Origin of the sequence: uncultured Luteimonas sp. (assembly GCF_947492465.1) — a bacterium.
In the GTDB taxonomy this organism is placed as follows: Bacteria; Pseudomonadota; Gammaproteobacteria; order Xanthomonadales; family Xanthomonadaceae; genus Luteimonas.
The window spans coordinates 112,885-167,855 of the sequence record NZ_CANLNF010000006.1 but is presented as its reverse complement, the minus strand read 5'-3'; the positions used below and the strand labels follow the sequence as shown (position 1 = coordinate 167,855).

Here is a 54,971-nt window from a genome sequence, read left to right as displayed (position 1 = left end):
AGCAGGTGGCGGAAGGCGGCGCGGGCGTCTCGCGCTGGCTGTTCATCGGCCAGAGCCTGGCGTCGGTCGGTTTCATCGCCTACAGCGTGATGCTGGGCAACTGGGTGTTCATCGTGACCAACACCTGCATCCTGATCACCGCGATCGCCGGGCAATGCCTGCGCCCGAAACAGGCCTGACCCCTTGGCGGGCGCCGGTGGGGCGCGGGCGGCGCGCGCAGGTGGCCGCGGCGCCGCCGGATGGATACGCTGCCGGCAGGCCAGGGACGGTTTCCGGCGATCCGGCTGACTCACGTTTTCCCGCGTGCGGCCGATGACACCTTCTGAGGCGGCCCGGATGCCCCGGCCCCGACACGCGACCTGAACACACCATGCAACCCGTACCGCCCCTGCCCACCGACGACCCCGCGCCCCCGCTGCCGCGCAGGCGGCCCTGGCGCAGCCCCGCGCGGATGCGATCCGGCTTGGGCTTCACCCTGATCGAACTGGTGATCACGGTCGCCGTGCTGGCGATCCTGGCCGCCATCGCACAGGGCCAGTACGCCCGCTTCGTGGAGCGGGCCCGCATCGCCACGGCGGCCTCGGACATCGCCACCATGGAGCTGGAGATCGTGCGCTTCCAGCAGTTGCCCAACGGGCCGCTGCCGGCCATCCTCGCCGATATCGGCCGGGCCAACTTCCTCGATCCCTGGGGGCGCCCCTACCACTACACCAACCTGCGGACCACCAACAAGGGCGCCGCGCGCAAGGATCGCAGGCTCAACCCGCTCAACTCCGACTACGACCTGTTCAGCGCCGGCAAGAACGGCGTGTTCAAGAAGCAGGTCAGCCAGAAGGACAGCCTGGACGACGTGATCCGGGCGCGCGACGGCGGCTACATCGGCCTGGCCGAGGACTTCTGACGGTGGCCGATGGTTGACGGTTTCCGCCTGTCCACGGCGCTGCTCGGCAGCCGGTTCGGCCGCCGGCTGTTCATCATGTTCGGGCTTGCGGCGCTGCTGCCCACGGCGGTGGTGTTCTGGATGACCTACCGCACCGCGACCGATGACGCGGAGCAGGCGCGGCATGCGTTCCTGCGCGAGGGTGGCAAGAACTATGCGCTGGGCGTCTACGAACGCCTGCAGCTGGCCGACCGCGCGCTGGCGCTGGCCGATCCGGACGCCTTGGCTGCCGGCAGCGAGGCCCACCTGGCCGTGTTCTTCCGCAACGTGTCGGTGGCCGCGTGGCCGCCGTCGCCGGACGACCGCGGCCCGGCCGCCGCGCAGTTCGCCGCCGCCGCGGACACCCTGGACCGGCTCCACGTCGCGCCGGGCGCCGGGGCGATGCCGACGCTCCTGCGCGTGACGGGCGACCGGGTGCTGGCCGGCACGCTCGATCCGGCCTTCCTCTGGGGCGATCCCAGCGAGATGAGCCACGCCATGCGCATCTGCATGTATGCCGGCCGCACCCGGCTGTTCTGCGGCGGGCATCCGGGCACCGAGGCCGGAGAGCGGCTGGTGGTGGCCGGATGGGACCTGTTCCTCAGGCCGGCGTTCGGCGCGGACGACTGGACTGCGTTCGCCGTGTCCGGGCCCGGGCACAGCCTTGCCCACTATCGCGGCGTGCTGGTGCCGGCCGCGATCGCGGTGCTGCTGCTGGTGGTGCTGCTGAGTTCGGTGCAGATCCGCCGCGTGCTGGTCCCGCTGTCGGACCTGCTGCGCAGGATCCAGCGCTTCGAGGGTGGGAAGACACGGCTCGACCGCCAGGCCGGCGAGGACGAGTTCGGCCTGCTTGCGCGCAGCTTCGGACGGATGCAGCAGCGCATCGGCCGGCAGATGGATACGCTGCGGATGCTGTCGGACGTCGACCGCCTGATCGTGCAGGGTGCGTCGCTGCAGGCGCTGATGGACCAGGTGGCAGGCGGCATGCGGGCCCTGTCCGGATGCCGCACCGTCTGCGTGGCCGTCGCCGGCGGGAGCGAGGCCGCCCTGTTCGTGCTGACGCACGACGCGGACGCGACGCAGCCGATGGCGTGCATCGATGGCCGCGTCGGCGTGCCTGCTTCGGCGGAAGGCCGCTGGCATCCCGTCGCCGGGTTGGCGCCCGGCTGCGTCCGCGACGCCTGCCAGCGCGACGGGGTGGGGGTGGTGTTCGTGCTGGAGACCGCCGCCCATCCCGGACGCGTGCAGGTCGTGCTTGGCTTCGATCGGAGGCCCGAGGAGATCGACGGCCCGCTCTTGAAGGCCACCAAGCTGGCCGAAGCCATCCCGGTGGCGCTGGCCGTGGACGAAGGCCGGCGCCAGCTCGTGTTCCAGGCGCGGCACGATCCGCTGACGCTGCTGCCCAACCGGCTGGCGACGTTCGAGGCAGTGGACGCGGCAATCGAAAAGGCCCGGCGCGACGGCACGGGGTTCGCCGTCGCCTTCCTCGACCTGGACCGGTTCAAGTCGATCAACGACGGACTCGGCCACGCGTCCGGCGACGCGCTGCTCGTCGCCGTCGGCGAGCGGATCCGCGACAGCCTCTTGCCGGGCGACCTGGTCGGGCGCTTCGGTGGGGACGAGTTCTGCGTCCTGCTGGCCGGCGCCGACACGCCGGAGGCGGCCGAGCGCGCCATGCAGCGCATCGTCGACGGCCTGTCGCTGCCGGTCCGGGCGGCGGGACGCGAGTTCGTGCAGCGCTTCAGTGCCGGCATCGCCTTCTATCCGGGCCACGGCGCCGACGCCAGCACCCTGATCCGCAACGCCGACGTGGCGATGTACCACGGCAAGCGCGCCGGGGGGCTGGCGCTGCGGGTGTTCGCCCCGGAAATGAACGATGCCGCGCAGTCCAGGCTGCAGCTCGAGCAGGACCTGCGCCAGGCCATCGCCGAGGGCGCGATCGACGTCCACTACCAGCCGCGCGTGGACAGCCGCGACGGACGCATCGTCGGCGCCGAGGCGCTGGCTCGCTGGATGCATCCGCGCAGCGGCCCGGTCTCGCCGGGAGTGTTCATCGCCCTGGCCGAGGAGACCGGGCTGATCGACGACCTGGGCGAACTGGTCCTGCGCAAGGCCACCGGCCAGCTGGCGCAATGGACGGCGGCCGGACTGGGGCTGCCCGTGGTCGCGGTCAACGTCTCCAGCCACCAGCTGCGTTCGCGCCGCCTGGCCGATACCCTGCGCGCGGCGCTGGACGCAGCGGGCATCGCCCCTTCGCAGCTGGAGATCGAGATCACCGAGAGCATGCTGGTGCGCGACCGCGAGGCCGGCGAGCACCAGTTGCAGCGCATTCGCGACCTGGGCGTGGGCATCGCCATCGACGACTTCGGCACCGGCTATTCCTCGCTGTCCTACCTGGTCAGCCTGCCGTTCGACACCTTGAAGATTGATCGCTCCTTCGTGCTGGACCTGGGCGACGGCACCACGCCCGCGGCGGCGATCGTGCGCGCGGTGGTCGGACTGACCCGGGAACTGGGCAAGGACGTGATCGCCGAAGGCGTCGAAGCCATGGCCGAGGTGGACCTGCTGGCCGGCATGGGCTGCCACACGATCCAGGGCTACGTGTACCACCGGCCGATGCCGGCCGACGAGCTCACCGCGCTGCTGCGCGCGCGCGCGCAGGGCTGACGCGTTCCGCAGGCGCGCCGGCCGCGGGGCCGCGGCTGCGTCCTCGACCTTCCCGCGTGGGCAGCGGACAATGGCCGGCCAGCTTCGCGCACCGCATGCCATGACTTCCGCCGTCCCGTTGCCCGGTGCCACGCCCCACGCCGATGCCATCCGCCTCTCCGTCGCCCCGATGATGGACTGGACGGATATTGCAGAGAATCTCTTCTTTATCAATAAGTTAGATCCTTTGTTGAGGGTTGCGTTGCACCTGCGCTGCCCTGAGGTGACCTATGGTCTCTCGTAACTTGGCCCTGGCCCACTCGAAGAAGTGCCAAGTCGCGGCCTGCGCGAGGCAGTGCCGCTGCCGCGTTTAGCTCCCACCATTGATTTGCGGTCGAGGATCGACGCTGACCGTCGCGCTTCGATGGCCTTCCTGCATCCGCCGACTGCAGACACCACAACAAACCCCACTCTGCCATGCTGCACGCTCTCCCTCCGGCGTCCCCTGACATGCCTGACGTGAACGAATTCGGCCCCCAACACTACCCAAGCCGCAGGCAGCCTTCGACCTTGCCGTTTTTTGCGTGCGCAATCCCGCTGATCCTGTTTGCCATGCTGGCCGCTACCTCATGCGCCCGCATTTCAGACCGAGAGGGAGAGCGGTGGCCTGTCCGGCCCACGATCGAGGCCTCTGGCTTCGCCACCGTTCTGAAGGCGCCGCCAGTGCCGTATGCGGATGCGCCGCCGCCATCGGACCGGGAGCGAATGAACACCGCCACGGCAATGGCAATGGAACTGCACGCCAATCCTCCCGAGGACGCACGCCAGGCCGCCATGGCGCTGGCGCGAGAACTGCAGGCACAGGAAGGGCGGAACTACATCGGGGTTCGCGTCATCCGCGATCCGGCGCCGCGCTTCGCGTTCCAGTTCCAGACCGATGCGGTCGCCACGCTGGCCCGTTACACGGACGATCCGCGCTTCGCCGCGATCGACGGCGGTCACCCCGCCGCGGAGCTGCAGCCGTTGGCCGATGAATGGAACGCACGCTTTGCTCCGCACCGGCTGGGCGTCGGGAACGTGTACGAGTTCGACGGCGTGGTGCGGTTCGACCTGCAGGTCGACGAGGCGGCATTCCGGTCGATCGCCCGTGCCGAGGGCTGGCGGTTGCCTGCGCAGGTCGAGCTGGTCTTCACTCCGCCGCCGAACGCGGATGCGCTCGATCCCGCGCTTGCAGCGCTGGTGCACCTCGTGCCCAGGCACGACCGGGTGCCTGCGGTGACCACGCTTGCGCTGCACTCCGGACGTGTCATTTTGCGCGACGGCTGCTTTCGCCTCGCCGCGCAGGAGGGGGGCGGGGAGGAAGCGCTGGTGATCTTCGACCGCGACATCGCGCTGGTGCGCGACGACGCGGGCTACCTGGCCCTGCAGGCGCCGGACACCGACCAGCCGCTTCCGCGTATCGGGGAACGTATGACCTGGGCTGGGCCGCGCGGCGTCGATGAGCGAGACGCCGGGGTGCAGGCGCTTCGCTCCGCATGCGGCGAAGGGACGATCGTGAGCGTCGGGACGCCATCGAGCGCGCATCATTCCCGCGTGCGGCCCTGGGTGATCGACAACCTCGCGCACGATCGCGGAATGACGCGGAAGCAGGCCTGGGATGCGCTCAAACGGTGCTGGGCGCTTATTGATGATGCCGGCTCGGACGCGCGCTTCTCCCGGTCAGAGAGCGAACACTGCGGCGTCCCGCCAGACTATCTGTGAGATCGGGGCACCGTCCGGGGACAGGAGGCAACCCGGCTCATCTTCCCCTGGAAAACAGCTAGCCAAGGACTCTTCTTGGCCGGTGAAGATCATCGTCGCTGGCGGAGGGCCTTGCATCATTCTCCTGTTAGCAGGCTCCTGACTTCCTCATAGCGTGCATCGATCAATCTGTGTTTGTCGTTGTGATAAAGCGCGCCTTGGCTAATGAGGTAGTAACCGCGGTTGAGGCTGAGATAGCCCTCTTGTGGAGTTCCTTGCCTCGCTGCCACCTGATGCAAATACGGTGCGCGCGTCAAGGTGACCAAGAAGATTTCACCCCGGTAGCTCTCCAGCGACTTGCGCTTCAGACATCCGTTTCGCAAATCGCAGAACTCTCCGCTCGTGGAGAACGGACCGCTAAAACGGGTCTTCAGCTGCTCTCCCGCAACACAAGTCCCCGCATGGCAACGTGTGACTCTCCACACCATGGTCCCATCCATCGTGTCTGGATAATTCTCGTAACGAACGTCTTCCAGAATCGCGTTTGCGACAATGTCCGCGGTTTGGGCGCTGGACGCCACTTCCTCTGCGGAAATGCCGGTATCGGTAAGACGATCCGACCGCGCGCTACAAGCCGCGCTTCCCAGCGCTACAAGTACGAGAAAAACTTGACTGCAAATGCGGCGTGCCGGCGTGTGCGATTTCATCCTGCATCCTCCGTTGGCTTCCGGGCAAAGAGCTATGCCGCTTCCAGTTCCACATGGACCCGCTGGCCCAGGATTGCCGCGATGCTCGCCAGTGTGTCGAGCGAGAAGCGGCCAATGCGCCCCCGCAACAGGTCATTGAGGCGCGGCTGACTGATGCCGCACTGTTCGGCAGCCACTGCCTGCGTCCAGCTCTTGTCATGGATGAGCGCGGCGATTTTCCGCATGAGGTCGGCGCGCATCTTCAGATTGGCCGCGTCCTCAGTGGAGTCTGCAAGCGCATCCCAGGCGCTGTCGAATCGGTCGGTCCTGGCCGTGGTCTTGCTCATGGTCACCTTGCTCGAGGGTAAAGCACTGCTTTTTCCGACTTGATGTCCCGTTTTCAACGTGGCCTGTACCTTCTTCTGGAGCGCGTGGAGAACATGGACCGCATCGGCCAATCGGGGCATGTAGACGAGGCGGTAGGCGTCGCTGTCGTCCCTTTGCCGAGCGGTGGTCCGCACGCATGCTGCTGGTCGGAGTCTGCTTCCCGGCGACGCATCCATTCGGTTGTCAACTGCTGCGGTCGAACGTCGCTGATTCGGAGTGCATCCACCTGCTTTACCGGTGGATGCGGATTTGGGCCGTGTAACCTAACGATCCATCTTCGCGGCGCGCACTGACGATGCTTCCGTGCGGGCCGACGCTACATGGCCGTTTTCTCAGCATCCGGCCTAGCAACGACAACCCGAAAACTGCCGAAATCGACCGATCATGAGCGCTACTGAGGAACGCGAAATCGCTGGCAAGTCATTGGATTTGCGCGAGAAGTCGCGGTATGACGCATCCGTGCGTCTTTCGGTTGCGCCGATGATGGACTGGACCGACTCGCACTGCCGGGTCTTCCATCGGCTGCTGGCGCCGTCGGCGCGGCTGTACAGCGAGATGGTGCATGCCAACGCGGTGATCCATGGCGATCGCACCAAGCTGCTGGCGATGGATCCGGTCGAGCATCCGGTGGCGCTGCAGCTCGGCGGCAGCGAGCCGGCGCTGCTCGCGCAGGCGGCGCGGATCGGCGCGGAACACGGCTTCGACGAGATCAACCTCAACTGCGGCTGCCCCTCCGACCGGGTGCAGGCCGGCCGCTTCGGTGCCTGTCTGATGCGCGAGCCGGCGCTGGTGGCAGACAGCGTGGCGGCCATGATCCAGGCGGTCGCGCCGGCAGGCCGGCCGGTACCGGTGACGGTGAAGTGCCGGCTGGGCGTGGACGACGACCACGATTTCGACCGCTTCATCGCCTTCATCGACACCGTCGCCGCGGCCGGCTGCGGCCTGTTCGTGGTGCACGCGCGCAACGCCTGGCTCAAGGGGCTCAGCCCGAAGGAGAACCGCGAGGTGCCGCCGCTGCGCTACGACTGGGCCTACCGGCTCAAGCGCGAGCGCCCGGCGCTGCAGGTCGTGGTCAACGGCGGCATCGCCACGACGCAGGAAGCGCTGGCGCACCTGGCGCATGTCGACGGCGCCATGCTCGGCCGCGCCGCCTACCACGATCCCTACACCCTGCACGGGGTCGACGCGGCCCTGCGCGGCAGCGCGCTGCAGCCGCGCGACCAGCTGTTGCGCTCGCTGCAGCCCTATGCCGAGGCGCAACTCGCCGACGGCGTGCCGATGCGCCACATCACCCGTCACATCCTCGGCCTGTATCACGGCCAGCCCGGCGGCCGCGCATATCGCCAGGTGCTCAGCGAAGGCGCGCATCTCCCCGGCGCCGGCTGGGACCTAATCGAGCGGGCGATCGAAGTGACCGCGCGCCGGCCGCGGCCGCCTGAGCGCCCACGGGCCGCCGCAGTGCGATGACCCTGCGCGTGGCGTCTCGTCGCGGCGACTTCAGCGCGCTGAACCGCGTGCGCTGGTGAAAGAAAAGTTAAGGGGGGATTCACCGCGGTCTTTCAAGAATGCCGATCCATTCCGGAAGTCCGGCCGCCACGGCCAACGCCAATGTCTCCCGTGCAGTCCCGCCTGAAGATCGTCCTGCTGTGCGCCCTCGCGGCGGCCGGCAGCGTGTCCGCAGTCTGGGCGCAGGAACCGCCGCGCGAGCGGCGCGGTCCCGAGCGCAGCGACAGCGGACGCGGCCACGAGCAGCGACCGCGCAACCGCGATGCGCTGTCCGATTCGGTGCGCCGCTTCGAGCGGTCCAATCGCGGCAGCCGCGTGCTCAGCGCCGAACGCATCCAGTCAGACGGTCGCGACGTGAACCGGATCAAGGCGATGGACGATCGCGGCCGCGTGCGCGTCTATGTCGATGATCCGCAGCGCCGCCAGCCTCCGCAGCCGCGGCGCCAGCCTACACGCGACGACCACGACTGACCCGGCATTCTGTTCAGGAAAGTCCGGCCACACTGGCCGCCTCACATTTCTGAACGGAGCTTTCTCCATGCGCATCCTGCTCGTCGAAGACGAAGCCCCCCTGCGTGAAACGCTGGCTGCGCGCCTCAAGCGCGAGGGCTTTGCCGTGGACGCGGCCCAGGACGGCGAAGAAGGCCTGTACATGGGCCGCGAGGTGCCGTTCGATGTCGGCATCATCGACCTGGGCCTGCCCAAGATGTCCGGCATGGAGCTGATCAAGGCGCTGCGCGACGAGGGCAAGCAGTTCCCGGTGCTGATCCTGACCGCGCGCTCGAGCTGGCAGGACAAGGTCGACGGCCTCAAGCAGGGCGCCGACGACTACCTGGTCAAGCCCTTCCACGTCGAGGAACTGCTGGCGCGCATCAACGCGCTGGTGCGTCGCGCGGCCGGCTGGAGCAAGCCCACGCTCGAATGTGGCGCGGTGGTGCTCGACCTCGCGGCGCAGACGGTCACCGTGCACGGCCAGAACGTCGACCTGACCAGCTACGAATACAAGGTGCTCGAGTACCTGATGATGCATGCCGGCGAGCTGGTCTCGAAGGCCGACCTGACCGAGCACATCTACCAGCAGGACTTCGACCGCGACTCGAACGTGCTGGAAGTCTTCATCGGCCGGCTGCGCAAGAAGCTCGACCCGGAAGGCACGCTCAAGCCGATCGAGACCGTTCGCGGCCGCGGCTACCGCTTCGCCATTCCGCGCAACGGCGAGGGCTGATCGCCCGCCCCGCGCGGGCGTCGTCGTGACGGCACCGGTATCGGCTATCGTGAGCGCCCGCCCGCGTCGCGCGGGCCGCGACGCATGATCCGTTCCTGACCCGATGAGCACCGGCAAGCCCGCCCGCGTCCTGCCCTGGCGTCCGCGCTCCCTGCAGGCGCGGCAGCTGATGGCCGCCAGCCTCGCGCTGGTCGCGTTCCTGGCGCTGGCCGGTTACGCGCTCGACCGCGCCTTCCTCGACGTGGCCGGCGAAGGCCAGCACGATCGTCTGCGCAACTACGTGTTCGCCTATGCCGGTGACATCGAGTTCCTGCGCAGCGGCGACATCTACGTGCCCGACAACGGCCCGGACGACCGCTTCGACCGTCCCGGCAGCGGCCTGTATGCCGAGGTCGTGCTGCCCAACGCCAGCTGGACCTCGCGCTCGGCCTCCGGCCCGCAGCTGCCCGAGGCGCTGCCCCTGGCCGGCGGCGAGGAGAAGTTCGAAGGTCCGCTGCCGATGGTCCGCAGCGACGGCACGCCCGGCCATGTCTACCGCTATGGCCTGGGGATGGTCTGGGCGCCGCAGGAAGGCGCGCCCGAAGCGGAGTTTCCCTACACGATCTACGTGATGGAGGACGCGGGCACCGTGCCGCGCCAGGTGCGCGTGTTCCGCGCCGCGCTGTGGGGGTATCTGGGCATCGCCGGCCTGATCCTGCTGCTGCTGCAGACCCTCGTGCTGCGCTGGAGCCTGTGGCCGCTGCGCAAGGTGGTCGAGGAACTCACGCGCGTGCAGCGCGGCCAGGCCCACCGCATGGGCGAGCGCCATCCGCGCGAACTCGAGCCGCTGACCGACAGCATCAACGCGCTGATCGAGAGCGAACGCGAGAACCTCGAGCAGCAGCGCAACACGATGTCCGACCTGGCCCACAGCCTGAAGACGCCGCTGGCGGTGCTGCGCGCGCGGCTGGATTCGAACGCGGACGAACGCGAGCTGCGCGAGGACGTCGCCACCCAGCTGCAGCGGATGACCGACCTGGTCAACTACCAGCTGGGCCGCGCCGCCTCGACCGGGCACAAGCTGTTCGCCGCGCCGGTGGAGATCGAGGCCCACGCCGAGGCGCTGGTGCAGAGCCTGGAGAAGATCTACGCGGACAAGGGCGTGATCTGCGAATTCGAGATCGATCCGGCCGCGCGCTTCCACGGCGAACCCGGCGACCTGCAGGAACTGCTGGGCAACCTGATCGAGAACGCCTTCAAGTGGGCCGGCGCGCGCGTGCTGCTGACGGTCAAGACCGGCCAGACCGCGCCCAACCGGCGCCCCGGCCTGCTCATCGCGGTCGACGACGACGGTCCGGGAATCCCCGAAGAGCGCATCCCGCTGGTGCTGCAGCGGGGCGTGCGCGGCGACGAACGCGTGCACGGCCACGGGATCGGCCTGTCAATCGTGCAGGACATCGTCCGCAGCTATCGCGGCGAGCTGCGCGTGGGCCGCTCCACCGAACTCGGCGGCGCCAGGTTCGAGGTGCAGCTGCCGCCGGGGCTTTGAGCCACGCCTGCGAGGCGCCGCCGGGCCAGCTCCCCCGATGCGGGCCAGGCGATCCGTCCGGTCGTTGCTTCGAATGCCGGGGGATGCGTTGCGCCGTGGAAAGCGCGACGGTCAGGCCGAAGGCGATGGTCCGTAGAACCGCTCGAAATGCGCCGCCACCTGCGGAAACGCCGCGCGCAGCAGCGCCGGATCGCTGAAGTGGTATTCGCTGCACACCGCGAAGAATTCTTCCGGCGCCTCGGCCGCGTAGGGATCGATCGCCACGTCGCGGCCGCCATCGACGTCCGCCACCAGCGCGTCGTAGGCCTGCTGGAAATCGCGTGCCCAGGCCCGCTGCCAGTCGCGTGGCAGCGGTGGCGTGCCGTCGAGCACGCCGTCGAGGGCGTCGAGCTTGTGCGCCATCTCGTGCACCACCACGCAGAAGCCGGCATGCGGATCGTCGAGGTCTGCTTCGACGTCGGCCCAGGACAGGATCAGCGGGCCGCCGTCCCAGGCCTCGCCGATCAGTTCGTCGTCCCATTCATGCAGCACGCCGGCGGCATCGACGTGGCTGCGGTTCACCCGGAACGCATCCGGATACACGATCAGCTGCGACCAGCCGTGCAGGCCTTCCTCGCCGAACTCCAGCAGCGGCAGGCAGCACAGCGCGGCCAGCAGGCAGCGCTGCGGGGCATCGAGCTGCAGCGGTTCGATCGGGGTGATGGCCTTGCGCTGCAGGAAGCGCGAGGCGAGGGCGCGCAGGCGCTGTTCGCGGTCGGCGTCGAGGCTGGCGATCCAGCGCACGCGGGCGCGGATGTGCTTCCAGTCCGTGTCGGTGATCGGTTCGGGCGTGCGGCCGAGCAGCCGCCGGATCAGGCGTCCGGGCAATCCGGATCCCTCAGCGGATCATGCCCGGCAGGAAGCTGTGCCAGCGCGGCGGACGTGCGGTCGATTCGGACTCGCCGCGACGTGGCGTGGTCGCGCGGCTGCGGCTGGGCAGCACGGCGCGCTTGTCGCCCGGGCGCTGGATTTCGCCCCCGGCTTCGCCTTCCGCGGTGGCATCGCAGCCGGCGCTGCCGCCATTGGCGTCCATCATGGCAGGCTGGCGCGCCGCGACCGGGAGGGCGGCGCAGGCCAGCAGCAGGCAGAGCAGGAATCGGGGAGCCATGGCAACCATCCTTTGGCCAGAGTCGTTGCGGCGGCAACGGTGCACTATAACCCGGATGCGGACAGGGCGCCGATGGTTGCAGGGCGGCCCGGCGCGCGGTCCGTGCAAGGGGCCGAGTCCCCGCCGGACCTGGCCACGATCCCGGATAATCGGCGCCATGCAGCCCCTGGATCCGCCGTGACCGCCGACGCCGACCGCGCCCTGCTCGACCGCCTGGCCGCAGGCCCGGTGTCGGGCGACGCGCTGGCGCGCGAGGCCGGGCTCACCCGCGCCGCGGTCTGGAAGCGGATCGAGGCCCTGCGCGCCGCCGGGGTCCGGATCGACGCCCGCGCCGGCCGCGGCTACGCGCTCGCCGCCCCGGTGGACCTGCTCGACGCCGGGCGCATCGCCGCGGCCCTGCCGGCCCCCGTCCGCGAGGGGCTTGCCGCGCTCGAGGTCGCCTGGTCGCTGGATTCGACGAACTCCCGACTGCTGCGCCTCGGCGATCCGGGTCCCGGCACCCGGGTACTGCTGGCCGAACGCCAGACCGGCGGCCGCGGCCGCCGCGGCCGGCCCTGGGCGTCGCCGCTGGCGGCCAACCTGTACCTGTCGGTGGCGCGCCGCTTCGACGCCGGCCTGGCGCGGCTCGGCGGCCTGAGCCTGGTCGCGGGCATCGCGGTGGTCGATGCGCTGCATGCGCTGGGCGTGGAGCGCGCGCGTTTGAAGTGGCCCAACGACCTGGTCGTGGTCGCGGAAGGCCGGCTGCGCAAGCTGGGCGGCATCCTCGTCGAGGGCGGCGGCGAATACGCCGGGCCGGCGCACGCGGTGATCGGCATCGGGCTCAACGTGCGGATGCCGCCCGAGGCGGGCGAAGCGATCGACCAGCCGTGGATCGACCTGCTGGCGCTCGGTGCGTTTCCGCCGCGCGACCACGTCGCCGCGGCCGTGCTTGCGCACCTGCTGCCGGCGCTGGACCGCTTCGATGCGGAGGGCCTGGCGCCATTCCTGCGCGCCTATGCGGCCCAGGACGCGCTGGCGGGGCAACCGGTCCGCATCCTGGCGGGCGAGGGCGAGCACCATGGCACCGCGCTCGGGGTGGCGGCCGACGGCGCGCTGCGCGTGCGCACGGCCGGCGGCGAGCGCCTCTTCCATGCCGGCGAGGTCAGCCTCCGCGCGGAGGCGGACGCATGAGCGCGTGGCTGTTCGACCTCGGCAATTCGCGGCTCAAGGTTGCGCCGCTGGGCGGTGATGGCCAGCCCGGCGAGGTGCTCGCCTTCGCCCACGGCGACGCGGACCTCGCGCCGGACTGGGCCGCCGCGCTGCCGCCGCGGATCGAAGCTGCCTACCTGGCCAGCGTCGCCTCGCCGGCGCGACGGGTGGCGCTGCTCGACGCCCTGGCCACGCGCGCCGGCCGCATCAGCGTGGCCACCACGCAACGCACCTGGCAGGGGCTGCGCATCGCCTACGAGGATCCGTCCAGGCTGGGCGTGGACCGTTTCCTGGCGCTGGTCGCGGCGCGCCGCCGCGGCGGCGCCTGGCTGCTGGTGGGCGTGGGCACGGCCCTGACCATCGATCTGGTCGACGCCGACGGGCGCCACCACGGCGGGCGCATCGCGCCCTCGCCGACGCTGATGCGGCAGGCCCTGCAGGCGCGCGCCGCGCAGCTCCCCGACAGCGGAGGCACCTATCGCGCGTTCGCCGCGGACACGCGCGACGCGCTGGCGTCCGGATGCCTCGGTGCGGCGCTGGCCCTGGTGGCGCAGAGCCGCGAGGCGGCGGCGCGGGCCGGCGCGGGCGCGGTGTCGCTGCTGCTGCACGGCGGCGGCGCGCCGGAACTGTTGCCGCACCTGCCCGATGCCTGCCACGCGCCGGCGCTGGTGCTGGAGGGTCTGGCGGCCTGGGCCCGGCCCGGCGCCGGCCGCCGCTAGAATCGCGCGATGCCTGTCCGTGCCCTGATCGTCCTGTTGCTGATCCTCAACCTCGGCGTGGCGCTGTGGTGGAGTACCCGTCCGCCGGCGCCGACGGCGCCGGCCGTGACCTTGCCCGCGGGAGCCGAACCGCTGCGGCTGCTCGACGAACCGGCTGCGGCTCCGGCGCGTGCGCCCGCGCCCCAGGTCGCGCCTTCCCCAGTGCCGGCCATCGCACCGCCGCCCGCACCGGCTCCGACTTCGGCCCCGGCTCCGGCTCCGACGGACCAGACGACCGCCGCGGCTCCGGTCGACGCCGCGCCGGCCACCTGCCGCAGCTTCGGGCCGTTCCAGGATGCCGCCGGCGCCGCGCAGGCGCAGGCGCGCCTGGCGCCGCTGGTGCAGGCGCTCGCGACCCGCACGGTGCAGCCCGACGCGCGCGGCTGGCAGGTCCTGCTGCGGGCGATGCCGGACCGCGACGCCGCCGCGGCGACGGTGGAGCGGCTGATCGCCGCGGGCTTTCGCGACCATTACCTGATGCCGACCGCCGCCGACGGCACGGTCGATATCGCGCTGGGCCGCTTCGGCAGCGAGCCTGCGGCGCGTCGCCACCAGCAGGCGCTGGCCGCAGCCGGATTCGGGGCGGTGGCCGAGCCGCTTGGAGGCCCGGGCGCCGCGCGCTACTGGATCGACGTCGCGCCGGGCGCGCAGGCCGAGCTCGCCGACCTGCAGCGCGCCAGTGGCGCCACGCGCAGCGAACCGGTCGACTGCGCGGCGCTGGCCGCACGCTAGAATGCCGCCCACGGCCCCGCGGGCCCGCCGACGCACTGTGCCGCTTTAGCTCAGTTGGTAGAGCAACGGTCTTGTAAACCGTAGGTCGTCCGTTCGATTCGGACAAGCGGCACCAATCCAGTGGCCAGCCGGCCCTGCGCCCCGAGGCCCGGCGATCGCGCCGGCGGACCATCCGGCCCCGTCCGGCGGCATCGGTGCCCGGTAGCCTAGACTTCCTGCCCGACCCTTGCAGGAGCAACCATCCGCCATGGCCCGACGCTATCCCCCCGTTTCGATCTTCGGCGTGCCCACCGACGTGGGCGCGGGTGCGCGCGGTGCCTCCATGGGGCCCGAGGCCCTGCGCGTGGCGGGCCTGGGCGAGGCGCTGGCCGCGCGCGGCGTGGACGTGCTGGATACCGGCGACGTCGCCGGGCCGCGGAATCCCTGGCAGCCGCCGTTCGAGGGTTACCGCCATCTCGGCGAGGTCGTCGCCTGGACCCAGGCGGTGTTCGACGCGTCCGCCGCGATCCTCGCCGCCGGCCGGCTGCCGCTGATGCTGGGGGGCGACCACTCGCTCGCGGTGGGTTCGATCGCCGCGGTTGCCGACCACTGCCGCCGCAGCGGCAAGACCCTGCGCGTGCTGTGGCTCGACGCGCATACCGACTTCAACACCAGCGCGATCACGCCCTCGGGCAACATCCACGGCATGCCCGTCGCCTGCCTGTGCGGGATCGGACCCGACCCCTTGGTGCGCATGGGCGGCCACGTGCCGGCGCTGGTGCCGGCGCAGGTCCGCCAGATCGGGATCCGTTCGGTCGACCAGGACGAGAAGCGCCTGGTCAAGGAGCACGGGCTGGACATCTACGACATGCGCTACATCGACGAAGTCGGCATGCGCCAGACCATGCAGCAGGTGCTGATGGGGCTGGACGAGAGCACCCACCTGCACGTGAGTTTCGACGTGGACATCCTCGATCCGACGATCGCGCCGGGCACCGGCACGCCGATCCCAGGCGGGGTCAACTATCGCGAGGCGCAGCTGATTATGGAGATGATCGCCGACACCGGCTTCCTCGGATCGCTGGACGTGGTGGAAGTGAATCCCGCCTTGGACAGCCGCAACAGCACCGCCGAACTGGCCGTCGACCTGATCGAGAGCCTGTTCGGCAAATCGACCCTCATGCGCGACTGAGTGGCGCCTGCGTTTGACGCCATCTGCACAAGGGTGAACGCGGCGGCCGGATCCGTCTGCCGTATCGGCGCATTCAACGCGTCGTTCACGCGTTCAGCGGTGTGATGTCCGGGACGAGCGCGGAAGTCCGCGCACGCACCACTCCAGGAGAATGCAGATGAAGCGTTTCATGGCCCTGATGCTGATTGCCATGTTCTCGGTCGGCACGCTGTCGGCGTGCAACACCACCAAGGGCTTCGGCCAGGATGTCGAGAAGGTCGGCGACAAGATCGAGGACGCGGCCGAGGACACCGGCGGCACCGATCCGCGCTGATTCCTTGCGTGGATGGAATGAGGGCCGGCGGAAACGCCGGCCCTTTCTTTTGCGCGGTTTGCGCGATGCGCCTTCCGCGACTGAACACACCCGCGTTGCGTGCTCATCGATGTGAGGAGCGCTTTACGCATCCTTGATCGGGCCATGATGCGGGCGCGTGCATGCTGGATCCATCGACGCAGCACCCGCGTCGATCCCTCCCGCAACACAAAGGATCGAGCGATGAACAAAGACATCATTTCCGGCAAGTGGACCCAGCTCAAGGGCCAGGCCCAGGCCAAGTGGGGCGACCTGACCGACGACGTGTTCGACGTCGCGCAGGGCGACAGCAAGTACCTGGCAGGCAAGCTGCAGGAACGCTATGGCTGGGAGCGCGAACGCGCCGAGCAGGAAGTGCGCGACTTCGAGCGCACGCTCAGCTGATTCGATTCCGACGCACCTGCGGCACGGTGACCGCCGTGTCCCAGATGCAGGGAAGGGCCGGCGGATGCCGGCCCTTTCTCGTTGTGGCGTACGAACTGCGGCCTGTGCTGTGCAAGCGATCGTATTGGCGCGTCACGCGTCGCGCGGGCGCCTCCAGCAGTACAGCGCCTGGCCCCGCTACTGCGTCTCATCTCCATCCACGCGGCGGATCCGGGACGAATCCACCGGGAAACGCCTGCGGGCGGGTGTGCCGGCTCCACGGCCGCTCACGCGGCAGGATGCCGCGCGCTGACAATGCGGTCGGCGCGTCGTAGCGCAATTGGGTGATCTGCGCAGGACGGCCGGCGCGCTCGAACCGGGTCTGGCCGGCCGGCGACCATTCGCGTTCGCCATGGCCGGTGCCGATGCGCTGCGGCGTCGCGGCCTGCGAGTCCATGGATTCCGCCGCCGGCGCGCCGCTGCCCGACTTCGCCGGCGCCGCCTCGCGTGCGATCGGCGGCGCGGGCAACGTCCTGGCGATGCGTTCGCGGAACGCCGCGATTCCAATCGTGCCGACATGGTCGGGGCGGCCGGTGCGCGCGGCATAGCTGTCGGGCAGGGCAGTGAACACGAACTGCGCCACCTCGTGGTGCGACTTGCGCCAGCCCGTGATCTCGGTGCTCTGCCAGGGCGCAAGCACGTAGCCGGCCTGGGCCGGATCGGCGGTCTGCCCGGTGACCGCGTTGACGCCGTCGACCGACAGCACCACCAGCACGCGTTCGCCGCTGGTGTTGGTCAGGCGCACCGCGTAGCGATGGCCCGGGTGTCCGGCGATCCAGGTCTCCGACCGCCACGGGTGCTGCTCCAGCCAGCGACCGCTGTCGCGGTCGACGATCTCCATGCGGACCAGGGGTTGGGCCGCGGCGGGCGCGGTGGAGCACAGGGCGGCCAGGGCGGCCAGCGACAGGGCGAGGGTGCGGGTCATGGCGTGTCTCCGTGGGTGCCGGTGAGTCAACGCATGCGGGGCAGCCCCGGGGTTGCCTGGCGCAGGGTCGGGCGGGCAACGGTTAAACTTGCGTTCCGCTTTCCGCCGTGACTCCGCAATGTCGCCAGCCCCCGTCCGCGTCCTGACCGGCATCACCACCTCCGGGACGCCGCACCTCGGCAACTATGTCGGCGCGATCCGCCCGGCCGTCGCCGCCAGCCGCGCCGCGGACGTGGAGAGCTTCTACTTCCTGGCCGACCTGCACAGCCTGATCAAGGCCCAGGATCCGGCGCGCACCCAGCGCTCGACCCTGGAAATCGCGGCGGCGTGGCTGGCCTGCGGCCTGGATCCGTCGCAGGTCTGGTTCTACCGCCAGAGCGACGTGCCCGAGATCACCGAGCTGACCTGGTACCTCACCTGCGTGGCCGGCAAGGGCATCCTCAACCGCGCGCACGCCTACAAGGCCGCCGTGGACCGCAACCGCGCCGACGGCGAGGACGACGATGCCGGGGTGAGCGCGGGCCTGTTCATGTACCCGGTGCTGATGGCCGCCGACATCCTGATCTTCAATGCCGACAGGGTGCCGGTCGGCCGCGACCAGGTACAGCACATCGAGATGGCGCGCGACTTCGGCCAGCGCTTCAACCATGTCTATGGCCGCGAGTGGTTCACCTTGCCCGAGGCCGCGATCGAGGAGCACGTGGCGACGCTGCCGGGCCTGGACGGTCGCAAGATGAGCAAGAGCTACGGCAACACCATCCCGATGTTCGTGCCGCCGGCGGAACTGAAGAAGCTGGTGTTCTCGATCGTCACCGACTCGCGCGCACCCGGCGAGGCCAAGCAGACCGAGGGCTCGGCGCTGTTCCAGCTCTACCAGGCGTTCGCGACGCCGGACGAAAGCGCGGCCTTCGCCCGCGCCTTCGCCGACGGGATCGGCTGGGGCGACGCCAAGCAGCGCCTGTTCGACCTGGTCGAGCGCGAGATCGCGCCGCTGCGCGAGCGCTACCTGGCGCTGGTCGCGCGTCCGGGCGACATCGAAGACACGCTGCGCGATGGTGCGCGCCGGCTGCGCGAGCGCTATGCCACGCCGCTGCTGTCGCAGCTGCGCGAGGCGGTGGGCCTGCGCAACCTGTCGGCGGTGCAGCTGGGAGCGATGGAGGTCGAGGCCGGGGCGGACAAGCCGCCGCTGGCGGCCTTCAAGCAGTATCGCGAGGGCGATGGCCGGTTCTACTTCAAGCTGGTCGAGGGCGAGCGCGTGCTGCTGCAGAGCCATGGCTTCGACGCGCCGCGCGACGCCGGCCAGGCGATCGCCGCGCTCAGGCGCGGCGACACGGCGCTGGCCGATGCGCCCGTCACGGCGGGCGAGGGGGTGACCCCGGCCATGGTGCAGGCCGCGCTCGACGCGCTGGCCGCGGTCGACGCGGAGAAGGCGGCCGCCAGGGCGGGCCAGGCGTGAACCCGCTGGTCGAGCTCAACCTGACCCTGATCCTGTTCCTGCCGTGGTTCGCGATCCTGGCCACGCTGTACTGGATCTTCCCGCGCCAGCCGCGCGGCGTCGCGCGCGTGCTCTACGACATCGCGTCCCTGCTGCTCTGCGTCGGCGCGTTCCTGTGGAGCGTGTACTGGTCGATCGACAATGCCGACACCGGCCACGGCAAGCTGTGGCCGCAGGTCCTGGCCACGGCGCTGGGCTACGGCGTGTTCCTGGCCGCGATCGGCGTGGCGTTCGCGGTGCGGCACCTGCTGTTCCGGCGTCGTCGCTGACGGTCCCGGCCATGATCGATGGCGCCGGATGATGGCGCGGCGACCGCGTCGATGACGGCGAATGGCAGGGCCATCGCAGCGTCACGACGACGCGCACACCTGCCGCCTGCGCATGGGTCGAAGGGCGGATCGACCGCTGCCGTGGCATCGGCCACACTTCCGGTCACCCAATGGCGCCGGAGTCACGCATGGCCAATGACCGCATCACCCTGATCGACACCGGGTACATCCGCCCGGGCCTGTGCGCGGCCTGGCTGGTGCATGGCGAGGGCGGGCGCGCGGCGCTGGTGGACTGCGGCACCGCGACCTGCGCGCAGCGCGTGCTCGATGCGATCGAAGCCGCCGGCGTGGCGCGCGAGGCGGTGGACTGGCTGCTGGTCACGCATGTGCACCTGGACCATGCCGGCGGCGCTGGGCCGCTGATGCGCGCGCTGCCGAACGCCAGGCTGGTCGTGCACCCGCGCGGCGCGCAGCACATGGTCGATCCGGCCAGGCTGATCGCCAGCGCACGCCTGGTCTACGGCGAGGCGATGTTCGCGCGCGACCATGCGGGCATGCTGCCGGTGGACGCCGCGCGCGTGGTGATCGCCGAGGATGGCCACGTCGTGGACCTCGCCGGACGGCCCTTGCTGTGCGCGGACACGCCGGGCCATGCGCTGCACCACTACAGCGTCTGGGACGCGGCCACCCGCGGCTGGTTCGCCGGCGATGCCTTCGGCCTGTCGTACCGCGAGTTCGACAATCGCAACGGCGCCTTCGCCGTGCCCACGACCTCGCCGGTGCAGTTCGATCCGGAGCAGATGAAGGCGTCGATCCGGCGGCTGGTGGCGGCCGATCCGGCCGCGATCCACATCGCCCATTACGCCACGGTGACCGAGTGCGCACGCCTGGGCGACAAACTCGTCGTGCTCGTCGATCGCATGGCGGCGATCGCGCGCGCCGCGGACGGGCACGCCGACCGTCATGCGCGGGTCGTCGAGGGTCTGGCTGCGCTCTACGTCGAGCACGCGCGGGCCCACGGCATCGCGGACGCCGACACGCGCGTGGCGGCGGTGCTCGGCGGCGACATCGAGATCAACGCGCAGGGCCTGGGCGCGTGGCTCGACCGGCTCGCCCGCCAGGCCTGAACACGCGCCGCGATTGGCCTAGACTTGCGGCAGGCGTTCCGTCGGAGCAAGACGAGATGAAGCGATCGCAGGCCGGTCTCCTGTTCCTGCTGGCCGTGCTGCCGGCGTTCGCATCCGGCAGTGCCGGTGGCGGCGCCAGCGCAGACGCGTTGATGCGCCATGTGCAGGTGCTGGCCTCGGATGCCTTCGAGGGCCGCGCGCCGGCGACGCCCGGCGAAGAGAAGACCGTCGCCTACCTGGTCGAGGAGTTCCGCAAGGCCGGCGTCGAACCCGGCGGCGAGGATGGCGGCTGGATTCAGTCGGTGCCGCTGGTGCGCGCGCGGGTCGAGGGCCCGGTGAAGGCGGTGCTGCGCACGGGCGGCCGGACGCGCGTGCTCGCCAACGGCGAGGACCTGACGCTGCAGACGCTCAGTCCCGTCGACCGGGTGGACGTGGTGGACGCGCCGCTGGTGTTCGTGGGTTTCGGCATCAGCGCACCCGAGCGCGGGTGGGACGACTACAAGGGCGCGGACCTCGCCGGCAAGATCGCGGTGGTGCTGATCAACGATCCGGATTTCGAGACCGCCGAGCCCGGCGCCTTCGACGGTCGCGCGGTCACCTACCATGGCCGCTGGACCTACAAGTACGAAGAACTCGCGCGGCGTGGCGCGCTCGGCGCGCTGATCGTGCACGAGACCGCGCCGGCCGCCTACGGCTGGGATACCGTGCGCAGCTCGGGGCTGTCGCCGCTGTTCGACATCCCGCGCGAGGATGCGGCGCGCGAGCACACCCTGCTGCGCGGCTGGATGCAGCGGGCGCTGGCCGAATCGCTGTTCGACGCTGCCGGCCTCGACTTCGGGCGCGAGAAGGCGCGGGCGCAGACGGCGGAATTCAAGCCGGTGGCGCTGGGCGACGCGCGCCTGTCGGCCTCATTCGACGTGGTGCGCGACGAGGTGGTCACGCGCAACGTCATCGGCCGTCTTGAAGGCGCGCAGCGTCCGGACGAGACGGTGATCTACTCCGCGCACTGGGATGCCTACGGGATCGGCGAGCCCGATGCGGGAGGCGACGGCATCCGCCATGGCGCGGTCGACAACGCGACCGGCGTCGCCGCGGTGCTCGAGCTCGCGCGCCTGTTCGCGCAGGGGCCGCGCCCGCGCCGCAGCCTGATGTTCATCGCCCTCACCGCCGAGGAAAAGGGGCTGCAGGGCGCGAGCTATTACGTGGCCCATCCGCTGGCGCCGCTGGAGACGACGGCGGCGGTGCTCAACATCGAGATGTTGAGTCCGGATGGCCCGACCCGCGATATCGCGTCCTGGGGCAAGGGGCGCGTCTCGCTGGAACAGGACCTGCGACGCACCGCCGAAGCCGCCGGTCGCAGCTACTCGCCCGATCCCAACCTGGAGGCGGGCTTCTTCTACCGCGCCGACCACTTCGCGTTCGCGCGTGCGGGCGTCCCGGCCATCACCATCGGCGCCGGACTCGACCGCGTCGACGGCGGCGTGGCCAGCGGCCAGGCGCTGCGCGATCGCTACTTCGCCGACTGCTACCACCGGCCCTGCGACCGCTGGTCGCCGGAATGGGACGTGCGCGGCCAGGTGCAGGACGTCGACCTGCTGTACGCGCTGGGTCGCGGCATCGCCGACGGCGATGGCTGGCCGGCCTGGGAGGATGGCTCGGAGTTCAAGGCGGTGCGCGCGCGCAGCACGGATGCCCGCGCGGCTGCCCCGTAGCCGGACGCGCTTCAGTCCCAGCGGTTGAGGTGCGGGCCGAAGGGCTTGCGCTGCTGGCGGACCACGCAGAAGCGGTGGCCGCTGGGCGCTTCCATCACCACCCAGGTGTGGACCTGCTCGACCCGGCGCGCCCCCAGCGCGACCAGGCGTTCGACCTCGGCCTCGACATCGTCGGTCTCGATGTCCAGGTGGATGCGCGGCGGATGCGCGACCTTCTGCAGCAGCAGGACCGGCTCGTCGGGGTCGGTCTGCAGACGGGCGTACTTCCCGTCGCCGTCCTCGTCGAGCGTGTCGACGCGCTTGCCCAGCGCGCGGCTCCAGAACTCCACGTGGGGAGCGAGATCGTCGGCGTTGCAGTCCAGGACGAAGGTGCTCAGGCGGCTGTGGTGCGGCATGGCGTGGCTCCGGTGCGGGGTGGGGGAAGCATCATTCCCAGGCCGTGGGTGGCGCGCGTCGTTCGCAATCGCGCAGCGGCACCACGCAGAAGCGATGCCCGGTGGGCGCTTCCATGACCCACCAGCGGCCGCCGACGCACTCGATGCGCCGTGCGCCGAGTGCCTCGAGCCGCGCCGCCTCGGCCTCGATGTCGTCGGACTCGATGTCCAGGTGCACGCGCGAGGGGTGCTCGACCATCTGCACCTCGATATGCAGCCCGCCGGGGCCCGCGCCCAGCACCGCATAGCGGCCACGGTCGCCTTCGTCCGGATCGACGATGGGCAGGTCGAGCGCGCGGCTCCAGAAGTCGGCGGCCTCGTCCAGGTTGCCATCCCGGCAATCGATCATGAACCCTGCGAGGCGGCTGCGGTGCATGGCACATTCCTGTCGATGTAACGCGGGCGCGCGCGTCGCCGGCGTCGGGTCAAGCGGGCAGCGCGAGGTCGTCGAGCATCGCCTTGAGGAAGCGCGCGGCCTCGCCGCCGGTGCAGGCGCGGTGGTCGAAGGTCAGCGACAGCGGAATCACCCGGTGCGATTCGAAGCCGCCGATCACCGGAGTGATCTGGTGGCGGCCGCGGCCGGCGGCGACGATGGCCACGCACGGCGGCACCACCACCGGCGTGGCGTAGCGGCCGGCGAACATGCCGAAGTTCGACAGCGAGATGGTGTAACCGCTGAGCTCGGAGGCGGGAATGCTGCGGTCGGCGACCTGCTCGCGCAGGCGGTCGATGCCGGCGCGCACGCCCTCGGCGTCGAGCAGGTCGGCATTGCGCAGCGCGGGTACGAACAGCCCGTCGTCGGTGTCGACCGCGATGCCGATGTCGACCTGCGGATGCAGGGTGCGCACCAGCTTGTCGCCGTCGAACCAGGCGTTGAGCGCGGGCACGGCGCTGGCGGCCGCGCAGATCGCGCGCACCAGGCGCACGGTCATGTCGTTGCCGGGCTGCCAGGCGTGGATGTCGGCATCGTCCACCAGGGTGGTCGGAACCACCTTGGCATGCGCGTCGGCCATGACCCGCGCCATGTTGCGGCGCACGCCCTTGAGCTGTTCGGGCTGGCCGCTGGCGCTCACCGAGGGCGGGCTGGTGCGCATGGGTCGGCCGCTTGCGGACAGGGCGGTGCGCTGGTCGGCCGCGCGCGGCTGTGGGACCTGCGCCTGCGTCGTTCGGCCGGCCTGCGCCTGCGCTGCAGGCGCGGGGGGAGGCGATCCGGCGGCGCTGCCGGCCGCCGCGGAACCGGACGCCGCCGCACGCTTCACGTCCTCCATCGTCACCACGCCGTCGGCGCCGCTGCCGCGTACGCGCGACAGGTCGAGCTTGAGCTTGCGCGCCATCGCGCGCACCGCCGGCATCGCCTTCACGCCGCCCACGGAGACGGTGCCCTCGCTGTGCACCGCATCGGAGGCCTGCATCGCGCCCACCACGGTGCCGCTGTCGGCGCGTTCACCGCCGGCCTCGGACTTGTCTTCGGGCGGTGCGGCGTCGCCCTGTTCGATCGCGCCGCCTTCGGTGGATGCGACCACGCGCGCATCGCTGCCGGCGTCCTCGCTGCCAGGACCCTTGTGCGCCGGCGCCGCGCCGTGATGATGGCCGGTGTCCTGGCCTTCGGCGCGCTGCGGCTGCGAGGGGTCGATCTCGAACTCGGCCAGCATCGCGCCGGTGACGATCACGTCGCCGGCCGCGCCGGCCAGGCGCAGCACCTTGCCCGAGACCGGCGAGGGCACGTCGACCACGGCCTTGGCGGTCTCCATCGAGACCAGGTTGTCGTCCAGGCGGATGGTGTCGCCTTCCTGGACGTACCACTCGACGATGGTCGCGTCCGGTAGGCCTTCGCCGAGGTCGGGGAGCTTGAATACCTTCTTGTCGCCCATGTGTGCTTCCTGTGGGCGGGCCGCGGCCCGCCGGTGATCCTCGTGCGACGCCCGGGCGGCCGGTGCGTCGCGTCCACAACGGCCTGCGCGCGTCAGGAGGCGGCCAGCGTACGCCGGGCGGCCTCGACCACGCGCGCGGTCGCCGGCATGTACTTCATCTCCAGCCGGAACAGCGGCATGTGCGTGTCGTAGCCGGTCACGCGTTCGACCGGCGCGACCAGGTCGTACATCGAGTGCTCGGCCAAGCGCGCGGCGATCTCGGCGCCGAAACCGGCGGTGCGTGGCGCCTCGTGCACGATCACGCAGCGGCCGGTCTTGGCCACCGATTCGGCGATGGTGGCGAAGTCCAGCGGCTTGAGCGTGGCCACGTCGATGACCTCGGCGCTGATGCCCTCGGCGGCGAGTTGCTCGGCCGCTTCCAGCGCCTCCTTCACCTGCGCGCCCCAGGTGACGATGGTGACGTCGCTGCCGTCGCGCAGCACGTAGCACACGTCCAGGGGCAGTGCCTCGCCGTCGTCGGGCACCACTTCCTTGTACTGGCGGTAGATGCGCTTGGGCTCGTAGTAGATCACCGGGTCCGGCTCGCGGATCGCCGCCAGCAGCAGGCCGTAGGCGCGCGCGGGCGATGAGGGCAGCACCACGCGCAGGCCGGGCACGTTGGTGAACAGCGACTCGTTGGCCTCGCTGTGGTGCTCGGGCGCGCGGATGCCGCCGCCCCAGGGCACGCGCAGCACCATCGGGCAGGTGAGCCGGCCACGCGTGCGGTAACGGAAGCGCGCGGCGTGGCAGATGACGTGGTCGAGCATCGGATAGACGAAGCCGTCGAACTGCGCCTCGGCCACCGGCTTCATGCCCATCGCCGCCATGCCCACGGTGAGCCCGGCGATGGTGGTCTCGTCGAGCGGTGTGTCGAGCACGCGCGTCGGCCCGAACTGCTGCTGCAGGCCGGCGGTGGCGCGGAACACGCCGCCGTTCACGCCCACGTCCTCGCCCAGCACCACCACCGAGTCGTCGTGGCGCATTTCCCAGGCCAGGGCCTGGGTGACGGCCTCGATCAGGGTGATCGGCTTGGCGGTGGCGGCGGCATCCGCCGCGACCGGATCGGCCACGGCCTTCATGCCCGTCCCTCCAGCGCCAGCAGCTGCGCGCGCTGTTCGAGGATGTCGGGCGGCGGGTCGGCGTAGAGGTAGTCGAACATGGTCTCCGGCGGCTGCGTTTTCGTTTCGAGGTAGGCGTTGATCTCGATGTCGACCAGGCGCGTGCATTCGGCGATCCAGGCCTGCTCCTGCGCGTCGTCCCACACGCCCTGCGCGACCAGCCACTTGCGCAGGCGCAGGAACGGCTCGCGCGTCCATGCCTGCTTCACCTCGTCCTCGCCGCGGTAGCGGCGCGCGTCGTCGGCGGTGGTGTGGTCGTGCAGGCGGTAGGTCAGGAACTCGAGCACGGTCCCGCCTTCGCCGCTGCGCGCGCGCTCCATGGCGCGGCGCATGCCCTCGAGCACGGCGAACAGGTCGTTGCCATCCACCTGCAGGCAGTAAAGGCCGCCGGCCAGGCCCTTCTGCGCGAGCGTCTTCGCGCCGGTCTGCGCGCTGCGCGGCACCGAGATCGCCCAACCGTTGTTGATGATGCACTGGACGAAGGGCAGGTCGTAGGCGCCGGCCGAGTTGATCGCCGCATAGGTATCGGTCTTGGAGCTGCCGCCGTCGCCGCAGCAGGTCACCGCCACGCGTGGCTCGCCGCGCAGCTTGAACGCGAGCGCCGCGCCGGCCGCGTGCAGGCACTGGGTCGAGATCGGCACGCACCAGGGGAAGTCGTGGCGCGCCGGCTCGTTGGCGTAGTCGTTGCCGCGCTCGTCGCCGCCCCAGTACATCAGGATTTCGCGCAGCTGCACGCCGCGCATGATCTGCGCGCCGTATTCGCGGTAGCTCGGCGCCAGCACGTCCTCGGGACGCATCGATGCGCCAATGCCGATCTGCGTGGCCTCGTGGCCGAGGCAGGGCGCATAGGTCCCAAGCTTGCCGGTGCGCTGCAGGGCGACGGCCTTGCCGTCGAAGGTGCGCAGGAACAGCATCTGCCGGAACAGCGCCAGGACCTCGTCCTTCGGCGGTGCCGATGGCGGCAGTTCGGCGACCAGCTGTCCGTCCGGGTCGAGGTATTGCAGGTGCTCGATCTCGAAGCGTGCGGCAACGGTCATTCATTCCATCCGGGTCATGTCGGACGGCGAATGATAAAGGTGCTTACGTAGGAAACCGTTGCGCATTGCGGCAATGCGCGGGCGCATGCGGGGTACGGACGGCCGCGCGCGGCGGCGGCTGCGCGGCCGCGGTCGCCGGGCCCCCGGGCCGTTCCGCGCGGACGGGCCAGGGGCCTGCGCAGGTGCGACGTCGCAGGCAGGGCGCGCCCCTCGGCGGCCGACCCCTCCCGGCGCGGGGAGGGGGCGGCAGGCGCGGGACGGCGCGCCTTCGTTTCAGTTCGTGAACGTCGCGCGCAGGGACACGTTCGCGAACGCACGCACCCCCACCAGCCGCACGAACCAGGTGCCCGGCGCCGGCTGCGCGATCGCGATCGTCTCGTTGTTGCCCGGCCGCTGCGAGCGCGCGTCGAAGTCCGTCGCGGTGGGAATGCGCTCATGCGCCAGGACCAGGCTCACGTCGCCGCTGCCGCCGTAGCTGAGCACGCGCAGGGTGCGCGCGCCTGCCGGCACTTCGATGCGATAGACGACACCCTCGCCGACCGGACCGCTGTGCCCACCCACCGGCACGCCGTTCTCCAGCAGCGGGATGCCCGCATGCGGATCCTCGACCAGCACCGCGGCACCGCTCTCGTTGTTGTCCGGGGCCGGATCCTCGGTGTGGGCCGTGGCCGCGGCCGCGAGCGCCAGCTCCCCGCCCTGCCGCGATTCCGGCGCAGTCGCCGTGAGCGCGAATACCGCCTCGTCCTGCGCGGCGAGCGCGGCGGCGTTGCAGGCGACCGTCGTGGTGCCGGCCTCGACCAGCGGCGCATCGCAGCTCCAGCCCGCGGGCGCTGCCACGACGAGATCGGGCAGGGCCGCGTCGAACACGAAGCCGGCGCCCGGGAACTCGGCCGCGTCCGGCCCGGCGTTGGCCACCACCGCCGAGAACTCCGCCGGCGCACCGGCGGCCACGGCCGGCGCGAGCGCGGTGGCCTCGATCGACAGGTCGGCCAGGCGTGGTGCCGCCACCCGCACCAGCAGCACGGTGGGATCGTGGTCGGACAGCCGCGACGGCGTGCCCTCTTCGTTGCGCGCGACCTCCGGGAAGTCGGCGCTGATCCGCGCATGGCCCAGTTCCACACCCGCGACCAGCGGCGATTCGACCAGCGCATCGTTGACCAGCACGTGGTCGAGCGACTGCGCCTGGTAATCGAAGACGAACGAATAGCGCTCGGCCGGTTCCGCGAGCAGGGTGAGGTTGTACAGGTCCGGTTGGACCCGGTCGATGCCGTCCCCGTCCACCGCGGTGGCGGCATCGGGCGCAGGCAGGCCGGTCACGGTGCCCAGCGCATCGACCAGTCCGTCGTTGAACTCGAAGGCGTTGAAATCGCCCATCACCACGAGGTTGCGCGCGGGATCGGCGGCCTGCATGTCCTGTACGAGCGCGGCCAGCGAATCGGCCTGGGCCTGGCGCTTGGCGCGTACGCGCTGGCCGAGGGTGAGCCAGCCGTTGCTGCCGCTCTCGTCGCTGTCGACGTCGTTGAGCGAACGCTGGTGGACGACGATCGCGGTGAACGGCCAGCTGCGGCCGTCGCCGAAGTGGACGATGCCGTCGATCGACAGCGGCGGCCGGTCGTTGAGCAGGCTGGTGCTGCCGTCGGGGTTGTGCAGCAGCTCGGCGGCGCCGTGCTGCACCACGTCCAGCACCTCCACGCGCGGCGTGCCGGAGCCGGCGTCAGCAGTCTTCACCAGGAAGCCGACGTCGATGCCGCCCACGTCGTTGCCTTCCACCAGATGCGCGGCGTAGCCCGGGTCGGGATCGCCTGCGGCGACCGCATCGGCGTTGATGCGGTCGGCCAGCGCCTGCAGGGTCGAGAGGTTCTCGACCTCGGTCACGCCCAGCACGTCCGGCGTATGCAGGTAGCCGCGGATCGCCAGCGAGGCCTTGGCCAGGCGCCGCTCGAACGCCGCGGCGGCAAGCACCGGCTCGCCGATCGCCGGATCGTTGCTGGTGTCGAAGAAGCGTTCCAGGTTCCAGGTGGCCAGGCTCGCGTCGTCCGCCGTCGGCACCCGCGCCGCGCGCGGCAGGCCGGTGGCGCTGCAGTCGACGGCGAGCGCGCCCTCCGGGTGGATGGTGTAGCGGCGGAACGTGTAGTCGAGCGGGCCGACCAGCGAACCGTCGGTGACCAGGCAGCCGGCCGCCACGTTCGCCGCGGGTGCGCCCAGCGTGGTGCTGTTGACCGCGATCAGCTCCGGGTTGAAGTCCCAGCGCGGGATCGCGGTGGCCGAACTGCCGAGCGGGTCGGGATTGGGCAGCGGGATGCCGGGCTCGCGGAACGGGCGCGGCGTGCCGGTGACCACGACCGCGAAGCGGCCGTTGCCGGTGGCAGTGGCCTGGGTCTCGTTGACGTTGCCTCCGGTGGGCGCGACCACGGTGGCGCTGGCCACCACCACGCGCATCGCTTCCAGGTGCTCGAGCTGGGCCAGGCCGTCGTCGGCGTTGGGCAGCTCCGCGGTCAGCGGCACGGGGGCGGGCAACGCATGCCCGGCCGACAGCGCGGTCACGCTGGCCTCGACCAGTTCGGTCAGGGGCAGCTGGTGCGGATCGGCGGCCGGGATGTATTCGTCCACGGTGCCCTGCACCAGCACCCGGTTACCGACGGTCGCGGCCTCCGGCGGCGTGGTCGAGGTGAACACGAACAGGCCCTCGGACGTGGCCGGATTGCCGTCGTCCTCGCCCGCGGCCGTCTGCAGGAAGAAGCCGTTGTTCTTGCGGCCGGTGACGATGCCGGTGGTGGCCACCGCCATGCCGTCGTACGGCGACAGCTGGCCGTCGCCCTGGATCGCGGAGATCGCGACGGTGGTGACGTCGTCGTTGAGGATGGTGCCGATGCCCTGCGCGTCGGCCAGTTCCGCGCCCACGGGATTGGCCAGTTCGACGCTGAAGGTCTCGTCGGGCTCGTTGGCGGTGTCGCCGGCCACTGCGACGCCGATCGTCACCGAGCTCGCGCCGGCGGCGATCGACGCGGTCCCGCTGGCGGCCACGTAGTCGCCATCGGCGACGGTGGCGGTGCCATCGGCGGTGCTCCACTCGATCACGACGCCGCCGGCGCCGGCCGGCTGGTTGAGGCTGATGGTGAAGAAGAACGGCGTGGTGCCGGCATCGCCCTCGGCGGCGCTGGTGTCGCTGATGCTGGCGAACGGCGTGCCGCCGCCGCCGCAGGGGGCGGGCGGGGTGGCGCCGTTGCGCGGCGCGGGCGCGGCGCTGGAGAAATCGGCGGTGTTGTGGTTGCTGTCCACGCAGCCGTGGTCGGCGCGGAACGCGGCACTGGCGTTGTTGAGTACCGGCGCGGCGCCCGCGCCTTCGAAGAAGTTGGCGCCGCCGAACCCGACCAGGTCGAGAATCAGCGCGAGCTGTTCGGGCGAGCACGGGGTGCTGCCGCCGTTGCAGCCCAGCGAGGCCTGAGAGTCGACCAGGGCGACCTTGCCGGCGCTGCCGGACATGTTGATCGTGCCGCTGGCATCGGGCGCGGGCAGGGCGACGCCGTTGGCGCCGCCGGCCAGCCCCACCAGGAAATAGCGGCCGGGTTCGAGGGTGACCGCCGGCAGGACCACCAGCTGGCTGCTGCCGGCGCCGAAGTTGCCGGTGCCGGTCGCGCTGGCGTACTGCAGCGACAGGCCCGACAGCGACACCGGGTCGCTGCCGCGGTTGAACAGTTCGATGAAATCGTTGCTGTAGGGCGCGCCACTGTTGCCGCCGCCGCCATAGACCTGGCTGACGACGACCTGCGCCTGCAGCGGGGCGGCGGACAGGACGCCGCACAGGACCAGCACCGGCCACAGCCGGGACAAGAGCCGAATGACCACGGACACGCTCCTTCGATGTTCCGTTCCCATGGCGTCCATGGAACGGGTGGCCGGCCCCCCTGGCAGGGGCCGATTGTGCACCGTCCCGATGTCGGCTGCATGACGCCGCGCAGCGCCGTGCGCTACCCTCGCGCGATGGCCATCGAACAGAACGAACGTCCGCTGGAGGACGGCATCCACACCGATCTGGACGGCAGGATCACCTATGGCGGCTACCTGCGCCTGGACCGCCTGCTGGACGCGCAGCATCCGCTGTCGGACCCCGCGCACCACGACGAGATGCTGTTCATCGTCCAGCACCAGGTCTCGGAGCTGTGGCTGAAACTGATCATCCACGAGCTGGGCGCGGCAATTGCCTTCCTGCGGCGCGACCAGGTCTGGCAGTGCCAGAAGGTGATCGCGCGCTGCAAGCAGGTGCTGCGCCAGCTGACCGAGCAGTGGTCGGTGCTGGAGACGCTCACGCCATCGGAATACATGGAGTTCCGCGACGTGCTGGGACCCTCGTCGGGCTTCCAGTCGCTGCAGTACCGCATGGTCGAGTTCCTGATGGGCAACAAGAACGCGGCGATGCTCAAGGTGTTCGCGCACGACCCGGCCGGACAGGCGCGGCTGCGCGAAGTGCTGGAAGCGCCGGGGTTGTACGACGAGTTCCTGATGTACCTGGCGCGCTGGGGCCACGCGGTGCCGGCGCAGCACCTGCAGCGCGACTGGGCGCGCCCGCACGTGCGCGACGAGGCCCTGCTGCCGGTGTTCGAGGCGATCTACGAGGACACCGGCCGCTACTGGCGCGAATACGGGCTGTGCGAGGACCTGGTCGATCTGGAAACGCAGTTCCAGCTGTGGCGCTTCCGCCACATGCGCACGGTGATGCGGATCATCGGCTTCAGGCGCGGCACCGGCGGCTCCTCGGGCGTGGGCTTCCTCAAGCAGGCGCTGGAGCTGACCTTCTTCCCGGAGCTGTTCGACGTGCGCACCAGCATCGGACCGGGGCGCTGAGGCGCGAGGCATGGATGCGGCGCTGCAGAGCTGGGAACAGTGGCCCGCGTGGCTGGCCGCGGTGGTGGTGCTGGCGCGCAGCGCGCCGGCCCTGCGCCGGCAGCTGGCCGGCGCCGACGGCGAGGCGCTGCGGGTCCTGATCCTCGGGGCCCTGGCGCTGGCGGCGATGCGCTGGTTCAACACCGCGGCGCTGCAGGGGGTGATGCTGCATTTCCTCGGCGCCACCATCGCCACGCTGATGTTCGGCGCCGGCACCGCGTGCTGGGTGATGGCGCTGGCCAGCCTGGCCGGACTGCTGATGGGCGCGGCCTGGCACGGCTGGGCGATGGATTTCCTCGCCACCGGCGCGCTGCCGGTCGCGGTGACCGCGCTGGTGTCGTGGGCGGCGCGCACCTGGCTGCCGCGCAACGTGTTCACCTACGTCATGCTCAACGCCTTCGCAGGCGCGGCGCTGGCCATGGCCGCCTCGATGCTGGCCAAGTCGGCGGTGACCGCATGGCTGGGCGGACGCGCGCTGGCGGCCTACCTGGTGGCCACGCCGATGCTGATGTTCGCCGAGGCGTTCTTCGCCGGCGGGGTGATGGTGCTGGTGGTCGTCTACCGGCCGCACTGGTGCCGCAGCTTCGACGATCGCGCCTATCTCTGGCCGGAGCGGCGGATGTAGCGGCCCGCTTGCGCGGGTGGTGCGCGCGGAAATGCACTAGGATGCGGCGCATCCAGCACACAGGGGATTCCCGCGCATGAACCAGCCAGGCGCAGCGCCTGCCGCACGCAGCCTCGTCACCCGCTTCCTCGACGGCGTCGAGCGCGTGGGCAACCGCCTCCCCGATCCAGCGGTGCTGTTCCTGCTGCTGATGCTCGCGGTGTGGGTGGTCTCGGCGCTGCTGGCCAACGTGAGCTTCAGCGAACTCGACCCGCGCAGCGGCGATCCGATCCAGATCCGCAACCTGCTCGCCGGCACCAGCTTCACCACGTTCATGGCCGACATGGTCCGCACCTTCGTCAACTTCGCGCCGCTGGGCGTGGTGCTGGTGGCGATGCTGGGCCTGGGCGTGGCCGAGCACACCGGCTTCATCAACGCCGCGCTGCGCGCGATCCTGTCGGTGACCCCGAAGATGCTGCTCACCCCGATGCTGATCGCGGTGGGCATCTTCAGCCACGTCGCGGTGGATGCCGGCTACGTGCTGGTGATCCCGCTGGGCGCGGTGATCTTCTATGCGGCCGGGCGCCATCCGCTGGCCGGCATCGCGGCCGCGTTCGCGGGCGTGTCGGGCGGCTTCTCGGCCACCTTCATCCCGTCCAGCCTCGACCCGCTGCTCTCGGGCCTGACCCAGGAGGCGGCACGCCTGATCGATCCGTCGGTGGTGGTCAATCCGCTGAACAACTACGTGTTCACCACCGCCTCGACCGGGCTGATCGTGCTGGTCGGCTGGTTCCTGACCGACCGCGTGATCGAGCCGCGCCTGCGCGATACCGTGGTCGATGGCGATGCGGCCGACATGCCGAAGATGGAACCGCTCACCGCGCCCGAACGCCGCGGCCTGGTGCTGGCGGTCGGCTCGATGCTGGCACTGGCGATCGTGCTGGCGCTGACCGCGTCCCCGGCCGGCTCGGCCTGGCGCGCGCCGGCCGACGCGCCCAGCGGGGCGGGCGAACTGCTGGTGGCCACCGCGCCGCTGATGCAGTCGATCGTGCCGCTGATCTTCATCCTGTTCGTGGTGCCTGGCATCGTCTATGGCTACGCGGCGGGTTCGGTGAAGACCCACCGCGACGTCATCGCGGGCATGAGCAGGGCGATGAGCGGCATGGGCTACTACATCGTCATGGCGTTCTTCGCCGCCCAGTTCATCTATGCGTTCGGCCAGAGCAACCTCGGCGCGCTGCTGGCGATCAAGGGCGCGAACACGCTGCAGGCCCTGGGGATGCCGACCGGCGTGACCCTGGTGGGCATCGTGCTGCTGTCGGGCTTCGTCAACCTGCTGGTGGGCTCGGCCTCGGCGAAATGGGCGCTGATCGGCGCGGTCATGGTGCCGATGCTGATGCAGCTGGGCATCTCGCCCGACCTGACCCAGGCCGCCTACCGCGTGGGCGACTCGAGCACCAACATCATCACGCCGCTGCTGCCGTATTTCCCGCTGATCGTGGTGTTCTGCCAGAAGTACGTGAAGGGCAGCGGCATCGGCACCCTGCTGGCGCTGATGCTGCCGTTCTCGGCGACGCTGCTGGTGGTCTGGACCGCCTTCCTGGTCGGTTTCTGGATGCTGGGGATCCCGCTGGGCGTCGGCGCGAGCTACGCGTATCCGGCCGGCTGAGTCCGGCCGCGGTCGCGGCCGGGAGGGCCGGCGCGCCCCGCGACGGGTTCCCAAGGGCGCGTTCTGGGGATAACGTTGCGACCGCAACGACCGTCGAGCAAGCGGCCGTGGTGCCGCCGATGCCCCGCACCTGGGCGGGTGGCCGTTCGATCCAGCCATTTTCCCGGGGGAGTCCCACCGCATGAATTCCAACCGCGTCGAGCCCGCAGGTCCGGGCATGGAGCAGCCCCGCTCCTGCCAGGCCATTCCCGAGTTCGCCCAGGTCATGGGCCACCCGCGTCCGCTGTGGATGCTGTTCATGACCGAGTTCTGGGAGCGCTTCGCGTTCTACGGCATGCGCTGGGCGCTGGTGCTGTACATCGTGGCGCAGTTCCATGGCGGCGATGCCTCGGGCGAGGCGCCGGCCAGTGAGCTCTACGGCGCCTACCTGGCGCTGGTGTACGCGGCGGCGATCTTCGGCGGCTACGTCGCCGACAAGCTGATCGGCTACCAGCGCGCGATCCTGCTGGGCGCGGTGTTCATGGCCGCGGGCCTGTTCCTGATCACGGTGCCCAGCGACGCCTGGCTCAAGCTCGGCCTGGCCACGGTGATCGTCGGCAACGGCCTGTTCAAGCCGATCATCTCGACCATGGTCGGCAAGCTCTACGCCACCGGCGACGAGCGCCGCGACTCGGGCTTCACCATCTTCTACATGGGCATCAACATGGGCGCGTTCATCGCGCCGATCCTGACCGGCTGGCTGGCCGAGAAGGTGTTCGGCAGCGACGGCATGCCGGCCTACAAGGTGGTGTTCATGGCCGCCGGCATCGGCATGCTGCTGAGCCTGCTGTGGTTCTGGTTCGGCCGCGCGCAGCTCAAGGGCATCGGCGCGGCGCCGGCCAACGCGCCGGGCCTGGGCCGGGTGCTGATGGTCGCGGTGGGTGCGGTGGTCGCGATCCCGGCGTTCTACGCCCTGCTGACGATCGAGGCGGGCGTGCTCAACTGGATCCTGCTGGCGCTGTTCGTGGTGCCGGCGATCATGCTGCTGGTGGAAGGCATCCGCGAAGGCTCGCGGCAGCGCGACATGGTGATCGCGATGCTGATCATCTTCGGCTTCAACGTGCTGTTCTGGATGTTCTTCGAGCAGGCCGGCAGTTCGTTCAACTTCCTGGCGCAGAACATCGTCGACCGCGACCTGGGCGGCTGGATCTTCCCGGTGGGCTGGTTCCAGTCGGTGAACTCGATCGCGATCATCACCCTGGCGCCGCTGATCGCATGGCTGTGGGTGAAGATGGGCAGCGCCAATCCCTCGATCCCGCGCAAGTTTGGCCTCGGTCTGATCTTCAACGGCCTGGCCTTCCTGTTGCTGATGTTCGCGCTGTCGAGCCTGGTGGATCCGGCTTCGTTGAAGATCCCGTTCTGGACGCTGTTCATGGTCTACGGGATCCAGTCGATCGGCGAGCTGTGCCTGTCGCCGATCGGCCTGTCGATGACCACCAAGCTGGCGCCGGCCAAGCTCACCGGCCTGGCGATGGGTGGCTGGTTCCTGTCGATCGCGATCGGCAACAACCTGTCGGGCATGTTCGCCTCCAGCGTCAGTGGCGAGGGCGGCATGACGACCGAATCGGCGCTGTCGGGCTACACCTTCGGCTTCTGGGCCCTGCTCGGCGCCGGCGTGCTGCTGTTCCTGATCGCGCCACTGATCCAGAAGCTGATGCACGGGGTGAAGTGAGGCAATGGCCTGCGCACGCAATGCGCAGCCATCGCCGCATCCCGGACGCAGGGCGGATGATCTCCTTGCCGTGGGAGCGACTCCGGTCGCGAATGCCTCTTCGCGCGCAAGCGCGCTCCCACAGCTGAAGGCCTTCCCGGCGACCGGCCCGTACGGGGTCGTCGCCGCCACTTCCAGACCGAGCCAAGCCGAATGACCGATTCCCTTCCGGGGGCGCTGCCGCGCCCCTCGCCCGCACAGCGCTGGCTGGCCCTGGTGCTGGTCAGCGTGGCCATGTTCGGCAACTACTACGTCTACGACGCGTTCGGCCCGGTGGTCGACCTGCTGCGCGAGCAGGAAGGCTTCACCTACGACCAGATCAGCATGATCTTCAGCGCCTACAGCGTCGCCGCCGTAGTGGTGCTGCTGATCGGCGGCTACGTGATCGACCGCTGGGGCACCAAGCGCGCGATCACCCTGTTCGCGGTGATCTGCCTCGCGGCCGCGGCCCTGATGGCGTCCACCGCGCGCTTCGAGACCATGCTGGCGGGCCGCTTCCTGCTCGGCATCGGCGCCGAGCCGCTGATCGTGGCGGCCACGGCGGTGCTGGCGAAGTGGTTCAAGGGCAAGGAGCTCTCCTTCGCCTTCGGCATCAACCTCTCGATCGCGCGCCTGGGCTCGGCCTCGGCCGACTGGTCGACCTCGTTCGCCAGCCCGCTCTACGACAACTGGCAGGATCCGCTGTGGCTGGCCACCGGCGTGGCCGCGGTCGGCGTGACCGCGGCGATGCTGTACTGGATGACCGAATCGCGGCTGGAAGGCCGGGTGAACCTCGGTCAGACCGAGGCCACCGACAAGCTGGAGCTGAAGGGCATGTACGCCTTCAGCGCCTCGTACTGGTACATCGTCGGCCTGTGCGTGGTGTTCTACGCCACGGTGTTCCCGTTCCGCGCGTTCGCGATCGACTACTTCCAGCAGGCGCACGGCCTGGACCGCGAGACCGCCGGCATGCTCAGCAGCCTGCTGCCGGTGGCGGCGATCGTGGTGACGCCGCTGTTCGGGCTGTGGGTGGACCGGGTGGGGCGGCGCTCCATGTTCATGGCGGCCGGCTCGCTGGTGATGCTGCCGCTGTTCCTGCTGGTGACCTATGCGCCGCCCGGCCCGGAGATCGACCTCTGGATCCCGTTCGCCGGCAGCGCGCAGGTGCCGCTGACCCTGCTGCTGGTGATGCTGCTGCTGGGCGGCGTGTTCTCGCTGATTCCTGCGGTGATGTGGCCCTCGGTGGCCTATATCGTGCGCGAGAACCGGCTGGGCGCGGCCTATTCGATGATGACCCTGTGCCAGCAGATCGGCGTGGCGCTGGTGCCGCTGGCGGTCGGCCGTTTCAATACCGCCTTCGCCGCGGGGCCGGAGAATCCGGCCGGGTACGCGCCGGGCATGTGGTTCTACACGGCGCTGGCGGGGCTCGGGCTGCTGTTCTCGTGGCTGCTGTGGCGTGCCGAGACCGGACCCGGCGCGCACGGGCTGGAGTACAGCTCGGGCAGCAAGCCGGCCTGATGCGCGGCGGCTGACGCGGCCCGTCCCGGCGCGGGGCGGACCGCGCCATCCGGTCGACGTGGCGGCGCAGACGGACAGGCCCGATCGCGGGCCAGCCGCCGCAGGGGTGGAATCGAAGCGCGCACCGGCACCGCTCTACCGGAAGCGATAGCGGGTCGCGCGGCCCGCGCGCGCGGTCATCCGCACGGCGGTCCGTCGTGGGGGTGGGGCGCCTGCCGAGCGCCCGCGCACGCGGCTCAGATATGCCGCAGCATCTCGTCCATGCCGTCGCCCGCCAGCTTGTCGATCAGCCGCGACAGCGTCGCGCGCTCGTCTTCCGACAGCGGCTCGAGCAGGTGGCGCTCGCAGGTCAGGGTCATCGGCGCGACCTCGTCGTAGACCGAGTAACCGGCTTCCGAGAGCGTGAGCACGGAGCGGCGGCGGTCGTCGCCGTGGATGTCGCGCTTGACCAGCTCGCGCTCAAGCAGGCGTGCCACCGCGCGGCTCACCGCCACCTTGTCCATCGCGGTGCGTTCGGTCACCTCGCGCGCCGACAGTCCCGGATAGCGGCCGAGCACCGCCATCACCCGCCACTCGGTGATCGCCAGGCCGAAACGGCGGTGGTACTCGCTGGAGATGGCGTTGCTGACCCGGTTGGACAGCACGCTGAGGCGATAGGGCAGGAAGCGCTCGAGATCGAGATTCGCATGTTCCTGTGAGACGGCTGGGTCGGACATGATGCACTGCACCTTGCTGTTGGTTGCGCCTGAAACTGTAAGATGGGCGACCGACCACAGGCCTTGGTGCCCTCCCCCCGCGAGAGGATTATCACAATGACAGCGCAGTCACAAACCGCCCCGGCGCAGCCCGGCATGCAGGTGACCACGTTCGAGAACCCGATGGGCATCGACGGCTTCGAGTTCGTCGAGTATGCCGCGCCGGCCGGGCAGGCAGGACACCTGCACGATTATTTCCGCAAGCTCGGCTTCGTCCAGGTCGCGCGCCATCGCACGCGCCCGATCACGACCTACCGCCAGGGCGACTGCACCTTCCTGATCAACGAGGATCCGGACTCGTTCGCCGCGCGTTTCGCCGCCCAGCACGGCCCCAGCGCGTGCGGCTTCGCGATCCGCTTCAGCAAGCTCGCCGAGTGGGTGCGGGTGCAGGCGCTGAAGAACGGCGCCGAGGAGTTCGATGCCGCCGACGAGATCAGCAAGGCGGTGGCCGCGCCGGTGATCAAGGGCATCGGCGGCTGCATGCTGTACCTGGTCGACCGCTACGACGAGCGCGGCACCATCCACGATCCCGACTACGAGATCCTGCCCGGCGCCGAGCTGATGCCCAAGGGCTTCGGCCTGACCTTCATCGACCACCTGACCCACAACCTCTACCAGGGGAACATGGCGAAGTGGTCGGACTACTACGAGCGCCTGTTCAACTTCCGCGAGATCCGCTACTTCGACATCAAGGGCGCCAAGACCGGCCTGCTGTCCAAGGCGATGACCGCGCCCGACGGCATGGTGCGCATTCCGCTCAACGAGTCCAGCGATCCCAAGAGCCAGATCAACGAATACCTCGACACCTACCAGGGCGAGGGCATCCAGCACATCGCCTGCTTCACCGACGACATCTACGAGACGGTCGAGCAGATGCGCCAGGCGGGCATCCAGTTCCTGGACACGCCGGACACCTACTTCGATGTGGTCGACCAGCGCATTCCCGACCACGGCGAGGACCTGGAGCGGCTGCGCCGCAACCGGATCCTGATCGACGCCGATCCGGAAACCAAGCAGCGCAAGCTGCTGCAGATCTTCACCCAGAACGCGCTCGGCCCGATCTTCTTCGAGATCATCCAGCGCAAGGGCAACGAAGGCTTCGGCGAAGGCAACTTCCAGGCGCTGTTCGAGAGCATCGAGCGCGACCAGATGAAGCGCGGGGTGCTGTAGGTTGCCTGCAGGTCTTCCCGCGACCGGGAGGGCCGGTAGACAGGGCCCCTCTCCCCTCGGGAGAGGGGTTGGGGGGAGGGTAGGGCGAAGTGACGATTGTCAAACCACCGCTGCCAACCGTGACCCTGCAGCGTGTACGCCACATGCGCAGGGAACCCACGGATGTTGAATGCAGACTCTGGCAGTACTTGCGCGCCAGCCGCTTCGAAGGCCTGAAGTTCCGACGGCAACATCCTGTTCCCCCTTATGTGGCTGACTTCTGCTGCATCGAGAAGAATCTGATCGTCCAGCTGGATGGTTCGCAGCATTCTCCGGAGAACGATGGGGCCAGGACCGCGTACCTGGAATCGCAGGGCTACCGCGTCCTGCGATTCTGGAACAACGATGTACTGTTGAAGACCGATTCGGTGCTTGAGGCGATCTGGATCGCCGTGCACGCGCCGCACCCTCACCCCCAACCCGCGCCCCGGCCCTGCGCAGCGCGCAGGCCATTCGGGGAGAACGCGAGCCAATGGCTCGCAATCGTTATCCCCTCTCCCGGCGGGAGAGGGGCCTAGAGGCACCGCCATGAACGATTCCGTCGACCAACGCTACATGTCCGGCTTCGGCAACGAGTTCGCGACCGAGGCGATCCCGGGCACCCTGCCGATCGGCCGCAATTCGCCGCAGCAGGTGGCCCACGGCCTGTACGCCGAACAGCTGACCGGCACCGCGTTCACTGCACCGCGCGGCGAGAACCGCCGCAGCTGGCTGTACCGGATCCGGCCGGCGGCGATGCACGGGCGCTTCGAGCCGTTCGCGCAGCCGCGCTTCCACGACCGCTTCGGCGAGATCCCCGTGTCGCCGGACCAGATGCGCTGGAATCCGCTGCCGATGCCCGAGGCGCCCACCGATTTCGTCGAGGGCCTGTACACCGTGGCCGGCAACGGCGGCAGCGATGCACACGCCGGGGTCGGCATCCACCTGTACGCGGCCAACACCACGATGCGTGGGCGCTACTTCTACAGCGCCGACGGCGAGCTGCTGATCGTGCCGCAGCAGGGCCGCCTGGTGGTCGCCACCGAGCTGGGCGTGATCGAGCTGGCGCCCGAGGAGATCGTGGTCGTCCCGCGCGGCGTGCGCTTCCGGGTCGAACTGCCAGACGGCCCTTCGCGCGGCTACGTCTGCGAGAACTTCGGCGCGCTGCTGCGCCTGCCGGGACTGGGCCCGATCGGCTCGAACGGCCTGGCCAATCCGCGCGATTTCCTCACCCCGGTGGCCGCGTACGAGGACCTGGAGGGCAGCTTCGAACTGATCGCCAAGTTCAACGGCCACCTGTGGCACGCGCCGATCGGGCATTCGCCGCTGGACGTGGTCGGCTGGCACGGCAATTACGCGCCGTACAAGTACGACCTGCGCCGCTTCAACACCATCGGTTCGATCAGCTTCGACCATCCCGATCCCAGCATCTTCCTCGTGCTCACCTCGCCGACCGACACGCCCGGCGTGGGCAACCTGGACCTGGCGATCTTCCCGCCGCGCTGGCTGGTGCAGCAGGACACCTTCCGTCCGCCGTGGTTCCACCGCAACGTCGCCAGCGAGTTCATGGGCCTGATCCACGGCGTGTACGACGCCAAGGCCGAGGGCTTCGCGCCGGGCGGCTGCTCGCTGCACAACTGCATGACCGGGCACGGACCGGACGCGGCGACCTTCGAGAAGGCCTCGCACGCCGACCTGTCGCAGCCGGAAGTGATCGAAGGCACCATGGCCTTCATGTTCGAGACGCGCGCGGTGCTCAAGCCGAGCCGGCAGGCGGCCGAGGCCGCACACCGGCAGCGCGACTACCAGGCCTGCTGGGCAGGGCTGCAGAAGCACTTCGCGCCGCCCGCCTGAGGCTGGTGGCGCAGCCGGGAGCGTGCGCGCCAGCCGAGGCCTTGCTGGCGCCGAATCCCGGCGGCGATGGCGAAGGCGGCGCCGACGGGCACGGTGTCCGGAACCTGCGTCGTCGCCGCGCTCACGGCCGCCGTGACAAGCTCGCGGCTCCGCCGTCGCCCGGAGTCGCCCATGCGCTTGCCGAAGGCATTTCTCCCTGTGCTCGCCGCCGCCCTCTGCGCCTGTGGCGCCCAGCCCGGCGACGCAGACAGCGCCACGCCCGCCGGCGAAACCGCGCCGCCGCCCTCCGCCGATGCCGCTGACGCGCCCGCGGCCGACCCGGCCCCGGTCCCGGCCGCCGGACAGGCGACCGGCTCCCTGCGGGTCGAGACGCCTGCCGAAGGGACGATCGGCTTTGCCGGATTCGGCCCGGCGCCGTTCGGGTCCAGCGCCGAGCAGGTGCGCCAGGCCTGGGGTGGCGACCTCGGCGACGAACAGCCGTCCGAACCCGGTGGCTGCCATTACCTGATCCCGCAGCCGCTCGGCCCCGAGGGCTACCCGACGGCTTTCATGATCGAGGGCGACCGCTTCGTGCGCATGGACGTGCGCGACGCCGCCGTGACCGCGCCGGGCGGCGCGCGCATCGGCATGACCCATGAGGAAATACGCGCGCTGTATGCGGACCGCCTCGAGGAGCGGCCGCACAAGTACGACCCGCAGGGCAAGGTGCTGCGGGTGACCGCGCCGGAGGGTGGAAACGGCGTGCTGGTGCTCGAGCTAGATGCCGCCGGCCGGGTCGACGCCTGGCGGGTGGGCGTGCCGCCGCAGGTGGACTATGTGGAAGGCTGCTCCTGACCGCGGCACCGGCTCCGGCATAATCGCGGCACTTCGCAGGCGGGGAGGGTGACGATGGCCGGTGCGCTGTTCTACTTCGCGGCAGGGATCGCCCTGCTGGCGTTCGGGGGCGATTCGCTGGTCAAGGCCGCGGCCGGACTGGCGCGGCGGACCGGGATCTCGCCGTTCACCACCGGCCTGGTGCTGGTGGCCTTCGCGACCTCGGTGCCCGAACTCGCGGTCAACCTGCGCGCGATGGCCCTCGGCGACCACGCGCTCGCGCTGGGCAACGCGGTGGGCAGCAACGTCGCCAACTTCGGCCTGACCCTGGGCGCGGCGGCCCTGTGCGCGCCGCTGGCGATCCGGTGGCAGGCGCTGCCGTCGCTGCTGGTCTGCCTGGTGGTGGCGACCCTGGCCACGATCCTGCTCGGCCAGGACGGGCGCCTGACCCGCCTGGACGGGGCGGTGCTGGTGATCTCGTTCTTGGCGGTGCTGGGCTTCGCCTGGATCTTCGGCCGTCGGCAGCCGGAGCTGCGCGGCGAGTTCGCCGGTTTCGCCGAAACGCGCACGACGCCGGCGCTCAACGTGGTGCGGCTGGTGGTGGCGGTGGCCCTGCTCTGGTTCGGTGCCAAGTGGGTGGTGCAGGGCGCGCTGGAGCTGCGTCCGGCGCTGGGCATGGAATCGCTGCTGGCCGGCCTGCTGCCGGTGGCCATCGGCACCGCCCTGCCGGAGGTCGCGGCGGCCATCGCCGCGGCGCGGCGCGGCCAGGGCGACATCGTCGCCGGCCACGTGATCGGCTCGAGCCTGGTCAACCTGCTGCTCGTGGTCGGCGGCATGGCGCTGGTGCGCGACGTGCCGGTGCCGGCCTCGTTCCTGCGCTTCGAGCTGCCCGCGGCGCTGGTGCTGGCCGCGCTGCTGCTGCCGATGCTGCGCGGCGGGCTGCAGATCAGCCGCGGCGAGGGGGGCGTGCTGCTGCTGGCGTTCCTGGGCTGGGTCGGGCTCGAACTGGCGATGATCTAGCTGGGTCGGCCTGCGGCGCGCGGCCAGGCGCGCCGGCTCGACGCGTCCAACGGCGGCCGAAGCGAAGCGCGCGAATCAGCCGTCGTCGCGCCCCTGCTCGCGTTCGCGCGCACGCTGTTCGGCGCGCTCGTCCGCGTCGTCGCGGATGTGGCCTTCGGGTTCGGTGCCCGGGCAGGGCGCTTCCGGGCGCCGGTCCATCAGCGACAGCGCCGCACGCGACATCAGGTGCGCGGCCACCGGGGCGGTCAGGAACAGGAACACGGTGATCAGCAGCTCGCGCGGATGCAGGCCGGTGCCGTGGATGGCGCGGTGCAGGACCGAGGCGGCCAGGATGCAGCCCACGCCCAATGTGCTGGCCTTGGTCGGGCCATGGATGCGGTGGAAGAAACTCGACAGCTTGACCAGGGCGAAGCTGCCCAGGAACACGAAGAAGCAGCCGACCACCAGCAGCACCAGGGTGGCGATGTCGATCGCGAGCCTCATTCGACGATGTCCCGGCGGATCACGTACTTGCTCAGCACCACGGTGCCGAAGAAGCCGAGCATGGCGATGATCAGCGCGATCTCGAAATAGACCTCGGTCTCGTCGAGCATGCCCAGCAGCACCACCTGCGCAATGGTCGCCACGTACAGCGTGTCCAGGGCGAGGATGCGGTCGGGCGCGGTGGGCCCGCGCACCAGCCGCCACAGCGCCAGCAGCATCGCCAGGCCCACCACGACCATGGCCCCGGCGATCACCAGGTTCATCAGCGCCATCATGGGAACACCCTGCGCAGCGGCGCCTCGTAGCGCTGTTTGATCCCGTCGATCATCGCCTGCGGATCCTTCACGTCCAGGCAATGCACCAGCAGGTGCTTGCGGTCGGCGGAGAGTTCGGCGGTCAGCGTGCCGGGCGTCAGCGTGATCACGCTGGTCAGCGCCGAAATGCCGTGGATGTTGGTCAGCTCCAGCGGGATCCAGATGAAGCCGGGCTGCAGCCTGCGCTCGGGGCCGAGCACCTGCCGGGCCACGGTGATGTTGGCCACCAGGACGTCCCACAGCAGCTTCAGGCCCAGCGGAACGAGGATCCAGGCCTCGCCCATGCGCGCGAACTCGCGCTCCAGCCGGGCGGCGATCTGCGGCATCAGCCAGGCCAGGAAGGTGGCCATCAGCAGGGTGCCCGGGCTGGCGTCCTCGGCCATCAGCAGCCAGAAGATGAAGACCGTGACGCTCTGCGGGATCGACGGGAAGATGCGGGCGATCATGTGCGGCTCCTCATGGCGCGCGCTGCTGCGGCCGGGTGCCGCGGACGTCGCGCACGTAGTCCGCGGGCGACAGCAGCTGTCCGGCCGCGGCCGTGGTGTAGCGCAGGATCGGCCCCGGCGCCACGCTCATCGCCACGCCATAGGCCAGCAGCAGCGCGGTGGCGGCGATCTCCAGGCTGCCCACCTTCGGCATGTCCGGTGGCGGCATGGCGTGCAACGGCTCGGGTTCGGCCTCGTCGATGCGCCAGAACAGGCGGGTGCCGGTGCGGCTGAGCCCGATCAGGGCCAGCAGGCTGCTGCCCAGCACGGTGGCATAGACCCAGCCGGTGTCGTCGGCCGGCACCGCGCCCAGCATCAGGAACTTGCCGATGAAGCCCGACAGCGGCGGCAGCCCGATCAGCGACAGGGCCGCGACCATGTAGAGCAGGCCGGTCAGGCGCGAAATCGGCTGGGCGATCGGCAGCACCCGGTCGCCGAAGCGGCCGCGCTCGCGCTGCACGATGTGTGCGATGAGGAACATTGCCGCCGCCGCGAAGCAGCTGTGCGGCAGGTAGTACAGGCCGGCGGCGATCGTGCCCGGCCGCGCCAGCGCGAACGCCACGAACAGCGTGCCCGACGACATCAGCACCAGGTAGGCCGCGCCGATGCGCAGGCGCAGCGCACCGACCACGCCGAGGCTGCCCAGCAGCATCGTCGCCATGCCCAGCACCAGCAGCGGTTCCCGGCCGAATCCGGCCAGCGGGCCGGCCGCCTCGCCGAACCACAGCGAGCCCGTGCGCAGCAGCGCGTACAGGCCGACCTTGGTCATGATCGCGAACAGCGCAGCCACCGCCGCCGGCGCCCGGGCGTAGGCGTCGGGCAGCCACAGGTACATCGGCAGCAGCGCGGCCTTGGCACAGAACACCACCAGCAGCAGGCCCAGCGCCACCCGCACCAGGGACAGGTCCTGCGGCGCGACCTCGGACACCCGCACCGCCAGTTCGGCCATGTTGAGCGTGCCCAGCAGGCCGTAGATCAGGCCCAGCGCGACCAGGAACAGCGTCGACGCGGCGATGTTGAACACCACGTAGTGCATGCCCGCGGCGATGCGCTCGCCGCGCGCGCCCGACAGCAGCAGGCCGTAGGAGGCGATCAGCATCACCTCGAAGAACACGAACAGGTTGAAGATGTCGCCTGTCAGGAAGGCGCCGTTGAGCCCGGCCAGCTGGATCTGGAACAGCGCGTGGAAATGCAGGGCGCGCCGGTCCCAGCCGGCGCAGGCATACAGCAGCGCCGGAATCGCCAGCAGGGTAGTGGTCAGCACCATCAGCGCGCTGAGCCGGTCGAGCAACAGCACGATCCCCAGCCGCGAGGGCCAGTCGCCGAGCAGGTAGGCCTCGACCGCGCCGCCGTCCGCGCGCACCAGCAGCGCCACCGCCGCGGCCAGCAGCAGGGCCAGCCCGATCCAGGCGCCGGTGCGCAGCACGCGCACGTTGTGGCGACGCTCGAGCAGCAGCAGGATCGCGCCGGTGACCAGCGGCAGCAGGATCGGCGCCAGGACCAGGTGCTGCATCATGCGCGCGGGCTCCGCTCGCCGTCCGCGTCGCCGTCGGGCGCGGGCTGCCCGGGTTCGCGCCCGTCGACGTGGTCGCTGCGCAGGTCGGCGTGGTTGCGCATGGCCACCACCACCACCACCGCGGTCATCGCGAAGGCGATCACGATCGCGGTCAGCACCAGCGCCTGCGGCAGCGGATCGGTGTAGTTGTCGCGGATCGGGTCGACCAGGGCGCGCAGCACCGGCGGCTTGCCCACCACCATCCGCCCCGAGGCGAAGATCAGCAGGTTGGTGGCGTAGGACAACAGGGTCAGGCCCAGGATCACGTCGAAGGTGCGGGCGCGCAGCAGCAGGTACACGCCGGCCGCGACCAGGACGCCGATGCCGCTGGCGAGTGCGAATTCCATCAGGCAGCGTCCTCCGCGGCGAGGGTGCGCCGCCGCACCGTGCCCATCGTCGACAGGATCAGCAGCGCGCCGGCGAACACCACCACGTACACGCCAGTGTCGAACACCAGCGCGCTGGCAAGCGGAAGCTTGCCGACCAGCGGCAGATCCAGGTCGACGTGGCCGCTGGTGAGGAACGGCAGGCCGAACAGCAGCGAGCCCAGGCCGCCGGCCGCGGCCAGCAGCAGGCCGATCGAGATGCCGCGCACGTAGTCGAAGCCGAACGTCGACTCCACCGCGCGCGCGCCCTGCAGCGCGTACTTGATCAGCACCGGTACCGCGATCGCCAGTCCGGCGATGAAGCCGCCGCCGGGCGCGTTGTGGCCGCGCAGGAACAGGTAGATCGACACCGTCAGCGCCAGCGGGAACAGCAGCTGGGTCAGGTCGGCGGGGATCGGCAGCTGGACCGGCGGCCCGGGCACGATCTCGTCCGGCCGCAACCTGGCCCAGCGCAGCATCGCGTGCACCACGAGTGCCGCGACCGCGAACACGGTGATCTCGCCGAACGTGTCGAAGCCGCGGAAGTCCACCAGGATCACGTTCACCACGTTCGCGCCATAGGCCTCGGGCAAGGAGCGGGCGAGCATCTCGGCCGCCACCGAGCCGTCCGGCTCGCGCACGAGCATCGCGTAGGCCAGGCCCGCGACGCCGATGCCGGCCACCGCCGAGATCAGCGCGTCGCGCCAGCGCCGGAACGGCGTGCGCGCCTGCTTGGACTGCTTGGGCAGGTAGTTGAGCGCCATCATCATCAGCGCGATGGTCACCATCTCCACCAGCAGCTGGGTCAGGGCCAGGTCGGGCGCAGAGAGCATGGCGAAGGCGACGCTGACCATCAGGCCCACCGCGCCGATCACGATCAGCGCGGTCAGCCGCTTGCCGTGCCAGGCCACCGTCGCCAGGGTGGAGGCGACCAGCACTGCCCACAGGATCCAGCCCAGCCACGGCATCGGCTGCGGCGCGGGCAGGTCGCCCAGCAGTGCCGCCTCCTTGCCGATGAAGGGCGCGGCGCCGACCACCAGCACCACCACGATCATCCAGAACAGGCTGCGGCGGATGCCCCCCGCGGCCACGCGCCCGGTGAAGCGCCAGGCGGCGTTGAACAGTTTGTCCACGTTGAACTGGTACAGCTGCCGCCCCCAGGTGCGCAGCATCGCGTCGTGCAGCGCGAACAGCCGTCGCAGCAGGAAATAGAACAGCACGCCGCCCAGCACGCCACCGATGCTCATCGCCAGCGGCAGGTTCCAGCCGTGCCAGACCGCCAGCGAGAACTCCGGCGCGGCCGGGCCGAGGGTGCCTGCCACGGCGGTCTTGAGCACCGGCTCGATCGCCAGCCCCGGCAGCATGCCGACCGCCAGGCACAGCGCCACCAGCACCGCGACCGGGACCTGCATCCACGCCGGCGGCTCGTGCGGCTCCACCGGCAGCGCGCGCGGCCCGCGACCGAAGAACGCGTCGTGCACGAAGCGCAGGCTGTAGGCCACGCCGAAGACGCCGTACAGCAGCGCGGCGATGCTGATCGCGATGCGGAACAGGTTGCGCTCGCCCGCGTCCAGCGCCTCGGCGAAGAACATCTCCTTGGACAGGAAGCCATTGAGCAGCGGAATGCCGGCCATCGCCAGCGAGGCCACGATGGCCAGCGCCGCGGTATAGGGCATGTAGCGGCGCAGGTTGCCCAGCCGGCGCAGGTCGCGGGTGCCGCATTCGTGGTCGATGATGCCGGCCGCCATGAACAGCGAGGCCTTGAACGTGGCGTGGTTGAGGATGTGGAACACGCCGGCCACAACCGCCATCGGCGTGGACAGGCCGAACAGCAGGGTGATCAGGCCCAGGTGCGAGATGGTCGAGTAAGCCAGCAGGCCCTTGAGGTCGTGCTGGAAGATCGCGTACCAGGCGCCGACCAGCAGGGTGATCGCGCCGATGCTCGAGACCACGTAGAAGAACAGGTCGGTGCCGGCCAGCGCCGGGTGCAGTCGCGCCAGCAGGAACACGCCGGCCTTCACCATCGTCGCCGAATGCAGGTAGGCCGACACCGGGGTGGGCGCGGCCATCGCCTGCGGCAGCCAGAAGTGCACCGGGAACTGCGCACTCTTGGTGAACACGCCGGCCAGTACCAGCGCCAGGATCGCCGGGTACAGCGTGCTGGCGCGGATCGCGTCGCCCGAGACCAGCACCACGTCCAGCTCGTAGCTGCCGGTGACCCGGCCGATCAGCAGCACGCCGCCCAGCAGGGCCAGTCCGCCCATGCCGGTGATCGTCAGCGCCATGCGCGCGCCCTGACGGGCATCCTGGCGGCGCGTCCAGAAGCCGATCAGCAGGAACGAGCTGATGCTGGTCAGTTCCCAGAAGACGACCAGCAGCAGCAGGTTGTGCGCCAGCACCACGCCGAGCATCGCGCCCATGAACAGCATCAGGCAACCGAAGAAGCGCGGTGCGCTGTCCTCCTCGGCCAGGTAGTAGTGCGCGTAGAGCACGATCAGTGCGCCGATGCCCAGCACCAGGCCGGCGAACATCCAGGCCAGCCCGTCCAGGTGCAGCGACAGCGCCAGGCCCGCTTCGGCCAGCCACGGCAGGGTCGCGCGCAGCGACACGTCGTCCATCACCGCCGGCGTCAGCCAGCCCAGCGCGGCCAGGCCGAGCAACGGTGCGGCCGCGGCCAGGCAGGCGACGGTACGCCGCGAAGCGCCGCGGGCCATGGCAATGGCCAGCGCCGCCACGAAGGGCAGGGCCAGGAGCAACAGCAGCATCGAGTATCCGGTGAAGGTCGGGACGGCCGCGCGCCCGGAAAGGCGCGGGTCGGCCGTCGAGTTTAACCGACGGTTCCGGCGCGCCGGACTGCGTTCCCGCGCGCGACGGACGCGCTTCCGATCGCACGCATGGCCGGCGTCGAGCAGCGCGCCGCAGACCCGGGCGCCGCCGGTCGGTCGACCGGCGGCGGGCGTCGAATCGATCGGCCACGCCGTCTCCGCATCCCGGCCCGCCGTCTCCGCAGGCCCCGGTTGCGGGGTCGGACCGTATCCTTGGTGGATGGTCGAACCCCTCCCGCACGCCGCTTCGCAACCGCCCCCGGCATCCGGCACGCCACCCCTTGCGCTGGTCTTCGGCGGCAGCGGACAGATCGGCCGGCCGCTGCTCGCGCGCCTGTCCGCGGCCGGCTGGACGGTGCTGGCGATCTCGAGGCAGCCGCAACCGGGCCTGCCCGGCCTGCGCTGGCAGCGCGGCGAGCTGGCCGCGCCCGGCGTCCTGCCCGCGCGGCTCGATGCGATCTTCAGCTGCGGCCCGCTCGACGGCTTCGCGCAGTGGTTCGCGCGCCAGGCGCCGGATTGCGGCCGCGTCGTCGCGTTCGGATCGACCAGCGTCGGGGTCAAGCACGATTCGGCCGACCCTGCCGAGCGCGACGTCGCCGGACGCCTGCGCGCGGCGGAGGCGCAGCTGTTCACTGCCGCGGCTGCCCGCGGCGTGGGTGCCACCGTGCTGCGTCCGACCCTGGTGTACGGCGCCGGACGCGACGCCACCCTGACCCGCATCGCCGCGCTCGCCCGGCGCCTGCACGGCTTCGCCCTGCCGGGCGACGCCCGCGGCCTGCGCCAGCCGGTCCACGTGGACGACCTCGCCGACGCGGCATTCGCCTGCCTCGCCGCCGCAGCGGCGACGCAGGGCCGCGCCTATGCGCTGCCCGGTGGCGAGACGCTGTCCTATCGCGAGATGGTGGCGCGGGTGCTGGCGGCGCTGCCGGAACGGCCGCGCCTGTGGACGCTGCCGCCGGTGCTGTTCCGCGCGCTGCTGGTGCCGGCGCGACTGGCCGGCGTGGCCTCGGGCTTCAGCGATGCCGCGCTGGCGCGCATGCGCCAGGACCTCACCTTCGACGCCGCGCCGGCGCAGCGCGATCTGGGCTACGCGCCGCGCGCGTTCGCGCCCGACGCCGCGATGTTCACACCTCCGGCGTGACCTCGGCCACCGGCGGCCGCGCCTTCTGCAGCGTGCGGATCGCGATCAGCAGCACCCCGCCCAGCACCATCGCGCCGCCGATCCACAGCGCAGGTCCCGGCCGGTCGCCCCAGAACACGATGCCCAGCACGACCGCGAACACCGGCGTCATCAGCAGGTAGGGCGTGACCTGCGCCACCGGATGACGCTGCACCAGCCGGAAGAACAGGCCGTGGCCGAGCAGCGAGGCGAAGACCGCGGCATACAGCGCGCCGCCCCAGCCGACCCACGTCGCCTCGCGCAGCGCCGCGAATCCGTCCGGCTCCACCACGGCGCTGATCGCCAGCAGCGGCAGCAGGCTGAGCGCGGCGGTCCAGCCCTGCTGGTCGACCATGCCGATGCCGCTCAGGCGCCGCATCAGCACCGTGCCGATGGCCACCATCAGCGACGAGAACAGCATCACCCCCAGCGCCAGCGGCTGGTCCAGCACCATCGGATCGAACCCCAGCACCAGCACGCCGGCGAAGCTCACGGTGATGCCCAGCGCGGTGCGCCAGGCGAAGCGCTCGCCGAGCCACCACCAGGCCAGCAGCATCGCCATCGGCACATAGGTCTGGGTGACGATCGCCGGTGACGACAGGTTGCCGGCCAGGCGCAGCGCAAGGAAGCTGGTGCCGAAATGCAGCACGCCGGTGAACAGCGCGATCCCCGCCAGGCGCGGCCACTGCGAGCGCGGCGGCGGCCGCATGAACGCCGCCAGCAGCAGCACCACGATCGCCATGCGCAGCGCGGTGAACAGGAATGGCGGGATCTCGCGCAGCGCATGCGCCGAGGTGAGGAAGTTCACCGCCCAGCACAGGCAGATCAGCAGCGCGAGCGCCAGGTCGCGCCCGCGCAGGCCGGCGCCCGCGCTCATGGGGTCACCAGCGCAGGCCCAGCTTGCGGTAGAGCTTGGACAGCACCCAGGCCGGGCCGATCAGCAGGTAGCGCAGGTCGGTGAAGAAGCTCGGCTTCTTTCCCTCGTACAGTTTGCTGTGGCCGACGAACTGCGCGATCCAGGCCAGCACGAACACGCCCACCGCCAGCCACAGCAAGAAGCGCGTGCCCTGCAGCCGCTCGATCCAGAAGCTCGACCACAACATCGCCACGAAGACCGCGAGCATGCCGAAGCCGATCGGGCGCGACGCGCGGAAATAGAACATCCATGCCGCGAAGCAGGCCAGCCCGGCCCACAGGCCCGCGCGGAAGCCGCTGTCTGCCGGCACCGGGATGCACCACAGCAGCGCGATCACGCTCCACAGGATCAGCGGCACCGCGAACACGTGGATGCGCCGGTTGGCCGGGTTGCGATGGTCGGCCGAGTAGCTGTCGAACCAGCGGTCGATGGGACGGTCGGATCGCGGCTCTGTGGGCGCGTCCACGCTATTGGCCTTTATTGTTGCGAGGTGAATGTCGGCAGGATAGCGCGAACCTGAGGGCTTGGGCACGGCCCATCCGCGCGGGGGCGCGGTACTGTCCCGGCGGCGCGGAGAGTCTCCCGAGCCAGCCCCGGGAACGCATACTCAAAGCCGGGAAACCCTGGAGCAGCGGCGGTCGCTGCCGCTCATTGGCCGGGCAAAACGGGATTCCGGAGGCTGGGCTGCAACAAGGAGTGGTGTCTTGAGAATGCTGGGATGGCAAGTCGCGATCTCTATTGCGGCGCTGTGCGGAACCGCTGAGGCAGGATGGTCCAGGGTCTCCGAAGACCGGATCAGCCTGGATGGCTATATCGGCAAGGAGTCGTATCACGACTTCCTGTCTGTTGCCGAGGGTGGCTACCGCGAGGTTGTGGTGAACAGTGCCGGCGGATATCCGTCCGTCACCTTGCTGATCGCGGAGCATGTTCGACAGAGCGGTGCGACTGTGGTCGTGGACGGGGTTTGCATGTCCGCATGCGCAAACTACATCGCGGCGGCTGGGTCGAGGCTTGTCATCGAATGTGGATCGGTCCTTGCGTGGCATGGTGGCTTGCAGTCCGTGGCTCAAGCCAAGGTAGCAATGGCGGCATCCGGCGTGCCAAGTCCCGTCATCGATGCCTACGCATCCTGGCTGTCGGAATTCAAAAACAGGGAGGCGGCGTTCTTTCGTGCCACTGGCGTCGACATGAGCATCCTGGGGGATTCAGTTGCCGCGGTCGAAACAGCCGGCATCACCCCCGCAGTAACGTTTGAAATAGACGACGTGACTGGCGAATACTCGTACACCACTAGCGCTGCGTTCTGGGTGCCAGCCCGGTCTGACCTGGAATCGTACGGATTCAACGCGGAGTTCTCCTGCAGCGCCTACTCGGATGCCGATATCTCCAGGTACCTGGCTCGGGCTGGCATTGGTGCACCCTTTACGACACTCTCGCGCTCCAGGTTATCGCCGTGACCTATGCGTCGCGGGCGGCGCAGTGCCGGGGGTCCGGTTGCTCACGGTCCGATTGAGGTCCGGGGCGCAAATGACGGAACTGCCGCCCTGGCAGGCGCAGGCCGAACCCAAATTGCACGAGATCCGGAGGTCGGATCTCCGGGGACGGTACCCGCGGCCGGCCGTCAGTCGACCGAAATCCCCGCCAGCTTCTGCAACGCCTCGGCATAGCGCGCGCGGGTGCGTTCGATCACTTCGGGCGGCAGGCGCGGGCCGGGTGCGGTCTTGTCCCAGTCCAGCGTTTCCAGGTAGTCGCGGACGATCTGCTTGTCGTAGCTGGGCGGGCTGGTGCCGACTTCGTATTCGTCGGCCGGCCAGTAGCGCGACGAGTCCGGGGTGAGCATCTCGTCCATCACGTACAGGCGTCCGTCGGCGTCGGTGCCGAACTCGAACTTGGTGTCGGCCAGCAGGATGCCGCGTGCGGCCGCGTACTCGCAGGCATGCCGGTACAGGCGAAGGGTCGCGTCGCGCACCTGCTCGGCGAGGTCGGCGCCGGCCAGCTTGACCGCGGTGTCGAAGTCGATGTTCTCGTCGTGGTCGCCGACGGCGGCCTTGGTCGACGGGGTGAAGATCGGTTCGGGCAGCTTCTCGGCCTGGCGCAGGCCGTCGGGCAGGCGGATGCCGCTCACCCGGCCGGTGCGCTGGTAGTCCTTCCAGCCGCTGCCGATGATGTAGCCGCGTGCGATCGCCTCGATCGGCACCGGCCGCAGCTTCCGGGTCACCACCGCGCGTCGCGCATACAGCGCCGGGTCCGCGCCTTCGGGCAGGACCGTCGCCACGTCGATGCCGGTGAGGTGGTTGGGTACCAGCGCGGCGGTCTGTTCGAACCAGAAGTTGCTGATCTGGCAGAGCATCTCGCCCTTGCCGGGAATCGGGTCGGGCAGGACCACGTCGAACGCGCTGAGGCGGTCGGTGGCCACGATCAGCAGCCGGTCGTTGCCCAGGTCGAACACGTCGCGCACCTTGCCCCGGTGGCGCAGGTTCAGGCCGGGCAGGTCGCTGTGCAGCAGGGTCGTCGCCAAGGAGGGTGGCCTTCGGGCGGGCCGGCAAGTGTAGTGCGATTTCCGCCGGCAATGAACGGCCGGCGGTACACTGGCCGGCATGAACCGCTGGTACGGAAAACTGCTGGGCTTCATCGCCGGCTACCTGCTGCTGCGCCATCCCGGCGGCGGCCTGATCGGATTGCTGATCGGGCACGCCTTCGATGCGGGGTGGATCGGCGGTGGCGGTGGCGGCGCCTCGTACCGCGCGCTGGGTCTGTCGCCCGAAGCCACCGACGACGAGATCGACCGGGCCTACCGGCGGCTGATGTCGCAGTACCACCCGGACAAGGTGGCGGGCGCGGCGCCCGAGCTGCGCGAGCAGGCCGAGAAGAAGGCGCGCGAGATCAACGCCGCCTACGACCGCATCATGAGCCGCCGTCGCCGGCGCTGACCTTCGATACCGCGGGCACGGGCCGCGCTGGCGACACCATCCCGGCCTCGGCCCGTCCAGGCCCACCGCAGGAAGAGCACCATGCAAGCACCCGTCATCGCCCCGTCCATCCTCTCGGCCGACTTCGCCAGGCTTGGCGAGGAGGTCGACCGGGTCCTTGCCGCGGGCGCGGACTGGGTGCACTTCGACGTGATGGACAACCATTACGTGCCCAACCTCACCATCGGCCCGCTGGTGTGCGAGGCACTGCGCCGCCACGGCGTGACCGCGCCCATCGACGTGCACCTGATGGTCGAGCCGGTCGACCGCATCGTCCCGGATTTCGCCAGGGCCGGTGCCAGCCTGATCAGCTTCCACCCCGAAGCGTCCCGGCACGTGCACCGCACCATCCAGCTGATCAAGGCCGAGGGCTGCCAGGCGGGCCTCGTGCTCAATCCGGCCACGCCGGTGGACGTGCTCGACTACGTGCTCGAGGAACTCGACCTGGTGCTGCTGATGTCGGTCAATCCCGGTTTCGGCGGCCAGGCCTTCATCCCCTCGGCGCTGGACAAGCTGCGCCGCGTGCGCGAGCGCATCGACGCGACCGGTAAGCCGATCCGGCTGGAGATCGATGGCGGGGTCAAGCCCGACAACATCGGCCAGATCGCCGCTGCGGGCGCCGACACCTTCGTCGCCGGTAGTGCGATCTTCGGCCAGCCCGACTACGCCGCGGTGATCGCACAGATGCGCGCGCAGATCGACAGGGCCGCCGCATGAACACCTGCGACCTGTGCGACCGCTTCGAAGACCGGGTGCGGGTGCTGGAACTGCCGCTGCGCGACTACGGCGGGCGCACCGCGTTCTCCGGACAGGTGAGCACGGTCAAGGCGCTGGAGGACAACTCGCTGGTGCGCGAGGCCGTGGCCGAACCCGGCGCCGGGCGCGTGCTGGTGATCGACGGCGGCGGTTCGCTGCGGCGCGCGATGCTCGGCGACATGCTGGCGGAAAAGGCCGTGGCCAACGGCTGGAGCGGCGTGCTGGTGCATGGCGCGATCCGCGACAGCGGCGCGATCGCCGGGCTGGATCTCGGGGTCAAGGCGCTGGCCACCTGTCCGCGCAAGACCGACAAGCTGGGCCAGGGCCTGCGCGACGTACCGGTGGCGTTCGGCGGACTGGTGGTCGTGCCGGGGCAGTGGCTCGCGGCGGATCTCGACGGCGTCGTGGTCGCGGACCAGCCGCTGGCCTGAGGCCATCCGGGCCTTGCGCCGCCTGCCTGGCGACGGATCCGCCTTGTCGCGGCGGATCCGTCGCCGGTAGACATGAGGGCAATCCCGCCCCCGCCCGTCGTCCCTGCTATGGACTCCCATGCTGGGGGCGGACCATGACACGCCGATGACAGGCCAGGCACGGCGGGTGCCCGTGCGCCGCCGCGTCGCGGTTGCGTGAAGCGCCGCGGACGGAGGCGTGCTACACCAGCGTCCCCCGAACGTCGGC

Annotated in this window: 55 protein-coding genes and 1 tRNA gene (1 of these 56 running past the window's edge); 35 read left to right on the top strand and 21 right to left on the bottom strand. The window is 70.4% G+C overall.

The genetic code is table 11. From position 1 onward, the window contains the following. The 5 genes from Q0863_RS14180 to Q0863_RS14160 all read left to right on the top strand — a co-directional run. Positions 1-179, top strand: the 3' portion of a protein-coding gene (locus tag Q0863_RS14180; protein WP_298579664.1) for a hypothetical protein. It extends 70 nt beyond the left edge of the window; only the last 179 of its 249 coding nucleotides appear in the window; its start codon lies off the left edge, out of view; its stop codon occupies positions 177-179. 284 nt (positions 180-463) lie between these two features. Next, positions 464-901 (top strand): prepilin-type N-terminal cleavage/methylation domain-containing protein, encoded by a 438-nt coding sequence (locus tag Q0863_RS14175; protein ID WP_298579660.1) that lies wholly within the window; start codon positions 464-466, stop codon positions 899-901. 9 nt (positions 902-910) lie between these two features. Beyond that, the gene (locus tag Q0863_RS14170) at positions 911-3,586 is read left to right on the top strand and encodes an EAL domain-containing protein (RefSeq protein ID WP_298579657.1); all 2,676 of its coding nucleotides are present in this window, start codon (positions 911-913) and stop codon (positions 3,584-3,586) included. A gap of 70 nt (positions 3,587-3,656) precedes the next feature. Continuing rightward, the gene (locus Q0863_RS14165; protein WP_298579655.1) at positions 3,657-3,869 is read left to right on the top strand and encodes a hypothetical protein; all 213 of its coding nucleotides are present in this window, start codon (positions 3,657-3,659) and stop codon (positions 3,867-3,869) included. A 206-nt stretch (positions 3,870-4,075) separates the two neighbouring features. Continuing rightward, complete coding sequence (locus Q0863_RS14160) at positions 4,076-5,326, top strand: hypothetical protein (RefSeq protein WP_194036916.1); 1,251 nt, start codon at positions 4,076-4,078, stop codon at positions 5,324-5,326. A 116-nt stretch (positions 5,327-5,442) separates the two neighbouring features. Here the strand turns inward: Q0863_RS14160 and Q0863_RS14155 are convergent, their stop codons facing one another. Together Q0863_RS14155 and Q0863_RS14150 are read right to left on the bottom strand one after the other, a co-directional pair. Next, a complete protein-coding gene (locus Q0863_RS14155; protein ID WP_194036917.1) occupies positions 5,443-6,012 on the bottom strand; it encodes a hypothetical protein in 570 nt (189 codons plus the stop codon). A 32-nt stretch (positions 6,013-6,044) separates the two neighbouring features. Beyond that, entirely contained in the window at positions 6,045-6,338 is a 294-nt protein-coding gene (locus Q0863_RS14150; RefSeq protein ID WP_298579651.1) for a helix-turn-helix transcriptional regulator, read from the bottom strand. Positions 6,339-6,762: 424 nt separating this feature from the next. Here Q0863_RS14150 and dusA point away from each other — a divergent pair, with 424 nt between their 5' ends. From dusA to Q0863_RS14130, 4 genes are all read left to right on the top strand, one after another. Then, complete coding sequence (dusA, locus tag Q0863_RS14145; protein ID WP_298579648.1) at positions 6,763-7,845, top strand: tRNA dihydrouridine(20/20a) synthase DusA; 1,083 nt, start codon at positions 6,763-6,765, stop codon at positions 7,843-7,845. 150 nt (positions 7,846-7,995) lie between these two features. Continuing rightward, entirely contained in the window at positions 7,996-8,355 is a 360-nt protein-coding gene (locus Q0863_RS14140; RefSeq protein WP_298579646.1) for a hypothetical protein, read from the top strand. A gap of 67 nt (positions 8,356-8,422) precedes the next feature. Further along, positions 8,423-9,109 carry a response regulator transcription factor gene (locus Q0863_RS14135; protein ID WP_298579641.1) on the top strand — a complete coding sequence of 229 codons (687 nt, stop codon included), beginning with the start codon at positions 8,423-8,425 and terminating at the stop codon, positions 9,107-9,109. 103 nt (positions 9,110-9,212) lie between these two features. Further along, positions 9,213-10,637 (top strand): sensor histidine kinase, encoded by a 1,425-nt coding sequence (locus Q0863_RS14130; RefSeq protein ID WP_298579638.1) that lies wholly within the window; start codon positions 9,213-9,215, stop codon positions 10,635-10,637. Between the two features lie 111 nt (positions 10,638-10,748). Here the strand turns inward: Q0863_RS14130 and Q0863_RS14125 are convergent, their stop codons facing one another. After that, positions 10,749-11,432, bottom strand: a complete 684-nt coding sequence (locus Q0863_RS14125) for a M90 family metallopeptidase (RefSeq protein WP_298579805.1) — start codon at positions 11,430-11,432, stop codon at positions 10,749-10,751. A gap of 82 nt (positions 11,433-11,514) precedes the next feature. Further along, a complete protein-coding gene (locus tag Q0863_RS14120) occupies positions 11,515-11,784 on the bottom strand; it encodes a hypothetical protein (RefSeq protein ID WP_298579635.1) in 270 nt (89 codons plus the stop codon). Between the two features lie 138 nt (positions 11,785-11,922). Between Q0863_RS14120 and birA the strand changes: the two genes are divergently transcribed. The 7 genes from birA (at position 11,923) to Q0863_RS14085 (ending at position 16,369) form a co-directional block, all read left to right on the top strand. After that, the gene (gene birA / locus Q0863_RS14115) at positions 11,923-12,954 is read left to right on the top strand and encodes a bifunctional biotin--[acetyl-CoA-carboxylase] ligase/biotin operon repressor BirA (protein WP_298579802.1); all 1,032 of its coding nucleotides are present in this window, start codon (positions 11,923-11,925) and stop codon (positions 12,952-12,954) included. Then, positions 12,951-13,691 (top strand): type III pantothenate kinase, encoded by a 741-nt coding sequence (locus tag Q0863_RS14110; protein ID WP_298579632.1) that lies wholly within the window; start codon positions 12,951-12,953, stop codon positions 13,689-13,691. Before birA ends, Q0863_RS14110 begins: the two co-directional genes overlap by 4 nt. A 9-nt stretch (positions 13,692-13,700) precedes the next feature. Beyond that, positions 13,701-14,462, top strand: a complete 762-nt coding sequence (locus Q0863_RS14105) for an SPOR domain-containing protein (protein WP_298579629.1) — start codon at positions 13,701-13,703, stop codon at positions 14,460-14,462. Between the two features lie 39 nt (positions 14,463-14,501). Further along, positions 14,502-14,577: transfer RNA gene (locus Q0863_RS14100), tRNA-Thr, on the top strand. Between the two features lie 132 nt (positions 14,578-14,709). Continuing rightward, positions 14,710-15,633: an arginase gene (gene rocF, locus Q0863_RS14095; protein WP_298579627.1), complete on the top strand. Its 924-nt coding sequence runs from the start codon at positions 14,710-14,712 to the stop codon at positions 15,631-15,633. 157 nt (positions 15,634-15,790) lie between these two features. Then, on the top strand, positions 15,791-15,946 hold the full coding sequence (locus Q0863_RS14090; protein ID WP_298579625.1) for an entericidin A/B family lipoprotein: 156 nt from the start codon (positions 15,791-15,793) through the stop codon (positions 15,944-15,946). Positions 15,947-16,168: 222 nt separating this feature from the next. After that, positions 16,169-16,369 carry a CsbD family protein gene (locus Q0863_RS14085; RefSeq protein ID WP_298579622.1) on the top strand — a complete coding sequence of 67 codons (201 nt, stop codon included), beginning with the start codon at positions 16,169-16,171 and terminating at the stop codon, positions 16,367-16,369. Positions 16,370-16,556: 187 nt separating this feature from the next. On the opposite strand, the gene Q0863_RS14080 is transcribed toward Q0863_RS14085, so the two are convergent. After that, positions 16,557-17,333 (bottom strand): hypothetical protein, encoded by a 777-nt coding sequence (locus Q0863_RS14080; RefSeq protein ID WP_298579620.1) that lies wholly within the window; start codon positions 17,331-17,333, stop codon positions 16,557-16,559. Between the two features lie 118 nt (positions 17,334-17,451). On the opposite strand from Q0863_RS14080, the gene Q0863_RS14075 reads away from it, so the two are divergent. The 4 genes from Q0863_RS14075 to Q0863_RS14060 all read left to right on the top strand — a co-directional run bounded on the left by Q0863_RS14075 (position 17,452) and on the right by Q0863_RS14060 (position 21,936). Next, positions 17,452-18,789, top strand: coding sequence for a tryptophan--tRNA ligase (locus Q0863_RS14075; RefSeq protein ID WP_298579617.1), 1,338 nt, complete (start codon positions 17,452-17,454; stop codon positions 18,787-18,789). Then, positions 18,786-19,097, top strand: a complete 312-nt coding sequence (locus Q0863_RS14070; protein ID WP_298579614.1) for a hypothetical protein — start codon at positions 18,786-18,788, stop codon at positions 19,095-19,097. Before Q0863_RS14075 ends, Q0863_RS14070 begins: the two co-directional genes overlap by 4 nt. 188 nt (positions 19,098-19,285) lie before the next feature. After that, on the top strand, positions 19,286-20,224 hold the full coding sequence (locus tag Q0863_RS14065; protein ID WP_298579611.1) for an MBL fold metallo-hydrolase: 939 nt from the start codon (positions 19,286-19,288) through the stop codon (positions 20,222-20,224). 152 nt (positions 20,225-20,376) lie between these two features. Next, complete coding sequence (locus tag Q0863_RS14060) at positions 20,377-21,936, top strand: M28 family metallopeptidase (protein ID WP_298579799.1); 1,560 nt, start codon at positions 20,377-20,379, stop codon at positions 21,934-21,936. 11 nt (positions 21,937-21,947) lie between these two features. Here Q0863_RS14060 and Q0863_RS14055 read toward each other — a convergent pair whose 3' ends face one another. The 6 genes from Q0863_RS14055 to Q0863_RS14030 form a co-directional block, all read right to left on the bottom strand. Further along, positions 21,948-22,331: a VOC family protein gene (locus Q0863_RS14055; protein ID WP_298579608.1), complete on the bottom strand. Its 384-nt coding sequence runs from the start codon at positions 22,329-22,331 to the stop codon at positions 21,948-21,950. A gap of 31 nt (positions 22,332-22,362) precedes the next feature. Beyond that, complete coding sequence (locus Q0863_RS14050) at positions 22,363-22,746, bottom strand: VOC family protein (protein ID WP_298579605.1); 384 nt, start codon at positions 22,744-22,746, stop codon at positions 22,363-22,365. A gap of 49 nt (positions 22,747-22,795) precedes the next feature. Continuing rightward, positions 22,796-24,241: a dihydrolipoamide acetyltransferase family protein gene (locus tag Q0863_RS14045; protein WP_298579602.1), complete on the bottom strand. Its 1,446-nt coding sequence runs from the start codon at positions 24,239-24,241 to the stop codon at positions 22,796-22,798. 92 nt (positions 24,242-24,333) lie between these two features. Continuing rightward, a complete protein-coding gene (locus Q0863_RS14040) occupies positions 24,334-25,359 on the bottom strand; it encodes an alpha-ketoacid dehydrogenase subunit beta (protein WP_298579599.1) in 1,026 nt (341 codons plus the stop codon). Next, complete coding sequence (gene pdhA / locus Q0863_RS14035; protein WP_298579596.1) at positions 25,356-26,435, bottom strand: pyruvate dehydrogenase (acetyl-transferring) E1 component subunit alpha; 1,080 nt, start codon at positions 26,433-26,435, stop codon at positions 25,356-25,358. The genes Q0863_RS14040 and pdhA overlap by 4 nt, the downstream gene beginning before the upstream one ends. A gap of 273 nt (positions 26,436-26,708) precedes the next feature. Continuing rightward, positions 26,709-30,281 (bottom strand): lamin tail domain-containing protein, encoded by a 3,573-nt coding sequence (locus tag Q0863_RS14030; protein WP_298579594.1) that lies wholly within the window; start codon positions 30,279-30,281, stop codon positions 26,709-26,711. 135 nt (positions 30,282-30,416) lie between these two features. On the opposite strand from Q0863_RS14030, the gene Q0863_RS14025 reads away from it, so the two are divergent. The 5 genes from Q0863_RS14025 (at position 30,417) to Q0863_RS14005 (ending at position 36,836) form a co-directional block, all read left to right on the top strand. Next, positions 30,417-31,277: a tryptophan 2,3-dioxygenase family protein gene (locus Q0863_RS14025; protein WP_298579796.1), complete on the top strand. Its 861-nt coding sequence runs from the start codon at positions 30,417-30,419 to the stop codon at positions 31,275-31,277. A gap of 10 nt (positions 31,278-31,287) precedes the next feature. Beyond that, complete coding sequence (locus Q0863_RS14020; RefSeq protein WP_298579591.1) at positions 31,288-31,941, top strand: energy-coupling factor ABC transporter permease; 654 nt, start codon at positions 31,288-31,290, stop codon at positions 31,939-31,941. 76 nt (positions 31,942-32,017) lie between these two features. Then, entirely contained in the window at positions 32,018-33,589 is a 1,572-nt protein-coding gene (locus Q0863_RS14015; RefSeq protein WP_298579589.1) for an AbgT family transporter, read from the top strand. Between the two features lie 217 nt (positions 33,590-33,806). Next, entirely contained in the window at positions 33,807-35,300 is a 1,494-nt protein-coding gene (locus tag Q0863_RS14010) for an oligopeptide:H+ symporter (protein WP_298579793.1), read from the top strand. Between the two features lie 192 nt (positions 35,301-35,492). Further along, positions 35,493-36,836, top strand: a complete 1,344-nt coding sequence (locus tag Q0863_RS14005; protein ID WP_298579586.1) for an MFS transporter — start codon at positions 35,493-35,495, stop codon at positions 36,834-36,836. Positions 36,837-37,072: 236 nt separating this feature from the next. Here Q0863_RS14005 and Q0863_RS14000 read toward each other — a convergent pair whose 3' ends face one another. Next, a complete protein-coding gene (locus tag Q0863_RS14000) occupies positions 37,073-37,552 on the bottom strand; it encodes a MarR family transcriptional regulator (RefSeq protein ID WP_298579583.1) in 480 nt (159 codons plus the stop codon). Between the two features lie 96 nt (positions 37,553-37,648). Here Q0863_RS14000 and hppD point away from each other — a divergent pair, with 96 nt between their 5' ends. The 5 genes from hppD (at position 37,649) to Q0863_RS13975 (ending at position 42,466) form a co-directional block, all read left to right on the top strand. After that, positions 37,649-38,761 (top strand): 4-hydroxyphenylpyruvate dioxygenase, encoded by a 1,113-nt coding sequence (gene hppD / locus Q0863_RS13995; RefSeq protein WP_345780528.1) that lies wholly within the window; start codon positions 37,649-37,651, stop codon positions 38,759-38,761. An 89-nt stretch (positions 38,762-38,850) separates the two neighbouring features. Beyond that, on the top strand, positions 38,851-39,318 hold the full coding sequence (locus tag Q0863_RS13990) for an endonuclease domain-containing protein (protein WP_298579580.1): 468 nt from the start codon (positions 38,851-38,853) through the stop codon (positions 39,316-39,318). A gap of 10 nt (positions 39,319-39,328) precedes the next feature. Further along, positions 39,329-40,633, top strand: a complete 1,305-nt coding sequence (gene hmgA, locus Q0863_RS13985; RefSeq protein ID WP_298579578.1) for a homogentisate 1,2-dioxygenase — start codon at positions 39,329-39,331, stop codon at positions 40,631-40,633. Positions 40,634-40,699: 66 nt separating this feature from the next. Next, the gene (locus Q0863_RS13980; RefSeq protein WP_298579575.1) at positions 40,700-41,467 is read left to right on the top strand and encodes a hypothetical protein; all 768 of its coding nucleotides are present in this window, start codon (positions 40,700-40,702) and stop codon (positions 41,465-41,467) included. Between the two features lie 54 nt (positions 41,468-41,521). Continuing rightward, positions 41,522-42,466, top strand: coding sequence for a sodium:calcium antiporter (locus Q0863_RS13975; RefSeq protein WP_298579573.1), 945 nt, complete (start codon positions 41,522-41,524; stop codon positions 42,464-42,466). Positions 42,467-42,541: 75 nt separating this feature from the next. Here the strand turns inward: Q0863_RS13975 and mnhG are convergent, their stop codons facing one another. Genes mnhG through Q0863_RS13945 form a run of 6 tightly spaced genes read right to left on the bottom strand, consistent with a single transcriptional unit; the run spans position 42,542 to position 48,433 of the window. Next, the gene (mnhG, locus tag Q0863_RS13970) at positions 42,542-42,949 is read right to left on the bottom strand and encodes a monovalent cation/H(+) antiporter subunit G (protein ID WP_298579570.1); all 408 of its coding nucleotides are present in this window, start codon (positions 42,947-42,949) and stop codon (positions 42,542-42,544) included. Next, on the bottom strand, positions 42,946-43,224 hold the full coding sequence (locus Q0863_RS13965) for a K+/H+ antiporter subunit F (protein ID WP_298579567.1): 279 nt from the start codon (positions 43,222-43,224) through the stop codon (positions 42,946-42,948). Before Q0863_RS13965 ends, mnhG begins: the two co-directional genes overlap by 4 nt. Next, on the bottom strand, positions 43,221-43,709 hold the full coding sequence (locus Q0863_RS13960; RefSeq protein ID WP_298579564.1) for a Na+/H+ antiporter subunit E: 489 nt from the start codon (positions 43,707-43,709) through the stop codon (positions 43,221-43,223). The genes Q0863_RS13965 and Q0863_RS13960 overlap by 4 nt, the downstream gene beginning before the upstream one ends. 10 nt (positions 43,710-43,719) lie before the next feature. Next, entirely contained in the window at positions 43,720-45,261 is a 1,542-nt protein-coding gene (locus tag Q0863_RS13955) for a monovalent cation/H+ antiporter subunit D (RefSeq protein ID WP_298579787.1), read from the bottom strand. Then, on the bottom strand, positions 45,261-45,650 hold the full coding sequence (locus Q0863_RS13950; RefSeq protein WP_298579561.1) for a Na+/H+ antiporter subunit C: 390 nt from the start codon (positions 45,648-45,650) through the stop codon (positions 45,261-45,263). The genes Q0863_RS13955 and Q0863_RS13950 overlap by 1 nt, the downstream gene beginning before the upstream one ends. After that, positions 45,650-48,433 carry a monovalent cation/H+ antiporter subunit A gene (locus Q0863_RS13945; RefSeq protein WP_298579559.1) on the bottom strand — a complete coding sequence of 928 codons (2,784 nt, stop codon included), beginning with the start codon at positions 48,431-48,433 and terminating at the stop codon, positions 45,650-45,652. Before Q0863_RS13945 ends, Q0863_RS13950 begins: the two co-directional genes overlap by 1 nt. Positions 48,434-48,713: 280 nt before the next feature. Here Q0863_RS13945 and Q0863_RS13940 point away from each other — a divergent pair, with 280 nt between their 5' ends. Further along, positions 48,714-49,634: an NAD-dependent epimerase/dehydratase family protein gene (locus tag Q0863_RS13940; RefSeq protein ID WP_298579556.1), complete on the top strand. Its 921-nt coding sequence runs from the start codon at positions 48,714-48,716 to the stop codon at positions 49,632-49,634. Here the strand turns inward: Q0863_RS13940 and Q0863_RS13935 are convergent. Both Q0863_RS13935 and Q0863_RS13930 read right to left on the bottom strand, forming a co-directional pair. Beyond that, complete coding sequence (locus Q0863_RS13935; RefSeq protein WP_298579553.1) at positions 49,618-50,529, bottom strand: DMT family transporter; 912 nt, start codon at positions 50,527-50,529, stop codon at positions 49,618-49,620. The two genes, Q0863_RS13940 and Q0863_RS13935, sit on opposite strands and share 17 nt — an antisense overlap. Before the next feature lie 4 nt (positions 50,530-50,533). Beyond that, on the bottom strand, positions 50,534-51,034 hold the full coding sequence (locus Q0863_RS13930) for an Mpo1-like protein (RefSeq protein ID WP_298579551.1): 501 nt from the start codon (positions 51,032-51,034) through the stop codon (positions 50,534-50,536). A 238-nt stretch (positions 51,035-51,272) separates the two neighbouring features. On the opposite strand from Q0863_RS13930, the gene Q0863_RS13925 reads away from it, so the two are divergent. Then, positions 51,273-52,025 (top strand): hypothetical protein, encoded by a 753-nt coding sequence (locus Q0863_RS13925; protein ID WP_298579548.1) that lies wholly within the window; start codon positions 51,273-51,275, stop codon positions 52,023-52,025. Between the two features lie 164 nt (positions 52,026-52,189). Here Q0863_RS13925 and Q0863_RS13920 read toward each other — a convergent pair whose 3' ends face one another. Then, a complete protein-coding gene (locus tag Q0863_RS13920; RefSeq protein ID WP_298579544.1) occupies positions 52,190-53,086 on the bottom strand; it encodes a phosphoribosylaminoimidazolesuccinocarboxamide synthase in 897 nt (298 codons plus the stop codon). 79 nt (positions 53,087-53,165) lie between these two features. On the opposite strand from Q0863_RS13920, the gene Q0863_RS13915 reads away from it, so the two are divergent. The 3 genes from Q0863_RS13915 to rraA all read left to right on the top strand — a co-directional run bounded on the left by Q0863_RS13915 (position 53,166) and on the right by rraA (position 54,724). Then, positions 53,166-53,498: a DnaJ domain-containing protein gene (locus Q0863_RS13915; RefSeq protein WP_298579541.1), complete on the top strand. Its 333-nt coding sequence runs from the start codon at positions 53,166-53,168 to the stop codon at positions 53,496-53,498. Positions 53,499-53,579: 81 nt separating this feature from the next. After that, entirely contained in the window at positions 53,580-54,254 is a 675-nt protein-coding gene (gene rpe / locus Q0863_RS13910) for a ribulose-phosphate 3-epimerase (RefSeq protein ID WP_298579538.1), read from the top strand. Next, the gene (gene rraA / locus Q0863_RS13905; RefSeq protein ID WP_298579535.1) at positions 54,251-54,724 is read left to right on the top strand and encodes a ribonuclease E activity regulator RraA; all 474 of its coding nucleotides are present in this window, start codon (positions 54,251-54,253) and stop codon (positions 54,722-54,724) included. The genes rpe and rraA overlap by 4 nt, the downstream gene beginning before the upstream one ends. The last annotated feature ends 247 nt before the right edge of the window (positions 54,725-54,971 follow it).

Excerpts from the sequence above, each read along its gene's own strand:
- Q0863_RS14170 (WP_298579657.1), top strand. The coding sequence starts at position 911 with ATGGTTGACGGTTTCCGCCTGTCCACGGCGCTGCTCGGCAGCCGGTTC.
- Q0863_RS14165 (WP_298579655.1), top strand. The coding sequence starts at position 3,657 with ATGGCCGGCCAGCTTCGCGCACCGCATGCCATGACTTCCGCCGTCCCG.
- Q0863_RS14160 (WP_194036916.1), top strand. The coding sequence starts at position 4,076 with ATGCCTGACGTGAACGAATTCGGCCCCCAACACTACCCAAGCCGCAGG.
- Q0863_RS14155 (WP_194036917.1), bottom strand. The coding sequence starts at position 6,012 with ATGAAATCGCACACGCCGGCACGCCGCATTTGCAGTCAAGTTTTTCTC.
- Q0863_RS14150 (WP_298579651.1), bottom strand. The coding sequence starts at position 6,338 with ATGAGCAAGACCACGGCCAGGACCGACCGATTCGACAGCGCCTGGGAT.
- dusA (WP_298579648.1), top strand. The coding sequence starts at position 6,763 with ATGAGCGCTACTGAGGAACGCGAAATCGCTGGCAAGTCATTGGATTTG.
- Q0863_RS14135 (WP_298579641.1), top strand. The coding sequence starts at position 8,423 with ATGCGCATCCTGCTCGTCGAAGACGAAGCCCCCCTGCGTGAAACGCTG.
- Q0863_RS14130 (WP_298579638.1), top strand. The coding sequence starts at position 9,213 with ATGAGCACCGGCAAGCCCGCCCGCGTCCTGCCCTGGCGTCCGCGCTCC.
- Q0863_RS14120 (WP_298579635.1), bottom strand. The coding sequence starts at position 11,784 with ATGGCTCCCCGATTCCTGCTCTGCCTGCTGCTGGCCTGCGCCGCCCTC.
- Q0863_RS14110 (WP_298579632.1), top strand. The coding sequence starts at position 12,951 with ATGAGCGCGTGGCTGTTCGACCTCGGCAATTCGCGGCTCAAGGTTGCG.
- Q0863_RS14105 (WP_298579629.1), top strand. The coding sequence starts at position 13,701 with ATGCCTGTCCGTGCCCTGATCGTCCTGTTGCTGATCCTCAACCTCGGC.
- rocF (WP_298579627.1), top strand. The coding sequence starts at position 14,710 with ATGGCCCGACGCTATCCCCCCGTTTCGATCTTCGGCGTGCCCACCGAC.
- Q0863_RS14090 (WP_298579625.1), top strand. The coding sequence starts at position 15,791 with ATGAAGCGTTTCATGGCCCTGATGCTGATTGCCATGTTCTCGGTCGGC.
- Q0863_RS14085 (WP_298579622.1), top strand. The coding sequence starts at position 16,169 with ATGAACAAAGACATCATTTCCGGCAAGTGGACCCAGCTCAAGGGCCAG.
- Q0863_RS14080 (WP_298579620.1), bottom strand. The coding sequence starts at position 17,333 with ATGACCCGCACCCTCGCCCTGTCGCTGGCCGCCCTGGCCGCCCTGTGC.
- Q0863_RS14075 (WP_298579617.1), top strand. The coding sequence starts at position 17,452 with ATGTCGCCAGCCCCCGTCCGCGTCCTGACCGGCATCACCACCTCCGGG.
- Q0863_RS14065 (WP_298579611.1), top strand. The coding sequence starts at position 19,286 with ATGGCCAATGACCGCATCACCCTGATCGACACCGGGTACATCCGCCCG.
- Q0863_RS14060 (WP_298579799.1), top strand. The coding sequence starts at position 20,377 with ATGCGCCATGTGCAGGTGCTGGCCTCGGATGCCTTCGAGGGCCGCGCG.
- Q0863_RS14055 (WP_298579608.1), bottom strand. The coding sequence starts at position 22,331 with ATGCCGCACCACAGCCGCCTGAGCACCTTCGTCCTGGACTGCAACGCC.
- Q0863_RS14050 (WP_298579605.1), bottom strand. The coding sequence starts at position 22,746 with ATGCACCGCAGCCGCCTCGCAGGGTTCATGATCGATTGCCGGGATGGC.
- Q0863_RS14045 (WP_298579602.1), bottom strand. The coding sequence starts at position 24,241 with ATGGGCGACAAGAAGGTATTCAAGCTCCCCGACCTCGGCGAAGGCCTA.
- Q0863_RS14040 (WP_298579599.1), bottom strand. The coding sequence starts at position 25,359 with ATGAAGGCCGTGGCCGATCCGGTCGCGGCGGATGCCGCCGCCACCGCC.
- pdhA (WP_298579596.1), bottom strand. The coding sequence starts at position 26,435 with ATGACCGTTGCCGCACGCTTCGAGATCGAGCACCTGCAATACCTCGAC.
- Q0863_RS14025 (WP_298579796.1), top strand. The coding sequence starts at position 30,417 with ATGGCCATCGAACAGAACGAACGTCCGCTGGAGGACGGCATCCACACC.
- Q0863_RS14020 (WP_298579591.1), top strand. The coding sequence starts at position 31,288 with ATGGATGCGGCGCTGCAGAGCTGGGAACAGTGGCCCGCGTGGCTGGCC.
- Q0863_RS14015 (WP_298579589.1), top strand. The coding sequence starts at position 32,018 with ATGAACCAGCCAGGCGCAGCGCCTGCCGCACGCAGCCTCGTCACCCGC.
- Q0863_RS14010 (WP_298579793.1), top strand. The coding sequence starts at position 33,807 with ATGGAGCAGCCCCGCTCCTGCCAGGCCATTCCCGAGTTCGCCCAGGTC.
- Q0863_RS14005 (WP_298579586.1), top strand. The coding sequence starts at position 35,493 with ATGACCGATTCCCTTCCGGGGGCGCTGCCGCGCCCCTCGCCCGCACAG.
- Q0863_RS14000 (WP_298579583.1), bottom strand. The coding sequence starts at position 37,552 with ATGTCCGACCCAGCCGTCTCACAGGAACATGCGAATCTCGATCTCGAG.
- hppD (WP_345780528.1), top strand. The coding sequence starts at position 37,649 with ATGACAGCGCAGTCACAAACCGCCCCGGCGCAGCCCGGCATGCAGGTG.
- hmgA (WP_298579578.1), top strand. The coding sequence starts at position 39,329 with ATGAACGATTCCGTCGACCAACGCTACATGTCCGGCTTCGGCAACGAG.
- Q0863_RS13980 (WP_298579575.1), top strand. The coding sequence starts at position 40,700 with ATGGCGAAGGCGGCGCCGACGGGCACGGTGTCCGGAACCTGCGTCGTC.
- Q0863_RS13975 (WP_298579573.1), top strand. The coding sequence starts at position 41,522 with ATGGCCGGTGCGCTGTTCTACTTCGCGGCAGGGATCGCCCTGCTGGCG.
- mnhG (WP_298579570.1), bottom strand. The coding sequence starts at position 42,949 with ATGAGGCTCGCGATCGACATCGCCACCCTGGTGCTGCTGGTGGTCGGC.
- Q0863_RS13965 (WP_298579567.1), bottom strand. The coding sequence starts at position 43,224 with ATGATGGCGCTGATGAACCTGGTGATCGCCGGGGCCATGGTCGTGGTG.
- Q0863_RS13960 (WP_298579564.1), bottom strand. The coding sequence starts at position 43,709 with ATGATCGCCCGCATCTTCCCGTCGATCCCGCAGAGCGTCACGGTCTTC.
- Q0863_RS13955 (WP_298579787.1), bottom strand. The coding sequence starts at position 45,261 with ATGCAGCACCTGGTCCTGGCGCCGATCCTGCTGCCGCTGGTCACCGGC.
- Q0863_RS13950 (WP_298579561.1), bottom strand. The coding sequence starts at position 45,650 with ATGGAATTCGCACTCGCCAGCGGCATCGGCGTCCTGGTCGCGGCCGGC.
- Q0863_RS13945 (WP_298579559.1), bottom strand. The coding sequence starts at position 48,433 with ATGCTGCTGTTGCTCCTGGCCCTGCCCTTCGTGGCGGCGCTGGCCATT.
- Q0863_RS13940 (WP_298579556.1), top strand. The coding sequence starts at position 48,714 with ATGGTCGAACCCCTCCCGCACGCCGCTTCGCAACCGCCCCCGGCATCC.
- Q0863_RS13935 (WP_298579553.1), bottom strand. The coding sequence starts at position 50,529 with ATGAGCGCGGGCGCCGGCCTGCGCGGGCGCGACCTGGCGCTCGCGCTG.
- Q0863_RS13915 (WP_298579541.1), top strand. The coding sequence starts at position 53,166 with ATGAACCGCTGGTACGGAAAACTGCTGGGCTTCATCGCCGGCTACCTG.
- rpe (WP_298579538.1), top strand. The coding sequence starts at position 53,580 with ATGCAAGCACCCGTCATCGCCCCGTCCATCCTCTCGGCCGACTTCGCC.
- rraA (WP_298579535.1), top strand. The coding sequence starts at position 54,251 with ATGAACACCTGCGACCTGTGCGACCGCTTCGAAGACCGGGTGCGGGTG.